Here is a 47,827-nt window from a genome sequence, read left to right as displayed (position 1 = left end):
AAATGGTTGCACACAACAGTAGTTAGTATGAGTAGCCAGACCATAAAATCAATAACTAGTAATCATCATTATAAAAACGCTTTCATAGAGACTTTTCAAAAGTAAATTGGTATAAGATATCTTTTAAATTTTTAATAACGGGAATCCTTTTTTAATCGAATACACGTAGGCATGTCAAATGTGAATAATTCTATCAAGGACAAGAAAGGTTTATAAAGATGCATCACTATCCATCTATCTACATGGTTTGTTATGCGGGAAGGTAGTTATTACTTTTCGATCCTGTGTTAATTGAGCATCCACCAGAGCTTATAGTTTTATATATAAAGTATTATTATAAAAAATGCCTTGAATATGAATTCAAGGCATTTTTTAATAAGGTAAAATGGTTTTATAAATCAAAACCGATCTCTACGCCTAGTTTAGTAGCAATAAGCTTAGTGATGCGAGATTTAATCTCTGGTATTTTAACAGATTCTAGTACGCTATTTGCAAATGCAAACATCAATAAGGCACGAGCTTCTTTTTTAGGAATTCCACGTGCTTGCATGTAGAACAGTGCTTCGTCATCTAGTTGACCTATAGTACAACCATGAGAACATCTTACATCGTCTGCAAAGATCTCTAATTGAGGTTTTGCATTAATAGTAGAAGTATCGCTTACTAATATGTTATTGTTTTGTTGATAAGCGTTGATTTTTTGAGCAATCTTATCTACAAGAACTTTACCATTAAAAACTCCTACAGCACGCTCGTCAAAGATTTGCTTGTATTCTTGGAAACTCTCGCAATTAGGCGCTGTGTGGTGTACTAGTGTAGAGTGATCTACATGTTGTTTACCTTTTATAATGGTGACACCATTAAGTACAGAGTTACAGTGCTCGCCACGCTGGTAAAAACTCAAGTTATTACGAGTTATTTTACCACCGAATGAGAACGTGTGAATACGTACCTCAGAGTTGTATTTTTGCTCTGCAAATGTGTGATCTATTAAAGAGGCACTCAATTTATCGTTCTGAATTTTATACCAGTCTACAAGAGCACGCTTTGCAGCATATATTTCTGTAACACAGTTAGTAAGAACAGCGTTATCACTTAGACTTTGATGTCTCTCGATAACTTGTACCTGAGAATTTTCTCCTACTACTACTAGATTACGAGGTTGCGTCATCATCTCTGCCTCATTACCAGTAGAGAAATAAACGATCTCGATAGGCTTTTCTACCGCTATGTTTTTTCCTATATGTATGTAAGCACCTTCTTTTGCAAACGCTGCATTTAAAGAGGTAAGTCCATCCTTAGTTGCTAGTTTGTTATAATAATTCTCAATTACAGATGCATATTTAGGATTATTTAATGCGCTAGACATTAAACAAACGTCAAATTTATCATGCGTAGTTTGAGAAAGATGCGAGCTATAAATACCGTCTATAAATATAATGCGATAAGCATCAATTTGATGGATAAGGTATTTTTTAATATCTCCATAATCGATAGATGTTTCCTTTTTAGGGAACAGGCTATAGTCCTTATTAAATAAGGATTTTAATGAAGTGTATTTGTATGCTTCTTCTTTACGCTGTGGAATCCCTAGATTTTCAAAATCTTTCAATGCCTCACCACGTAGTTTATGCACGTAGTTATTAGTTTCTACCTCATTTTCTAGGGCGATAAAAGAAGAAAGAATATGGTCTTTAAAACTCATAATTGTTGTTGTTTAAAGAGTTGGATGTTGTTTCCGCTTTCGCGAAAGCGAGATCATCACAATCCTATTAAATTTATGCTTCTACTTCTTCTTTGATCCAGTCATAACCACGTTTCTCTAATTCTAGAGCTAGTTCTTTACCACCAGATTTTACAATGCGTCCATTATAAAGAACGTGTACAAAATCAGGAACGATATAGTCTAGAAGTCTCTGGTAGTGTGTGATAACTATAGTTGCGTTATCCTTATTTTTTAACTTATTTACACCATTTGCCACGATGCGCAGTGCGTCTATGTCTAGTCCAGAGTCAGTCTCATCAAGAATGGCAAGTTTAGGCTCTAGCATGGCCATTTGAAAAATCTCGTTACGCTTTTTCTCTCCACCAGAAAATCCTTCATTTAAGGAACGAGAAAGGAATTTACGGTCTATTTCTAAAAGCTCTGACTTCTCACGTATCATCTTTAACATGTCCTTTGCGGTCATGTCATCTTTACCTTGAGCCTTGCGAGTCTCGTTGATAGCGGTTTTCATGAAGTTAGTTACAGAAACACCAGGAATCTCTACTGGATACTGAAATGAAAGAAAAACACCTCTGTGAGCTCTTTCTTCAGGATCTAACTCTGCAATGTCTTCACCTTCTAGAGATATTTCTCCACCAGTAACTTCGTATTCTTCACGACCAGCGATTATATTTGCTAGTGTAGATTTACCAGCACCATTAGGTCCCATTATTGCGTGAACTTCTCCTGGGTTTACCTCTAGATTGATTCCATTAAGGATTTCTTTTCCCTCTATAGTTGCTTTAAGGTCTTTAATCTTTAACATATCTGTTATTTAACTTCTTTAATATCTAACGTTTTTCCAGTCTTAATGACGTTTGCACTTGTAGCTGGAGTTACTTCTATAATTTTTGTAATGGACACCATTTGATCCCATCCTTCACCTAATTCTGATTTTAATGGGTTGGGCTGTATGGTTCCATGAATAACGACATTTACCATGTCAAATTCTGTTTTCTTCAATGCTGTTGCAACTTCATTAAGTTCGTGCATTTTATCATTGATCTCTACGGCATAGATCTCGTTTCTTGTAGTAAGAACAGCAGCGTCTGAGAGGTAAATAAATTCACCTTTATAAATCTGTTCTCCTTTGGGAAGTGCCTCTTCCTTGACCTCTTTAGTTACTAAAGTTTCTCGGTTAGACTGGCTCTCGTTTTTACATGAGGCAACACTTAATACTAAAAAACTAAAAACGATTAATCGTTTCATATCTGATAAATTAATTGGTTATCGGTTGTTGTTTTTATCCTACAGATCCTTCTAGACTTATTTCTAGTAGTTTTTGCGCTTCTACGGCAAATTCCATAGGTAATTTATTTAATACTTCTTTAGAAAAACCATTTACGATAAGTGCAATTGCTTTTTCAGTATCGATACCACGCTGGTTGCAATAGAAAATCTGGTCTTCACCTATTTTACTTGTTGTAGCCTCGTGTTCTATTTTAGAAGTACTGTTGCTATTTTCTATGTATGGAAATGTATGCGCACCGCACTCATTACCCATTAATAAGCTATCGCACTGTGAGAAGTTACGAGCATTAGTCGCACGAGGACCTATTTTAACAAGACCGCGATATGAGTTTTGAGATTTACCAGCACTAATACCTTTGGAGATAATGGTACTTTTTGTATTCTTACCTAGGTGAATCATCTTAGTACCGGTGTCTGCTTGCTGGTAATTATTAGTTACTGCAATTGAATAAAATTCTCCTACAGAGTTGTCACCTTTTAAAATACAACTTGGGTATTTCCAGGTTACAGCACTACCAGTTTCTACTTGTGTCCATGAGATTTTTGAATTTTTTTCACAAAGTCCACGTTTAGTAACAAAGTTAAAAACACCACCTTTACCTTCGGCATTACCAGGGTACCAGTTTTGCACGGTAGAATATTTTATTTCTGCATTATCCATAGCGATTAGTTCTACTACAGCAGCGTGCAGTTGATTTTCATCACGTGATGGTGCGGTACACCCTTCTAGGTAGGAGACAAAGCTGCCCTCGTCTGCAACAACTAGTGTTCTCTCGAATTGTCCTGTACCACCTTCATTAATACGGAAGTATGTAGAGAGTTCCATAGGACATTTTACACCTTTAGGAATGTAACAAAAAGAGCCGTCAGAAAATACCGCGCTGTTAAGTGCTGCATAATAGTTGTCTTTTTGAGGGACTACAGTACCTAGATATTTTTTTACTAACTCTGGGTGATCTTGTATAGCCTCAGAAATAGGGCAGAATATGATTCCTTTTTCGGCAAGGGTTTCTTTAAATGTAGTCGCTACAGAAACTGAATCGATCACAATATCCATGGCTACACCAGCAAGTTTCTTTTGCTCGTCAATAGATATTCCTAATTTTTTAAATGTCTCTAGTAATTCTGGATCTACTTCGTCTAGACTGTCGTACTTAGGTTTAGAATTAGGTGCAGAGTAGTAAGAGATGGCTTGCAAATCTGGTTTTTCATAAGTTACATTTGCCCACTCTGGTTCTTCCATCTCGATAAATACACGATAGGCTTGTAATCTCCAGTCTAACATCCATTGTGGTTCATTTTTCTTTGCAGAAATAATGCGTATCACATCTTCACTTAATCCTACAGGGATAGTATCTGATTCCATTTCTGTATAGAATCCGTACTCGTACTCCTTATTTTGAAGCTCTTTTTCTAATTGTTCTTCTGTATACTTTGACATATATTTTCTTTTAATTCCGCTTTCGCGAAAGCGTCATTACCTACTGTTTCTTATAGAGAAAACGATTCTCCACAACCACAAGTTCTTTGTGCATTTGGGTTATTAAACACAAAACCTTTACCATTGAGACCACCACTAAATTCTAGAGTAGTACCTACTAGATAGAGAAAACTCTTCTTATCTACGGCTATTTTTACATCGTTTGCTTCAAAAACCTTATCGGTTTCTGTAGTTACCTTATCAAAATTTAAATCATAAGAAAGTCCACTACAACCGCCGCTCTTCACGCCTACGCGCACAAAGTCCTGGCCTATTGTAAAACCTTCCTCACTCATTAATTGAGTAAGTTTAATCTTTGCAGTTTCAGATACACTTATCATATAAATTGCTTATTTAAAATGCATACAAATATACGACACTAAGAATGGTAAACATGAGACGGCCATGATATTCTCATATAGTGATATACAATCTGTTTATTGTAAGTGATATTTTAAAGATTAGGTTCTTTTTATGCTGTCATTGTGGGGTATATCGTAATTTTGCAACATGATAGAAGATAAAAATCCACAACGTACTCCTGTAGAGAGCCTAGGTGAGTTTGGCCTAATTGATTTTATGACTAAGAATTTTGAGATCTCTCATTCTTCTACGGTTACAGGTATAGGTGATGATGCCGCTGTATTAAATCATGTTAATTCTACTGTAGTTACTACAGATATGCTGGTAGAAGGTGTTCATTTTGATCTGAGTTATGTTCCTTTAAAGCATTTAGGGTATAAAGCGATTATGGTAAATCTATCTGATGTTTATGCCATGAATGCGGTAGCTACTCAGGTAACGGTTTCTATTGCGATTTCTAATAGATTTCCTGTAGAGGCTGTTAAAGAGTTGTATGATGGTATAGAAACGGCGTGTAAAACCTATAATGTAGATCTCATAGGTGGTGACACAACGGCTTCTAGAAGTGGTCTTGTTATATCTGTAACAGCTATAGGTGAGCAGGTTGCAGATAAGATTGTGCATAGAAAAGGTGCTAGTGATGGTGATTTACTAGTAGTGTCTGGTGATATAGGTGCTGCTTATATGGGACTTCAAATTCTAGAAAGAGAAAAAGCTGTTTTTAAAGCAAACCCACAAAGCCAGCCAGATATTGATGCGTATAGCTATTTATTAGAACGTCAGTTAAAACCAGAGGCAAGAAAGGATATTCTGAAACTGCTAGAAGACTTAGATGTGTTACCTACTAGTATGATAGATCTCTCTGATGGTTTAAGTTCTGAAATTATACATTTATGTAAACATAGTAAAGTAGGGATTACTGTTTATGAGGATAAAATACCTCTAGACCCTACGGTAATCACTGCTTGCGAGGAGTTTAATCTGGATAGTACCACTATTGCTTTGAGCGGTGGTGAAGATTATGAATTACTGTTTACTGTAAAGCAAGAAGATTTTCCTAAAATCAAAGCAAATCCAAGTTTATCAATTATAGGGCATGTGGTAGATGCCTCTCTAGGTACTAATCTAGTGACGCGTGGTGGTGAGCAAATCCCAATAAAAGCCATGGGGTGGAATAGTTTTCAAGAATAAGAAATGGGCAGTCCTGCTTTCTGTCTTTTGCGAGCCATGTCGTTTAATGCTTTGTTTATTTGTGAATGTAAGTCGTTAAGCGGCACGATTTTTCCATAAATAGTAGTGGTAATTTGTTTACCGCATTTTGAACAACACATTTCATGTACACGTTCATTAACTACATGGGAAACCTTATAGTTATGCTTTGTAATGGAGCATCTTGCGGCCTTAAAAAGGGAATATTTTTTACGCATAGATATGTAGTATTAATTTAAAAGTATTCTAAATAGAAGTACCCCAACTAATATATGTAAAATTGTTAATAAATTTTGTCTAAATGCGTAATTATTCGATGAAAAACATTTTTTTAAGGATATCATCATCGTTAGTTAACAGTGACATGTGTCCGCAATCTATTTTTGATATTTTAGCATTAAGATTTTTAGCTTCTTCTATTATACGATTTGTTACAATTATCTGATCTTTTGTACCGTAGATATAATGAACTATTATTTTAGAGTTTGCTAAATCTGTAATATGGTTTTTTCTATCTCGCATACATACTAGTGCTTGCACTATACTTTTAATGGTAATAGAGTGTGCCTGCTCTTTCATTAGTTTGATACGGTCATAGTGTAATTCCCTTTCTTTTGAAGAGAAAAGGTTGCCTATTGCCATGTTTATGTAGGCTTCTTGATGCTTTTGAATTAGATTTATGGATCGGTCCCGTAATATTTTTCTCTCTTTTAAATCTTCTCCGGCGATGCTATTTAATAAGGTAATGGAAGAAACTTTTTCAGGTCTCGCTTGCGCAAAAGCAGAAGCTAAATAACCGCCCATACTATGACCTACAATAGCTACTTTTTCAATGTGTTCTTTTATAAGTATGTGGTCTATTAATAAGGTAAGAGATTCTAGAGTGTACAAAGATGTAAATTCTGGACTGTTACCGTGACCTGGCAGATCGATTTTTAAAAGTGAATAATGATTAGATAGTTCATTTTCTAGATAAGCCCATTGTTGCATACTACCCAAAAAGCCATGTATTAAGATTAAAACAGGTCTCTGGCACTTTATATATTCATAGTGTAATCTATCCATGTAGCAAAGGTAGTCTCTAGAAGGAGCCTTAAGTATTACGACTTTGAAATTTTATTTAAATAAACTATCAAAATTAAACCATATAGAATGGGTTTCATACAGTAAATAATGCACCGATGGAATATGGGCAAAGATATTTCTGATTTATTGTTCTTTGTAGAGAACTGTTTTTATGATACAAAGTTGTTTATGTCCAGAAATTATCTCTCTATTGGTAGACCATTAAAGTAAAGTAGATTGAGTGTGTAATAAACTAACTTAAGAATGGCCAGTAGCATATCAAAATATCTATGTGTGTTATTATAACACGAGAAAACCATAGTATTTTATGAAAACGATTTTAAAAGAAATCATAATCCTGTTTGATATATAAGTTTACAAAGCCACATCTCTAAGAGATGTCAAGTTAGCTACTGGTCTAGCAAAGGTTCTGTTTATAAATACTTTGAGAATAAATAAGGCCTAGAACAGCAAGTATTAAGAAATCCAAGCCGTTAAGTGTTTTTTTACTATCAATAACAAAATTAATCAATCGACTAGTTATGAATCTAATATGGAAAGGCTGTTTATTTTATTTAAAAATCATTTCATGAATATGCCTTATGCTGGGATTTTACATGTACATAATAGCGCTGTATAAAATGACGATGTAGACCCAGTTTAAGATAGCAATCCCTTAGTATACTGGGTACTTTTCATTTACATAGCGCCTGATAATAGAAATTGTAAAAAAATATATTATTTCAATAAAACACTGATGTAGACCAAATGGAGCACGTTTATAATGCCGTGCTAGAGTGCTAGAAACCGTTATGATGATGAGTAAATTAGAACCTAATAAAATTGCGATGACTAGATGTTCAAAATTTTCAATAAATTTAAATCAAAGTTTTTTAAGTGTTGTAAAGCAGTAAGAGAATAGATTATATTCATTGATTTAATTATCTGTAAAAGTTATGCAATCACTTAGTAATCAATTATCTGATAGGGTATAACAGGTAGTTTTTATAGTGTTTTAAAACTCCGATTTACTAAAAGGAGTTATTTTCTAACAAAATAATATCGTTAAAATTACTATGTTAATCATTTTAAAAGCTTTTTAGATAGATTACATTTGAAAACTAAAATACCTTCAGTTGTCCATACCATCACAGTCATTTGAACAGTACACGATTGCTTTTTATAACGTAGAAAACCTATTTGATGTAGTTAACGATCCTTCTATTATGGATCAAGAATTTACAGAATTCGGTCGCAAACAATGGACAGAAAGCAGGTATAAGAAAAAACTAGTAAGGATAAGTGATGCTATAAGTAGAATAGGTCATGAGCAGACAGGTAAACTGCCAGCAATAATAGGACTTGCAGAGGTGGAGAACAAGAAGGTGCTTAACGACCTAGTCTCGCAGCCCAAACTCGCAAACCATAATTATGACTACATCCATTACAACAGTCCAGATGAGCGAGGTATCGATGTCGCTTTATTGTACGACACTACCGTTTTTGAGCCCACACACTCAGAGCCTGTAAATATTCACCTAGAAGATGAAAACGGTGTAGTAGACACTACTAGAGATATACTGTACATAGAAGGAGTTCTAGCCGGTACTCCTGTGCGTATTTATGTGAACCACTGGCCTTCCCGACGCGACGGTGCAGAAACTACTGATAATAAGAGAGTAGAAGTAGCAAGGCAATTAATCCATCACATAAATACTAAGGATATAGATTCTAAAAGGTTTAAAAATAATCTAGAAATAGAGACCTCTCATCACGTGATTATTATAGGAGATTTTAACGATGATCCAGAGAATAATAGTATCAGAGAAGGAATACTGCCTAACGGTTTTGACAACGTCACTGCGCCCTTAAAGAAATTCCATCGTGGTTCTTTGAATCATCGGTTTAAATGGAATCTTTTTGACCAGATTATGGTAAGTGATAGTTTACATAATGATGTACCAGATTCACTCTACTTTTATAAAGCAGATATTTTTGATGATATCATGTTAAGGCAGTGGAAAGGAAAATACCGTGGACAGCCTGCAAGAACATTTGTAGGACGCAATTATAAAGGTGGATATAGCGATCATTTTCCTGTTTTTGCTATATTCAGACGTAACTAAATGTTATTTAACCATAAAACAAAACGCTTAATCTATTATAAAATTGTTAAATAGAACTAGCCTTAGATTTTTTATATATTCACCATTCTAGATATATTACTGGTATTTTTATGTAAAAGGATTATTAAAGTTTCGCTTTCGCGAAAGCGAAAATAAGAACACTAGAACTCCTTGTAATTGGAATTATTCAGATTATATTTATCCATACAAAACTATAACACAACCTTAAAACTAACTTTGTGAGAATGAAAAAATTACTTGCAATGGGGCTCTTTTTCTCTATCGCTGCTACTAGCTTAGTGCAAGCACAACAAGATCCTCAGTACACGCAATACATGTACAATCAGAATGTTATCAATCCGGCCTATGCTGGTACACAAGATGGCTTAAACATAACCGCATTATACAGGCAACAGTGGTCTGGGGTTAATGGAGCGCCAGAGACTATTACTCTTTCTGGAAGTTCACCATTAGGGGAACGTTCAGGTGTGGGACTATCCCTAATTGCTGATAACTTGGGTCCAGTTCATGAAACTAATGTTTATGGAGATTATTCGTATCGATTACAAGTCGGAAAGAAAACTACTCTTGCCCTAGGTCTTAAGGCTGGTGTATCGTTTTTTGACGTAGGTTTTTCATCAGTGGATACAACGACTCCTGGAGATGACCTGTTTTCTCAAGACGTAAATGAGACTTTTCTCAATTTAGGTGCTGGAGCATTCTTATATGGAGATAACTGGTATGCTGGTTTTTCTGTGCCCAATATGTTAGAAAGTAAACATTTAGATGAAAACAGTTTAAAATTCGGAAATGAAACACAACATTACTTTGTAACAGGTGGATACGTATTTGATGTTGCAGATAACATTAAATTAAAGCCGCACGTATTAGTAAAAGGTGCATTTGACTCTCCAATTAGTTTTGATTTAAATACGAATGTATTATTCAATGAAAAATTTGAACTAGGTGTTTCTTATCGTCTAGAAGATTCATTCAGTGGTTTAATAGGCATGAATGTTACTGATAACATAAAAGTAGGATACGCCTATGACCGTGTAGTGTCAGATATCTCTGTGGTGTCTAACAGTTCTCACGAGGTTTTTATAACCTTCGGTCTAGCTTTTCCTCGTAAAGTGATGCAGTCACCACGTTTCTTCTAATTTAAACAGAAAAGAATACATCCATGAAAAAATTATATATATTCTTAATTGTATGCGCTGGTATTGCGATGAGCGCGCAAGCCCAAAGTGATAAAACTGCAAAAGCAGATAAATTATATGAGCAACTGCGCTATGTAGATGCTGCCAAAGCTTATGAAAAACTTATTAGCAATGGTCTAAGAACACAACATGTCTATACTAAACTGGCAGATTCTTACTATTTCAATAGTAATTTTAAAAAAGCAGAGAGAAATTATGCAAGAGCTATAAAGCGTGATCCTAAAGCAGAATCACTTTACAGATATGCACAGTCTTTAAAAGCATCTCAAAAATATGACCTTTCTAATACGATTATGAATCAGTTTGCAAGTCTTGCACCTAGTGATGATCGTGCTAAGGAATACAAGTCTAACCCTAATTATATCCAAGATATACAAGGAATGAAAGACGGATTTACTACCCAAGCTCAAAAATTTAATACTGAGGCAAGTGATTTCTCAGCACTTCAAGTAGGTGGTAAATTATATTTCTCTAGCGCTCGTAATGAGAATAGAGGTACATATGGATGGAATAAAGAACCTTATTTAGATATTTATGTAGCTACTATCGATGACGCTGGCATTGTTGGTAAACCAGCTCTTATAGAAGGTGAAGTAAACACAAAGTATCATGAAGGTACTATGGATATCACTCCAGATGGTAAATTCATGTTCTTTACTAGAGTAGATTATCTAAAAGGAGATTATGAAAAAGCTATAGATGGTGAGAGTAAATTAAATATTTACCGTGCTTTAAAAGCTGGTGGTGAGTGGAGAGATGTTTCAAGTACTTCTTTAGAATCACAAGAATACGGTGTAGGTCACCCTTCTATTACTAAAGATGGTTCAACTATTTACTTTGCTAGTGAAGCGCCAGGAGGATTAGGTGGAACTGATATTTATAAAGCACAGCTTAAAAATGGAAAAATATCCAACCCAGTAAATTTAGGTCCCACAGTTAATACATCTGGAGATGATTCTTTCCCACATGTTGCAGACGATGGTGCTCTTTACTTCTCAAGTAACGGTCACTTAGGTCTAGGCGGACTAGATGTATTTAAATTTATGGATGGTAAAGTAACTAACATGGGTGCTCCTATTAATAGTTCTTTGGATGATTTTGGATTTACTTATTCTCAAGAAACAGGTAAAGGTTATGTTTCTTCTAACCGAGTAGGTGGTAAAGGAGGTGATGATATATACAGTGTAGAAAAAATTGAAATTTGTGAAGTTGCTGTAAATGTTAAAGTAGTAGATAAAGAAACAGGAAAAGCTATACCTGGTGTTATAGTTTCTTTACAAGATGCTGCTGGAAATAGTATGCCTGGACAGACTACAAATACTGATGGTATCGCTGTATTTACTACAGATTGTAACCTAGAACTAACAGCACGTGGTGCAAAAGATAAATATGAAAGTGATGAGGCTACTCTAACAATTGCTCAAGAACAAACTGCTATGGTAGAACTAATAATGACTCCAGAACCAGAAATCGTTGAAGATAAAATTATCTTAAATAAAATATACTTTGACCTTTCAAAATCTGAGATACGTCCAGATGCTGCGCTGGAGTTAGATAGACTAGTTGGTCTTATGAAAAAATACCCTACGCTAGAAGTTCTTGCAGAAACCTATGCAGATATTAGAGGATCAGATTCTTATAACCTTGCTCTTACAGAAAGACGTTCAAATAGCATTATCAAATATGTAGAGTCTCAAGGAATTGACGGTTCTAGATTAACTGCTGCAGGTCGTGGAGAAGCTAATCCAGTTGTGGATTGTAAATCTAAAAAATGTACAGCAGACGAATATGAACTATCCCGTAGGTCCGAATTTATTATAATAAAAAGATAAAGGGTATTATTATACGACACAAGCTTTTAAAAAAGTCCATTTGTAATTGCAAATGGACTTTTTTTATTTCTAAAAGCTATGCAAATTTGTTCGCTAAAATGAGCATATTAATTATCTTAACCAGATGAATTCATTTTTAGAAAAAGTCCTTACAGACTTAGGAAATAAAAATATAGATGTCATGACAGCTACTTATGTCGTGCCATCTAGGCGTGTAGGTATTTTTTTAAGCAGGTATCTCGCACAACGTATAGAACAACCTGTTTTTTTACCTATTATTTATAGCGTTACTGAGTATATTGAAAAATTAAGTCAGGTAGAAATAGTTAATGATCTCGATTTATTGCCCCTTTTTTATAAGGCTTATAAAAGTGTAGAAACAGAAAATAATGTAGACAGTTTTGATGAATTCATGGGCTGGGCAACTACTATACTTAAAGATTTTAATGAAATGGATCGCTATCTAGTAGATCCAGAGCAGTTCTTCAATTATCTGGGCAGTGTGAAAGAGATGGATCACTGGGCATTAAATAAAAATCCAACTTTGATGGTGTCTAAGTATTTGAGGTTTTGGAAAAAACTCCATTTATATTATAATGCTTTCCAGCAATTATGCTTAGAAAATGAAACGGTATATCAGGGGATGGCTTATAGGTTAGCTTTCGCCAAAGCGGAACAATTATCTAACGACTCTACTGCTACTAACAAAACCATTTTCTTAGGGCTTAACGCACTCAATACCGCCGAATCTAATATTATCCAAAAACTGCTAGAGGAAAATCAGGCTTATATTTACTGGGATATAGATCAATACCTTATGGAATTGCCTTATCATGAATCTGGTAAATTTATACGCAAGTTTAAAAAAGACTGGAAGTATTATGATAAGAACGAGCTTAACATATATGGTAATGAATACCAGTCTAATAAGAAAATAGATATTCATGGTGCAGCTGGTAATTTAAGTATGATCCAGGTTGCTGTGAAATTAATGAAGCAAATACCTCAAGAAGAGCTAGAAAATACTGCTATTATCCTCGCAGACGAGAGATTGCTTTTACCATTACTAGACGCTATACCAGATAATATTGAGCACTTTAATGTAACGATGGGTTTATCTCTAGACCAGTTACCGCTATCTGCATTTGTGTATGATATTATTAAAATGCATAATGAGGCCTCTGATGATGGTTATTATTACAAAGGAGTAGTAAATATTCTAGAGTCTTCATTTGCCTTTGTTTTAATAGACAGTGACTCTCGTAAATTAGTAAAATTTATTAAAGACAATAATTTAATCTACGTGACTCCATCTAGTTTTAATGAGGTGGTAGAAGGTACTATTATGAATTTAATCATGACACCTATTCAAAATGTAGGTGAGCTTATTAAGTTAATAGAAAGAGTTCTGTTAGAGCTAAAGGCCAGGTTATTGCAAGTGGAGAATAGAAGGCTAGAAATAGAGCAATTACTAGGTATTACAGAGGTAGTACAGAATTTATCTACCATAGTAGATAATAATGAAGAGATAAAGGATCTTAAAACGGTGGCCTATTTATACAAGCAACTGGTTCCTTTAAAAAATCTAGATTTTATAGGAGAACCTGTACGCGGTTTGCAAATAATGGGACTTTTAGAGACCAGAGCATTAGATTATAAAAACACCATTATGTTATCGGTAAATGAGGGGATTTTACCTGCAGGAAAATCTACAGCTTCTTATATCTCTAATGATATGAAATACCAGTTTGCACTGCCTACTTATTCAGAGAAGGATAGTGTCTATGCATATCACTTTTATAGATTACTACACAGAGTAAATCATGCAGCATTTATTTACAATACAGAAGGTGATACTCTAGTTGGTGGCGAGAAAAGTAGGTTTTTAACACAACTAGAAACAGATCCTAATTCTAAGCATATAGTATCTCACCAGCATTATATCTTTAAAAATAGCGCTGTAAAAGAAGAATTAATGGTGATAGAAAAAGAACCATCTTATTTTAAAAGATTACAACAAATAGCGAGTAGTGGTTTCAGCCCGTCTGCCTTAACGAGTTATGTGCGCAATCCTATAGATTTTTATGCTAGTAAGATTTTACGTATTTCTCAAATGGAAGATGTAGAAGAAAATATAGCAGCAAATACCATGGGTTCTATCATACATGAGGCGCTGGATAAACTGTATCAGCCCTATGTGAATAAGATTTTAATCAAAGAAGATTTTGATAAAATTAAAAAACAGATAAAGCCAGAATTAGATGTGGCTTATCAAGAATGTTACAAGTCAGATTCTAGTCCTCTAGGTAAGAATAAAATCATTTATGAAGTATCACTGCATTATATAAAAATGATGGTGCAAAGCGATCTAGATCTAGTTGCCAGCGGTAGTGAACTAATTATTAAAAGTGTAGAGCGCAAACTAGAGGCTGTAATTGATGTGCCCGAAATAGGTAAGGTAAAAATACATGGTATGGTAGACCGTATCGACCAGTTAGATGGTAAGTTGCGTATTATAGACTATAAATCTGGTGCAACGGCTAAAGGTAACGTAGGTATAGATCCAGAAAACTTTGATATCATAATCGATGATTATGGAAAAGCTAAGGCATTTCAAGTACTCATGTACACATACTTATACAGCCATAATGAGCCTTTTACAGAAGCAAGTGCTGGTATAATAAGTTTTAAGAATTTTGATCAAGGCTACATACCTTTTGGTTTTAAAGCCGGAAGATCTTATAAAGAAAAAATGATCGATGTTGTAGTGCTTAAAGATTTTGAAGCGGTACTTTTTGTGTTGATTAAAGAACTATTTCATAAAGATATCCCTCTAACAGAAAAGCCCGTATGATAACCAGTAATAACAACATAATAAAAGGAGAGAACAACCGTGATATACTGTTAGACTTTGAATATTTAGAATCTAGTACGCCTTTACCTGTCGTAGTTTTTTGTCATGGATATAAAGGTTATAAAGATTGGGGTGCATGGAGTTTGATGGGTTCGGCTTTTGCCAAAGCGGGATTTCTATTCATAAAATTCAACTATTCACACAATGGGGGCACGGTAGAGCAACCCATAGATTTTCCAGATCTAGATGCCTTCGGAAATAATAATTATAGTAAAGAAGTACGTGATACGGTTACAGTACTGGACTGGATAGAGAACTCTGAGTTGCCTATAAATAGCACTCAAATCAATCTAATTGGACACTCCAGAGCTGGTGGGATTACCACTATTGTTACCGCAAAAGACAGTAGAATTTCAAAACTGATTACCCTAGCTGCAGTAGCTAATTATGCAGAGCGTTTTCCTAACGGTAAAGCATTAGAAAACTGGAAAGAAAATGGTGTCATGTACGTTAAAAATGGACGTACCAAACAAGAAATGCCACTTTTTTATCAGTTTTATGAAGATTTTGTTCAAAATGAAGAAGCATTAACAATTCTCAAACAAGCTGAAAAAATAAAGCAGCCACACCTTATTTTACATGGTGAGAATGATACAACCGTTCTAGTATACGATGCTCTAGCCATTCATAAAGCCAGTCCTAACTCTCAATTAAAGTTGATAAGAGAGGCTAACCATACACTAGGCGCTTCACATCCTTGGGAATCTAGTTTATTGCCTGCTCATTTAAGAGAGGCAATTCAGTGTATGATAAACTTTTTAAGATGATTTTCTAAATTTTATAAAACAAAAAAGCCAAGGATGGAGCTCCTCAGCTTTTTCTAGAAGTCCAACATAACAATATAAAGGACTCTTTTCTATAAACATCTTTTCTATCTATTTATCGTTAGATAAATACAGCAAGTAAAAGTTAATTCAACTAGTTTAATATTGCTGGGGCGCAAATATAGTTCTTAAAGTTACTATTTAAAGCTATTTTATAAAGATATTTAATTTTAAAACAACGTGTAATCTATATTGATACCACCTCTTACTCTTATAATTATTAGGCCATTGGTGTATAGGATCACATTTCATTTATATATGAAAGATCTTCCCATACAGTCTTTATCTTTGCACTCTCGATGGCTGTTCAAATCAATACTTCGCAAATACTTAAACTAGCAATACCAGCTATAATTGCAGGTATAGCAGAGCCTCTTATAAGCATCACTGATCTTGCAATTATCGGTAAGATGGATGGCGATACAACAAATGCACTTGCTGCTATAGGTCTAGTAGGGACATTTTTGAGTGCTATAATCTGGACACTCGCACAGACTAAAACCTCTATTTCTTCTATTGTATCTAATACGTTAGGAGCAAACCAGCTAGAAAAAATTAATGATCTCATACCACAAGTGGTGTGGTTAAATATTATTTTAGGTACTCTTATTTATTTAGTTACTGCTCCTATAGCTAGTTTTATATTTACACTTTATAATGCGCACGGCGAGGTACTTTCTATAGCAGCTAGTTATTACCAAATAAGAGCTATAGGTTACCCTATGACGTTGTGTGCATTTGCAATTTTTGGAATATTTAGAGGGCTTCAAAACACCTCTTGGGCCATGATAGCAAGCCTGTCAGGTGCAGCAGTAAACATAGGTCTAAATGTAATACTGGTTTATGGTATTAAAGGTTTTGTACCTGCTTATGGTATTATGGGGGCCGCATATGCTAGTCTTGCAGCACAGTTAGTCATGGTGTTAATAGCTACCTTCTTTCTGTATAAAAACACCGTTTTCAACATGAAACTGACGCTATGGAAACCTCATGAAAAACTTAAGAAACATATAAGTCTTACTGCAAATTTCTTTTTGCGCACCGTAGCCATAAATGCAGCGATCTACCTTTCTTATCGATTTGCAAATAGTTATGGAGTAGAAGAGGCAGCAGCACACGCTGTTCTTATGAATGTATGGTTGTTTTTCTCATTTCTAGTAGATGGTTTTGCAAATGCTGGTAATGCGATAGGAGGTAAGTTATTTGGATCTAAAGATGTAGCTTCTCTCAAATATCTAGCAAATAAAACCACTCTTTACGGTGTCGTTATGGCGGTAATTCTAGCTGTTATTTGTACTCTGTTGTATCCTTATTTAGGAACACGTTTTACAGACGACGCTGAGGTGCTAGAGAATATAGAAAACTACTTCTGGGTCGTGCTACTCATGCAACCTATAAATGCGGTTGCTTTTGTTTACGACGGTATATTTAAAGGTTGGGGACAGGCTTCCTACCTACGTAATTTATTATGGATTCTTACGGTATTGGTATTTTTACCGGTTCTATTTGTTCTTGACTATTTTAATGATAACCTTTATGCCGTCTGGTTAGCCTTCTTTGCATGGATGGTAGGGCGCGCCTCTGTTTTGTATTTTAAATTTAGATATAAACTGGCTGCTATGGTACTAGAATAGTTTTTAATGAAAGAAAGATGGTGTTAATTCCGCTTTAGCGAAAGCGGATACCACACTATCCTCAAATAAACTTATTATCTTTGTACCTTAATAATAGCATATGCAAGCGTTACGTATAGAGAACAACACGTTCTTAGATATCATAGGATTTTTAGGCGGCTCAGGACTTTTTTTAATATTAGGTTTACTTCTCATTATTGTAGTAATTTATAATAAATACAAGCGTAAAGGATGAGAAAAGTACGTATTACAAAAGAATTTACATTTGAAACTGGTCATGCACTTTATGGGTATGATGGTAAGTGTCGCAATGTACACGGACACAGTTATAAACTAGCCGTTACGGTAATAGGAACACCTATAAATGAGTTAGGGCATGTAAAGCATGGAATGGTGATCGATTTTGGTGATTTGAAAAAAATTATCAAAGAAGAGATCGTAGATCCATTTGATCATGCAACGGTCTTTAATAAAAACACACCGCATGTAGAACTGGCCAAAGAACTCTCTGACCGCGGTCACGATGTAATTCTAGTAGATTATCAACCTACTAGCGAGATGATGATTATAGACTTTGCAGATAAAATTAAAGGACGTTTACCTAGTAATATAACCTTGCATACATTAAGATTAAGAGAAACAGAAACTAGTTATGCAGAGTGGCATGCTGCAGACCAGGTTTAATTATTCAGTGAATAAAGTTTAGAAAGAAAAGAAAGTCCTGGTAACTAATTTTATTAAGCCAGTGATTAATCTATATATTGCAGCGATAGTATTAGGCTTTTTTTCTTCTATATAATTTGCTTCCATAATTCTATTTTTTAAGGTTATGCTAATATGTAATTTTTTCTCCTATTACACTTAAAAAAGTAATAATTATTCGATAAAATACACACTTGATATGTATTGACCACATAGAACCTAAAATAGTTACATTTATAAAATAGGGCTTATCTATATGTTCGCCTTTACGATGTATAGTACTAGTTTAACTTTCTTTTTTTTATAATGAGTCTTCTGTAATCTTTATTTATTCTAGAAAACACTGCTCACTCTCATAAACAGTAACGTCCACTTTTACCAGATCAGGGCTATCAGTAAAATCGCTACATTGATCATAGCATCTCTTTTTTAAAGCATGGATATCTAGAAATTATGTAAATTCACAACCTATCTGGCTGTTGATTTTAAAATTAGTCCTACGTTTCAAATCTGTAGTATATACCACAAAAGAACAGAAAATAAAGATTGCTGTTGCGTTGTTCTACTAGTTTTCTATGAGAGTGGTAACTGTAACACTTTATAAAAAAAAACGAGAATAAAATAAGTCATCATCTTCATTGAAAAGAAAAAAGAGAACTACTATCCACTAAGTCAGAAATTCTTTGTAGTGCCATGGTACATTTATAATTAAAGCTCCGTTTTTAAGATCTTTATCTTTATAAACGTATTTTAAAACAACTGTCTGTCAGGCGATTATGTATTGTATGAACGTGCCCAATTAGGCATCATATTCCTGCTCAAATATTATATAATGCGAGATTTCATCATCTCCATTATAAATAGGAAAGGCATGTTTCACAGACATATAAGGAGTATTATCTTTTCTATAATTGATAACTCTAACCTCGTAGGGAATACCTTCGGCAATGGCGACATCCATTAAAAATATCACGTCTTCACTAGTCTCTTTACCACTGAGAGATCTACACGACACATTAATTAATTCTTCAGAATGATATCCTGTTAGATCAAAAATGTTATTAGAAGCTACTTTTATAATAGATTGGGTATCCATTAATACGATAGCATAACCTTTAAAATGAGTAAATCTATCGATGAAATATTTAAAATGCCAGTTGTGCTTAATAGCTATAGCGTCTAGGCTATCTAGAAGGTCACTATCCATATCCCATAACAAGCGTTTCATAATACTCCATGATAATAATGGAGTACTTTTTAACTCGTTATGTAAAACAGTAAATTGAGAACTTTGTAAATTCATGAAGCGACAAAGCTATAAATTAAGATGCTAAATATCTTAAATAAAAACAATTATATTTTAAAAACCAAAGCCTAATTGTACCTCTACCACATTATCCTCTTCTTGCTCTTCTATTTTTGAGGTATTGAGATTACTCAATGTAATACCTAATAATCGCACACTTTCTCTAAAATTTTCTTGTTCTAATAGATCAACTGCGGTATTTAAAATAGTCTCCTTATCTCTTATGTAATAAGGCAGGGTCTTACTACGTGTTTGAGTTTTAAAATCACGGTATTTGATTTTAAGTGTAATTGTCTTTCCAGCCACATCAGACTTTGCAATACGCTTTTCTATTTCCTCTGCTATTTGAATGAGACGTTCTTTCATAAAAACTTCGCTAGATATGTTTTCAGAAAAAGTACGCTCTGCACCTAGAGATTTTCTTATCCTATCTGCTTTTACAGGGCTTTTATGTATACCGCGTACAATTTTATAATAATGGCCACCACTTTTACCAAAATGTTCTAAAAGAAACTCTAAGGACTTTCTTTTAAGGTCCTTACCGGTAAAAATTCCATGCTGGTACATTTTCTCTGCGGTTACTTTTCCTATTCCGTAAAATTTACGAATGTCTAGCTCTTCTAAAAAGGGAATGATCTCTTCTGGAACAATTGTTTTTTGCCCATTAGGCTTATTATAATCGCTCGCTATTTTTGCAATGAATTTGTTTACCGATATACCTGCACTGGCAGTAATACCAGTAACTTCATAAATGCGTCTTCTTATCTCATAAGCTATAATTGTGGCGCTGGGAAAATTGTATTTATTCTCTGTCACATCTAGATAAGCCTCGTCGAGTGATAGAGGTTCTACTAGGTCTGTATAATCATGAAAAATCTCTCTTATTTGACCGGAGACCTCACGGTACCTATCAAATCTATGCTTTACAAAAATAAGATCTGGGCATAATCTCTTTGCCGTGACACTAGGCATAGCACTGCGCACACCGTATTTACGCGCTTCATAACTAGCTGCAGCCACAACACCGCGATCACTACCACCACCCACAGCAATAGGTTTGCCTCGCAATTCTGGATTATCATGTTGCTCTACAGATGCATAAAACGCATCCATATCTACATGAATAATTTTTCTATCTGCCAGTTCGTGCATGCATCAAAATTACTACCTTTAAAATACATAACCTTAAACATTAACATACTTCACCATGGGATACACAGGCCTCATTATAGGAGCAACAGGATTAACAGGAACCGCGCTAGTATCTCAGCTTTTAGAAAATGAGAACTATGATAGAATAATTACGCTTTCGCGAAAGCGAATTGACAATAACCATCCAAAACATGAAAACCACATCGCACATTTATTTGATCCCCTAACTTATCAAGAGCAATTAAAAGGAGATCATCTCTTTATATGCACAGGCACCACGCAATCGCAAACACCAGATAGAGAAGAATACTACCGTATAGAACACGATTTACCACTACAAGTAGCAAAAGTGGCTTTAAAAAATGGTGTTTCTAAAGTCGTTGCAATATCTGCGCTGGGTGCAAATCCAGATAGCAAGTTGAGGTACAACCGTGGTAAAGGTGAGATGGAGCGAGATCTAGAAGCCCTGGGTTTTAAAGAATCTTATTTTGTACAACCTGCATTAATAGGCGGTAAACGAGATGAAAAAAGACCATTAGAAAGTACTATGAAAAAAATTCAAAAAATCATCGATCCATTACTAGTCGGTTTTCTTAAAAAATACCGCACCATAGAACCAGAAATAATAGCGAGCTCCATGATTTATATGGCTGTAAATGGCTATAATAAAGTAAGAATAGAGAGTGATGAACTTAAAACAGTAGTCAGTCGCAGTGAACAAGTACAATGATTTTTTACACTTATATTTAAAAAAAAATAATTCAGAAATTGTACAAGTAAAAAGGCGTTGGAAAGTCTGTCGTAAAAAATAAAAAGAAAATAGCGTTAAAAATAAAATTTGTTGATCATATGAAAGGTTGAAGTATTTTACTGAGCTTTTTATGTGCACCTCGTGGATGATTAAAAAAATGTTTTAATTTTATTAAGCGCAATGAATGAAATTTTTAGACAGGTGTTCCATAGCCTAGATCTTTTTGGTTACTTTTTGGAGCAATGCAAAAAAGTAACAAATGCTAGTAATCTTTTAAAGAGTTAGATTTTTTGAAAAAACATATATTACAATAACAAAGAGACTATGACCGAAATAGAACGCAAATTTTTACTTAAAAACACCGACTTCTTAAAGGACTTAAAAGGGACTCGCATTACTCAAGGTTATCTTACTACAGATAAAGAACGTACCGTGCGCGTAAGAATAAAAGGAGAAAAAGCCTTTCTAACTATAAAAGGAAAATCTAACGATAGTGGTATGTCTCGTTATGAATGGGAAAAAGAAATTACTCATCAAGAAGCTGAGCAACTTCTGCAGCTATGTTTACCAGGCGCGATTGATAAAACTAGATATGAAATCCCTATAGAAATGCATACTTGGGAAATAGATATCTTTCACGGAGAAAATAACGGACTCTCTCTAGCCGAAATCGAACTGCAATCAGAAAAAGAATCCTTCTCAAAACCAGAATGGATCGATAAAGAAGTGACTGGAGATAAACGTTATTATAATTCTTATATAAGTGAAATGCCTTTTTGTGAGTGGTAGATTTAAGTAGAATAGTGACTATTCAAATACCACATAAATCTTAGTATCATTACCATTTTCATCTACTGCGGTAATTAATCGTTTGCCTTTTTTTCCTTCTATAGCTATTTCATGAAAGTTTTTAGTAGCTCCTAAAAACTCATTATCCATGTACCAGAATACCTCAACATCATTCTTTTTATGAGCAATCTCAAAAATGGCACTATTCACCTGGCCATCTACATTTTTAGTTAGTGTAATGGTAGTATTGTGTTTAGGTTTTATGAAACGCATGACATCTTCACTAGCAGGAATACAGTCCTCGCGGTAATCTGGTAATGTTCTATAACTAGGGTTAGACCTAGCATAATAATAAGACATAACCGGCGGCAGTGAGAACCACGGTTGCGTTACGATTTGTGAAGCAGGTTCACAATCTGCATTTACTTGATAGGTTCTCGTAGCGTCTAGATGTATAGATTTATGGTATGGACATGATTCAAACTTCTCGCCTACAGCCGGAATGTACTGATTGATCGACTCACATAACGGCGTTGCTAGATAACCAGATTGCTCACAAGTTTGCACCTCTATCATGTCATCATAAGGCGGTGCAAACCATTGCTGTGTGGGTAGTCTGTTAAACAGATCAAACAGCACCGGTGCAGCGCTGTCTATTCCAGTCATTTGGGCACGTCCTTCTCCGTCGGCATTACCTGTCCAGACACCTATCACATATTTGGGCGTTACACCTATAGCCCAGGCATCGCGATTACCAAAACTCGTTCCTGTTTTCCATGCAATTTCTCGATCTGGATTAAAAAAGTGCCAGATCTCCTCGCTTTGCGGTCTATTTACCTTTTTCATGGCTTCAAATGTGTGGTAAATGCTTCCTGCACCATAAATAGATGGTTCTAGAGACCAGTTTATTTGCTCTGATATTGATTTTTGTTCCGCTTTCGCGAAAGCGGAATCATGATCTAAATAACTCAATCGATTCATAATCTCAGGATCGTACTGACTGCTGTTTTCTGTGTAGAGTTCTAGAGTTTTGGCCATACTTAAATAAGCACGACTCATGTCCCAAAGACTGCTCTCGCCACCGCCTATAATAAGACTTAATCCATAGGTGCCGGCGCCGCGATTTATGTGGGATAATTTTAATTGCCGCAGTTTATTATAAAATCTGGGCACCGTATGTTCTCGCAGCATAAGTACAGCAGGTACATTTAAAGAACGTGATAATGCTTGTGAGGCTGGTATTGCACCGGTATATCTCTTATCATAATTCTCTGTAGAAAACCCATCGATAATGGTAGGTGTATCTTTTACTAGACTGTGTGGCAACAACTCGCCGTTATCGAGCATGACAGCATATAAAAAAGGTTTTAATACACTACCAGTAGATCGCGGCGCGGTTATAATATCTACGTCTTTACTGTGTTCTCGAGTGGTAGGCGCATTACCTACATAGGCCGCTACGGTTTGTGTTTCTACATCTAGAACCAGCATAGCGAGGTTATTCACGCCATTTTGTTTTAAAATATGATGGTGATTTGTTACAATACGATTTACCGTTTCTTGCATTTCATAATCTATGCTGGTACGCAATTTTTGAGTTCCATATTCTTTATTTGCTCTTTGTAATAAATGTGGTGCAAGTTGTGGTACTCTAAAATCATGAACAGGCACGTTTTCTGAAATAGCGAGTTCATAATCTGTTTCAGAAATGATGTGTTCCTCTTTTAATTTGAGCAATAGGAGATCACGTTTTTTTTTGAGCAGGCTCTCTCTTTTACCAGGATAGACTAATCCTGGCGCATTGGGTAAAACGGCCAGTGTTGCACTCTCTGCCCAACTGAGTTCGTGTGGTTTTCTTCCAAAATAACGCCACGCCGCCATGTCTAGACCGATTACATTACCACCATAAGGTGCATGAGATGCGTAGAGTTCTATAATCTCTTCTTTAGAATGGCGCAATTCTAATCGCGTTGCCCAGATAAGCTCTATAAATTTCTCGTAATATTTGCGTTCTTGTTTACGCGATAATCGTATCACTTGTTGGGTAATCGTACTACCACCTCGGACTACTCTACCTGCCGATATGTTATCGGCCATCGCTTTTGCTATAGAAACTGGATTAAATCCTGGATGGTCATAAAAGTGCGCATCTTCATATTGTAAAAGACTTTGTTTATACCGATAAGGAACGCTATCTACCGCAGGAAATCGCCACTGCTCATCTCTAGCGATGTGTGCGTCTAGCAACCTGCCGTCTTTACTTTCTATTACCGTAGAATAAGGAACATCAAATAATTTATCTGGTAAACACAATGCATACCAAAACAGTAATACCGTCAGTATACTGAGTTTGATTTTATGTTTATAAAGGTATTTTTTCAATGTGGTTTCTAAGGATGCTTTGTTTGTTTAAAACAACTGATTGCAATAATAATTGTCTTTATTGACAACTTCTAGTTTCTGTTACTTTTTTGCATTGCTCCAAAAAGTAACCAAAAAGATCTAGGCTGTGGAACACCTGTCTAAAAATTTCATTCATTGCGCTAAAGAAAAATAAAACTCCTTTGAAATTATAAATTCTTGTGAAATTTAAAAGAATATTTAAAAAGTGTCAACCTCATATAGACATCAACAATTTTTCTTTTTAACGCTACATTCTTTTCATTTTTTACGACAGACTTTCCAATGCCGTTCACATAACAGCAGTGTTTTTTAAGATTAAAGAACGTGAAAATATTTGCTTGGTGTACTTATAAGGGTGGAATTAATTCTACTCTTATGAAAGAGTAGGGTGAATACAAACGTAGAGAGCACATTTAAACAATGCCAACACAAATAGTTGGCATGTCAAATCTTTTAAAATACACACAACTAAAACTTCTTTCCTTAATTTCAAGGAAAGGTTGAGCGGTGCTGGTGTTTTCTGTAAAATATGATTTATAGAAAATTTTCCATATCGCAAACACCCTTTGTCCTGTGTACATTTCCCTCAAGTGAAAATTATAAACCAGAGACAATCTTCTTACCTAAATTCCTACTATTCAATTCAAAAACAGGACTTTCTAACCCAAAACCCTTAGCTGCTTTTTGATAATATTCTTCACGACTTTCATGTGGTTCACTAACCGCATGAATTACAGAAACATTGAGTTCTCCTGTAATCACTTTAAAAATTAAAGAATTGACATGATCTCTAGTTACTAGATTTACTGGCGCCTCAGGATTTTTCACCTCTTTTCTACCTGCGAGATACTTGATAGGATGACGATCTTCTCCTATTAAACCGCATGGTCTTATAATGACAGATTTATCTATCATTTCTTGGACGACCTTCTCTGCAGCGGTAATTTTTATACCATTGTTATCGGTTGCATTAGGTAGAGAATTCTCATCATAAGTAGGTATATTCTCCCGATCTTCAAAGACTGATGTGGACGATATAAAAATGACTTTACCTATTTCATACACTTGTACAAATCTTAAAAACATCTTGATTCTGTAAGCAAAATCACTTTCTGGATTCTTGCGCAATCCTGGTGGTATATCAATTACTAGAATATCTAAATCTTCTAAGAATCCTTGAATATCTCCATAAATTTTATCTTCTTGTAGGTCTACATGAAATGATTCAATTCCTTTTTCTGTAAGTTTTTTAAGCTTTTCAGAGTTTCTGGAAGTTCCGCTTACATTATACTTTTGGCTTTTTAGTTTTAAAGCAAGGTCATAACCTAACCAGCCACAGCCTAGAATTCCTATTGTTTTACCCTGCATTTTCTGACGGTATAGGTATTACTGTAGATTTAGGTACTGTTAATGTGATGGTTCTTTTTCTAAGAACAGCATCGTTAAGAACAAATGGCATAGACATATGATCTAGTGGTCGCTGGCTTACATTAAATTGTTCTTGTTCTAATAAATCAAAAGACGCAGCATAAACAATAATTTCTGGCTCAGTACTAGCATCAAAAGTGAGCTCCATTTCTAACGCAGCATTATCGGTTACATAATAACTTAAGAATCTATTTCCCCATCGATCGCTGAATGGTCGACGGTCATCACCACTTTTTTCAATCTCTAAACCATTCACGGTGGCTTTTTCAAAAGAATATTTAGCCTCTGCAAAGGCCTCATATCTGTGTACAACGCTTTCACTCGTTACTTTAAACTTAACCGTACGCAAATTATTTACGGTAGAGTCTGCCGTGATTTCTAGTTGTATTTCTGGCAAGTTTCTATAATCTGTTTTTGCAGCATAGGAGAATCCTGTTCCATATTTAGAATCGATGGAATTTGCATTTAATTCTTTTGCGCGTTGCGGTTCTGTACCCAGTTTTTCTTTGGTCCAGTCAGAAAGTACCTTATCGTATGTTGCCCATTGCGCCGTATTATCATCTTGATTGTGAACATAGACTAAGCTGGTAGGTTTGGGCTGTGTTTGTGAGAATTCCGCTTTCGCGAAAGCGAAACATAAACAAACAACGGTAGCTATTAATGAGCCAAAAGCAAGCACTCCTTTCTTGCGATAATGTCCTAAAATAGGAATTAATAAACCAAATAAAAGTGCACTTAGAACAGCTGCAACAAATAGAATCCCCATACCCAACGCGACTGGAAATGCTTTAATAAATGGCGTGAAGACAAATATCGCTGGAACTGCTAAGATTAATAACAGTATATAACTAGGTCTTTTTTGGTAAATATTGAGCCATAACATGACTAGTCCTGCGAGTAATGGTACTAGAAAGAAACCTGCACCGCCTAAATACACATTAGGGATAAGACCGCCATCGCCTACAGGAAATGCAATTGCTAGCGAGATAATCCATAGTAATACCAGTGGCGCGACACTTAAACTAGCGATGCGATCGCGATGGTAAAATTTATGATACAAGAAAAATGAAACAGTAGTCGCTGCAAATGCGGCTGTAGCAATCATCCAGTAACCGTTATAGGGGAAAACGGTATTCATGTCTACATAAAACTCATTTGTTTTAACTGCAGCCCAGCCGTAATTACTTAGTAAATAACCGATGATTAAACTACCCAGAAATGGCACAAAACCACCGAAAAGATGTTTTAAAGTAATGCGTCTTTTACGTATTCCATGTACTATTAAAAGTAATAATAGAATACCACTACCTATTATTAAACCAGCTAGCCAGCTGAATGGAAACGTGACCATTTTAATTAATGGTAATGGAAAGTAAACGAGATCTTCTCCTTTATCTACCATAACACGATCTGTCATATCTAGATTACTGAAATGAGATAGTAAAGGCATTACATAAGAACCTTGATGTGCTAGTGTATTGCGGTCTAGCCTTTCATAAGTGTCTAGCTCTGTATGGTAATCAAAATGATCTCCTATAAAAGCAAAATTTAAACCATTAATATCTCTGTCTTCTCTAAAAATGGTAAGATCTGTATCGTTAGGTATCATTTGATAGATGCTGTATGCGAGCGAGTTAGCTACTGGGTAATCGGTGCCTGCAGCCATGAATTCTTCTATAATCTTGCGGTTACCACCATTAGTTTCTACCAGCATATAACTAGGTCCACCACTACCACGCGCTTCAAAGTTGAGTACAAAACCTATATCTTTTGCCCATGGATGTTGATTTACAAAAAGACTTGCTCCATTAAGTCCTAGTTCTTCGCCATCTGTGATACAGATGATAATATCATTTTTAGGTTGCTTATTTTGTGCCAGAAAAGCTCGTACACCTTCTAGAATAGTGGCTACTCCACTACCGGCATCACTCGCACCTTTACTAGAATGTGGATCACTATCATAATGAGTTAGTAAAACCAGTGCTTTGTTATCTGGTTGAGAGCCTTTTAAACGCGCAATGATATTTTCTGGTTGCGACATGTTACCGTTCCAGCTGATATCGTATCCTTTTTGTGTAGTAACCTTAAGGCCTAGTTTTGTAAACTGGTCTTTTATATAATCTCTTACTTCATGATGTGCATTGCTCCCTATATAATGAGGTTTTAAAGAAATCGCTTTTACATGTTCTAGAGCTCTAGCCGTAGACCATTCGGTAGTAGGTAAATTTTCTTCTACCTGTGCAGATGGTGTCTGACTGTGAAAAGCGTACCAAATCATTAGAATAAGAACTAGGAATGATGCGGCAGAGGTGATGTGAGATTTAGGTCTCATGTTTTTAGAGGTTTTTGGGAATGGGAAAGTTAAGAAAAATTAAGAAACCTTTTTCTGATTTTAAAATGATAGGTTTTTGTTTTGATCTTGAAATCGAGATAGGAATACTTATGGACGTACGATTTATTCAAATATTTATTTCAGTATGTTTTGTGGCAGTACCATTCTTAAAATCTCATTAAAAATCATACCTTTGTATCTTATCAAAATCACGACTTGAAACTTAACCCTAAAGATATAGAAACGGCTCAACTTCACGGCATTATGCTAGGAGCTGTACAACCGCGACCTATTGCTTTTGCAAGTACGGTAGATGAAAATGGAAAGGTAAATTTGTCACCGTATTCCTTTTTTAATGTGTTCAGTGCAAATCCACCTGTAATGATATTTTCTCCTGCGAGACGTGTGAGAAACAATACGGTAAAACATACGTTGCTTAATGCAAGAGTTACTGGTGAGGTGGTGATTAACATTGTAAATTATGACATCGTACAGCAAATGTCTTTATCGAGTACCGAGTATGCTGAAGGTGTAAATGAATTTAAAAAGTCGGGACTTACTGAGTTAAAAAGTGACCTAGTTGCACCACCACGTGTAGCAGAAAGTCCGGTACAATTTGAGTGTAAAGTAAAAGAAATCGTAGAGCTGGGGCAGGAAGGAGGCGCTGGTAACCTGATCATATGTGAGGTGGTTATGGTGCACGTAAATGACAAGGTTCTAGATGGAGATAATAAAATAGACCCATTTAAAATAGATACAGTGGCAAGAATGGGTGGTAACTGGTACTGCCGTTCTAAGGACGCAATGTTTGAGGTGGCAAAACCGTTATCTAAATTAGGTGTAGGTGTTGACGCATTACCTGATCATGCTAGGAACAGTGATATTCTAACAGGAAACGATCTAGGTAAACTAGGAAATATTGAAATCGTACCAGAGCAGGAAGAAGTGGTAGCTTTTGCAAAAGCAGAACAACTATTCAACCTTTCTACAACAGAAAAACATAAAAAAGCAAAAGAGCTTATCGCTAAAGGAGAAATTCTAACAGCGTGGAAATATTTATTACAATAGAGAGAATATGGAAGTACAAGGAAAAATTAAAATAATAGGAGAGACTAAAACATTCGGTGCAAATGGTTTCCAGAAACGTGAATTAGTAGTAACTACTGAAGAGCAATACCCACAGCACTTAATGATCGAGTTTGTACAGGATAAAACAAACTTATTAGACACTTTTAATGTAGGTGAGCCGGTAAAAGTGGGTATCAACTTAAGAGGTCGTGAGTGGCAGTCCCCACAAGGTGAGACTAAATACTTTAACTCTATCGCAGGATGGAGAATTGAAAAAGTAGGAGCGCAAGCACCAGCTGGAGCACCAGAGGTACCACCATTTGATGAGTATGAGCCAGTCTCTAACTCAAAGAATGAAGATCATGATGATTTACCTTTCTAGGTAATCACCATATTAAAATACTTAAAAAAGCAGCAGGTTTACTTGCTGCTTTTTTTGTTTTTATAAATTTTACCCTATGCTCCACCTCAAACGCACCACTTCAGAAAATAAAGATTTCCAGTCCTTAGTAAAACTACTCGATTCTTTTCTTGCTATAACTGATGGTGATGAGCATGATTTCTACAACCAATTCAATAAAATTGAAGGTTTACAACATGTGCTAGTCGCTTACCTAGATGATACAGCGGTAGGTTGTGGTGCCATTAGAAAATACGACGAGCAAACTATGGAAGTAAAAAGAATGTTTACCACGGCACAAAGTCGCAGTAATGGCGTCGCTTCTCAAGTTCTAAAAGAGCTGGAAAAATGGTCCCTAGAACTAGGGTATGAGAAATGTGTTCTAGAGACAGGAACAAGGCAACAGGAAGCAATTGCTCTTTATAAGAAAAATGACTATCAACTTATTCCTTGTTATGGACAGTATTTGAAGGTTGAGAATAGTTTGTGTTTTGAGAAAATACTATAACCTGCTAGGCTATAAAGCAATAAAAATACATATTATCTCAAAATCGGGATCTATTAATTTAGAAGGTCAGTCTTCAAAAAGCCTCAAAAAAACAATGATGAAAGTAAATTTAATTTGAAGACCATTCAAATAGTGTTAATTTTGAAGTCTGTCCCTAACTTAAACCGTTATCTATCTTGTATTTACTTGATCATTCTTTAATATTCCCTAATCCTAGTGATGCTCCAGATCATGGACTTGCTGCTATAGGTGGTGATTTAAGTTTAGAACGATTGTTACTTGCTTACCGTTCTGGATTTTTTCCTTGGTATAATGATGGAGAACCTATTTGCTGGTGGAGTCCTGATCCTAGAATGGTTTTTGATTTGACTTCTTATACTCCTATGCGTATTACTAAATCTATGCGCCAGAGCAAGCGCAACCGAGGCTATGAGATAAGAGAAAACACTTGTTTTAAAGAAGTCATGCAGCATTGTGGTAAAATAAAACGCAATGGTCAAGATGGCACGTGGATTAATGAAAATATGTTACAGGCTTATCAAAATCTTCATGAGCTAGGACACGCAAAAAGCATAGAAGTTTTTAAAGACAACCAGCTCGTAGGTGGACTTTATGGCATGGACCTACCAGATAGGGGCGTTTTTTGTGGAGAAAGCATGTTTACACTTGCTACTGACGCTAGTAAAATTGCATTTATGTATCTAGTAGAAAAGCTACAAACTCTTAATTACAAGCTTATCGATGCTCAGGTTTATAACGATCATTTAGATAGTCTAGGTGGTATAGAGATGGATCGAGAAGTCTTTTTGAGTTATTTGAGGTAATAAAACTATTTAATTAATTGCTGGATAATCGTTATTTTAAAACGGTTACCAACTGAAAAACATACTATAATATAGGTAGGTAAAATTAACATGAGCCTAATTAATTTGCTTATGCTAGGTTTTATTTTGTATATAATATTTATTAACTAAATAGGAATAGGATTAAAAGCTCTTCATTAGAAATAGAATTTTGAAAAGGGCTCATTAAATGCTAAAGAACAACGTTAACCGCTATAAACGTTGCTGTATTCTTTACCTTATTTTATACTTTATCTATTCTTGAAAGCAACTCAAAGATCAAAAAAAAGATATTTGATCCTATTTTTATTTAAATTTGGTAATAAATTCCAAGATTTAAAAATGCCAATCGTTGTGTGTCGGCGGTAAAGTCTTCAAACCTATATTGTGCTATTAACTGCAGTTTTAATTTTTCATTCAGTTTTCTACCTAGTCCTAAGGAAAATCGCTGGTCATAGGCAGGGCGATAGTGATTTTTTGCAATGAAAACCGTTTCTAGGCTTGCTGTTATATAAAACTCTGATGAATTAGTCGCAAAACCATTTAACGGTATCGAGCCAGAAAGTCGGTAACGCCAGCGATGTGTTACTTGATCATCTCGCAACCTTTGATCCCATCGCAGACGTTGTGCTACTTTTAAAGCGTTGTATTTTCTCGCGTAAACAAATTGCTCTGTAAAACGTACCTCTTCTGGTCGGTCTTTATCAAAAAGCTCTCGGTACATAATTCCCACACCTATTTGAGAATAAAAACCTATATCATAACTAGCATACTGTGTTGCCTGAATATGTAAGGCCTCAAAACCATCTTGTGTACCACTGCGTTGTGCCACAGCTGTATTAAAACTCCATCTAGTCTTAGCATTCCAGGATACGTTTATGCTAGGCTGGAATATCACATCATCTACCGTTTGCGAGATAGCAGTAGCTGGTAACAGCAGAATTATAAGGATTCTAAAACAATAAGAAATCATATTCTAGCCTTTTTACATCTCGCAAACTTATCAAATTACCTTTTTTATCAAAGAGCATTTCTTTGCGGTAAATCGTGCGCTTATCCTTAAATGCCACGATCAACTCATAGTTATCAATCTTGTTATTTGATATGTTCTCTTTAATTTGAGTGGTGGTTTTATGCTTTGCTAAATACTGTTCTTGAATCTTTTCAATAAGGTATTTACGCGCCATAGTATCTAGAACAGATTCTATGTTTAAAAGAGCTTCTTTAGATATTTTTCTTTTGTGAGTGTCTATTTCTACATCTTCTAGTATTCCATTTTCATTAAATTCAATACTATATTTTTTACCACGGTATCTCAGCTTTGCTTCATAGCTTACCTTCTCACCATCTGTCTCCCGATAGTATCTTACTTTTTTACGAGCATAACCTATTTCTACGACCGCTTTTTCCATACTTTTTGGAATAAGGTCTAGAGTTATTTTCTCCTCTTTTTCTATTTTTTCTGTGGATTGAGCTTTTGTAAATTCAGCTTTCGCGAAAGCGAGAACCATAAAAATCAACATGTGTTTATACCTCATCATACCTAAAACAATTTACCTCATGATCGTTTACCATGCCAGTCGCCTGCATGAATGCGTACATTATGGTAGAACCGACAAATTTGAATCCGCGTTTTTTGAGATCTTTAGAAATCTGGTCTGACAGCGATGTGTTTGCTGGTGCTTTTTTATAATTTTGTACTGCGTTTTTAATAGGTTTACCGTCCACGTAGGCCCAAATGTATTTAGAAAAACTACCGTACTCTTTTTGGATCTCCATAAACAGCTGTGCGTTATTAATAATGGATTTTACCTTTAATTTATTGCGTATAATTCCAGGGTTTTGAAGCAGCTCATCCTGTTTTGCCTGGTCATAAGTAGCTATTTTTTCTATATCAAATTGATCTAGGGCATCAAAATAATTATCTCGTTTTTTAAGAATTGTTATCCAGCTTAAACCTGCCTGCATGGTTTCTAAAATTAAGAATTCAAATAGCGTCTGGTCGTCATAAACTGGAGTACCCCATTCCTTATCATGATAAGATTCATAAATATCATCGCCCAGGCACCAGCCACATTTATGTTTTTCCATTTTAATGAAGTTGAGATAATTGAAAAAATAATTGATAAGCAAAATACCATAACGGCCCGACAATTAGTGTGAACAGTAGTGATTTTGCATTATTCATTTTGAGCAAGAATTTAAATACTAAAAAGCAAATGCCGAGTAAAAAATAAAACGACAGTATACTGATTAATGAGCCTAATATGAACGTTTTTTGAAGATCCATCATAATTATTTATTCAAATTTAGGGATTCTAGACAGTTCCCATTAAGAATAACGATTCTATCTTTATCTTTACTACCTATGAAACAGGTTTTATTACTTCTATCTTTTATTTTATTCTCTAGTTGTGCGACTCAAAAAGCCATTAATCCTATTGATGTAGAACGATCTCTAGATGCCTGGCATGAGGCCGCAGCACAAGCAGATTATAAAAAATATTTTAACCTCATGACAACAGATGCTGTTTTCATAGGAACCGATGCTACAGAAAACTGGCAGTTTGAAGATTTTAAAGCGTTTTCAAAACCTTATTTTGATAGAGGAAAAGCCTGGTCTTTTGTTCCATTAGAGCGTCATGTATACTCACAGAATGGTATCGTTTACTTTGATGAATTATTAGATACTCAAATGGGAATATGTCGTGGTAGCGGTGTTATGAAAATGGACGGTGGTAAGTGGAAAATCGCTCACTATGTACTTTCCATCGCTGTGCCTAATAAACATGTATCTTCTCTTACAGCAATGAAAAAACAATGGGATACAGGGTATATTAATAAACTGCGCGCTCAATAAAACACTTACTCTTCTTTACTATTACAAGTCTCTTATTATGAAAAAACTACTCCTACTACTAACCTTTATTTTATCAATTACAGCAATAGCTCAAAAAAAGGCCATTACTCATGCCGATTATGACCTCTGGAAGCGTATTTCTAAAACTGAAATCTCGCCCGACGGTAATCTAGTTGCTATAAGTGTTGTTACTACAACTGGTGCTGGTGATGGTTATATAGAAATACACAATCTTGAAAAAAATACGAAGCATGTTTTTTTTAATGGTATAAGACCGCAAATAAGTGCCGATCAAAAATTTATTTATTTTCTTCAAAAACCAGCATACCAAAAACTGAGAAAACAAAAGAAAAAGGAGATTGATAAAAATAAGCAATCAAAAAATACCTTTATGGTTTATGAGGTGGCGTCTGGAACTATAGTAGACTCTATACAAAGAGTAAAAAGCTACAGCGCAAGTGATAAACGTAATGACTTTTTAATATTAGAGAAATTTAAAGACCTCAAACCAGAAAAGAAAAAAGATACAGCTGCTGTAAAAGAAGAAAAAGCACCTTTAAACGAAACTAAAAGAGAGAGAAAACGCCGCTTAAAAAAAGAACAAGAAGAGCTTTCAAAAAAGCTTAAAGAGCTCAAGAAAGAAGAGCCTGAAGAGAAAAAGGCAGACTTTACTAAGGAAGATTATCTTATCGTCTACCAGCCATTTTCTAAAGCAAAAGATAGTATCGATAGTTTTAAAGAATATGAAATGCCAGAGGAAGGAACTGGTTTTATCTATTCTAGAGAACAAGGCAAAAAGAAAAAAGATTATGGAGTTTACTATTATGATCTCTCTACTAGAACATCTACACCACTTATAGAAAATGCATGGAGATATAAAGATCTCGCTATAGATAAATATGGGAGACAACTGGCTTATAAGGTTGCACTAGATAGCGCCGCTACAGACTCGCTAAAGTTCGAATTATACTATCAAAAAGACTTTAAATCTTATACCAGACAGTTAGGGTATGGTGACGGTAATATTAAAAAAGGCTGGAAATTAACTGAAAAGAGAAAAGCAGTATTCTCAGAAAGTGGAAAACGCCTTCTATTTTATATTCAACCTAAAATAGAATACACCATAGACACCACTCTTATGGAGGACGAGATAGCACAAGTAGATGTATGGAACTATAAAGACCGCATGACACAACCAGAGCAAAAAACACGTCTGTCTAGTATAGAAAATAAATCTGCAACCGTAGTATGGAATACAGAAAATGGCACCGCGCAATTTCTTAATGATTATGAAATGGGTAATACAGACTGGGATAATGATCTAGATGGCACTTATGTTATTTATGCAAATAATGATAAATATGATATAGCTAGATCATGGGAATATCCATGGAGATCTGACTATCTAGTAGAAAATTTAAAAACACGTAGTAAAAAATTCATTATTAATAGTTCTGGTAGTTACCCTATTAGAAATCCAGAAAATACGCACGTGATTTATTTTAATTTTGACACGCAAGACTGGCATATGATGAATTTAGAAACCCAAATAGGTAAAAACCTAACTAAGTTTCTAAAAGTAAGCTTTGCAAATGAAGATGACGACCATCCTGCACTAGCAAATGCCCATGGCTTTGGAGGTTTTGATAAAGACGGTTTTGCGCTGGTATATGATAAGTACGACGTCTGGAGACTCGATGTAAATGGTGTTTTACCACCAGTAAACCTTACTAAAACAGGTCGTCAAAACAAAATTACTTACCGAACAGAAAACCTGGATCGAGAACATCGCAATCTAGTGAGCTATTTTAATAACAAATTATTGCTCGCATCATTTGACCATCGCACAAAGGCAAATTCTATAATGACGCTAGGTGCAAATGGTATCGAGCCTCTTTACGAGGTAAGTGATCGTAATGTTACCGCTTTCGCGAAAGCGGAAAACTCAAACACTTTATTAGTAGTATCTCGTAATTTTACAGATTATCCAGATGTGGAATACGTTAACACTCAGGTTAAAAAAACACTCACAGATATAAATCCGCAACAGGAGGATTTTAAATGGGGAACTGCAGAATTATTTAAGTGGAATGCATATGATGGCGTGCCGTTAGAAGGGTTGATCTATAAGCCAGAAGATTTTGATCCAAAGAAGAAGTATCCTATGATCGTTTATTTCTATGAGAAATATTCTGATAGATTACACGATTATAAATCTCCATTACCTAGTGCAAGTATTGTTAATTTTCCTTATCTAACTAGTAATGATTATATCGTTTTTGTGCCAGATATAGTTTATAAAGATGGACACCCAGGACAAAGTGCTTATAACTGTATAGTTTCTGGAACTGAAGCTGTAGAGAGATTAGGCTATGTAGATTCTAACAAAATGGCGCTACAAGGACAAAGTTGGGGCGGTTATCAAACCGCATATCTAGTTACTAGAACTAATAAATATGCTGCAGCTATGGCTGGAGCGCCAGTTTCAAATATGACTAGTGCTTATGGAGGTATACGCTGGGGAAGCGGTTTAAGTAGAGCATTTCAATATGAAAAGACGCAAACCAGAATAGGTAAAAATCTATGGGACGGACTAGATCTATATATAGAAAACTCTCCATTATTTCATATCCCTAAAATAGAAACACCTTTATTAATGATGCATAATGATGCAGACGGTGCGGTGCCATACTATCAAGGTATAGAGATGTTTATGGGTATGCGCAGGTTAGGAAAACCATCATGGCTACTAGTTTATAATAACGAGGCACACAACCTACGTAAGATGAAAAACAAAAGAGACCTATCGGTAAGAATGATGCAATTCTTTGATCATTATCTCAAAGATGCAGAAGAGCCTGTATGGATGCAAAAAGGCTTATCTAGAGATAAAAAAGGTAAGCAAAATGGGTATTAATAAATTGAGGTAGATAAATATTGCGCTGGAGTAATTAGGGTACGTGATACTTATGTCATGTGTTTTGATTGTTTGGTTATGAAATCGTGATACATGGTAATTACATTGCGCTAACAGCAATTTGAATTGCCATGATTAAGAAGGTTTATATTAAAAACCTACTTGTCATGAATAAAAGTATGATCATATCATGGAAATGAATCTAAAATATAACTTTATGCAGCGCATACATTCTTTACTGGTTTTGTTACTATCATGTGCTTTTATCTCTGTGCTTCATGCTCAAGTAGGTATTAACACAAATACGCCTGACCAAAGTTCTATACTAGATGTTACTTCTTTAAATAAAGGAGTCCTTATCCCCAGGATATCTCTCACTGGCTCTCAAGACCTTACTACCATTACTCTCAAAGTAGGTGAAACTAAACCTGCAACTGGTTTATTAATTTATAATACAGCTACTACCGTTAATGGTGTAGATAGAGTGTCCCCAGGTTTCTATTATTATGAAGGTACAAAATGGGCTAGATTACACGACGAAGGCTACCGTCTAGAGTTTATACAAACTGCAGAAATGTTAACTGCCAATAATCCGAATACTTTCATTGCTTTACCTGGTCTGGACACAGGAATTATTAGATTTCCTTATGCAGGTATTTATAAGATTTCAGGTAATGGGTATTATTCTGCAGGTCCACAAACTGGTAATGGAGATGGAGTTTCTATAGGCTCACTTGCATTAGAAATGGAGGTAAATGGAACGCCTACAATAGTTAAGGAACGTTTTGTATCTGCCGTATCACTTGATTTAGGAAGCAATACTCGTTTTGACACTTTAGGACAGCAAGTTTCGTACACTTTTAACTTTGAAGCAAATAGTACGGACAGTTATCGATTCACTGCAAAAGGTAGAGAATGGAATGCTTACAATACATCTACAACAGGTTATTTTGGCAGAGATTCTGATGGGTTTACAAGGTCCAATCAACAGAATAACGCATTTAGAGGCTCTCTAATTATCACCTTAATAGAACAATTTTAAAGTTATGAATAAATTACTACTTATCACCTTCAGTCTTATCACTATTCTTATAAATAGTTCTTACTTAAATGCTCAAGTAGGAGTAAATACTAATAGTGTAGATCCTAGTGCAGTGCTAGAAGTTAGCTCTACAGACAAAGGTATTCTTATACCTCGAGTAGCATTAGTCGCCTCAGATAATATAGTCACTCCTATAACTAATCCTGCGGCAGGACTTTTTGTTTTTAACACTTCTAGATCTAACGCTTCTATTTTAAACAGTGTCTCTCCTGGATATTATTATTTTAATGGTATGAGATGGAAACGTATTTTTAATAATGGATTTACTCTAGAATTTAAACAAACTGCAGAGCTTATGGGCGTAGTAAGTTCACAAGCATTACCTGTTCCTGGTCTCGATACTGGAAGATTTACAGTACCATTTAAGGGTACTTATCAAATTAGTGTTACTTGTTATTATACAGCAGGTGATCCTATAAACGATTCTGACGCAGCGTGTCAGGGAGATTTTAGACTCTACCAGGTAGAAGATGATAATAGCCGTACTTTCTTAGAAATGGCATATACTATGTCAGAATCTAAATTTATTCCAGATGCACCTAGTGAATTCAATAATCTAGGGAATCAATTTACATTAATTCGTAATATTGACCTAGAAGCAAACACTAGTTATCAATTCTTAGTAGCCGGAAGTCAGTGGCTATGTCACAATACAAATGTGAGTTATTTTGGAAAAGACACAAGCAATTATGAAGGTTCTAATGGGGTAAGTGAAGGTCAGTATGGCGAATTAACTATATCTCTAGTAGAGCAAAAGTAATCACATCAACAAACTTAAATTATGAAATCAAATTATATATACTTTTGTGTTTTTATCATTTTATTCTCATTTATATCTAATGGGCAAGTGGGTATAGCTACTTCTACGTTAGATGCAGGAGCTATTTTTCAAGTTGATAGCAGTGACAAAGGGGTTTTAATTCCTCGTATTAATTTAACATCTACCCTAGACCAAGAAACCATAGTAGCTCCTGCTACAGGGCTCATGATATATAATACCAGTACTGTTACCGTAAACGGTAATGATACGTCAGTAACTCCAGGGCTTTATTATTGGGATGGCAATAAATGGACTCGTATATTTACTCAAGGCTGGAGCAGGCAGTTTACTCAAACATCCCAAAATGAAGTAAATACATTAGGAGATATACCTATTAATGGGTTGGATCAGAATATAACAGTACCATCTTCAGGTATTTATAGAGTTTCTGTGACTTCTTATTTTGGTGCTGCCCAAGTGCGAGATACCGATCAATTTGATGAAAATGTAGCAACTGCTTCTATACGTCTAGAAATAGACGGTGTCACTATTGCTGAAAAGCTTATTCCTACGTTTTCAAAATTTGTAGACGATACGGCTACTGGAGGCGATGGGTCCATCAATTTCTTTGCTTTATCTAGGCAGGCTGTATTTCATAAAGATGTAGAGCTTATTGCTGGGCAGAATTATAACTTTAATGTAATCGGTAGGTTATGGGACTGGTCTAACGTAAATCCAGCAGTAGGTGGTTTTACTTATTTTGGGTTAGACACCTCGCTATATGCTCGTAATCCTGGACTGACCGACGATGCTTCTCGTACTAAGCTTACAATCAACCTTGTGCGACAGTACTAAGATGGTTAACAATAATTATTAATAAAATAGATTCAAACGCCTCATTAAATATAACTACCATTAAAGTTTTGAAGATTAATAATTCAAAGGTTTTATATCAAAACGTTATGGATTTGTGGTATTCGAGCGTTATATTGCATTTTTGAAATTTTCTCCATATGAAACACTTTATTGTCTTATTAGCATTTGCTATCGGCTCATTTACTACTGCTCAATTAGGAACCGATGCTCCGTGGATGCAAGATTTAATGTTGCGTAAAACTGCGTCACAACCTACCTATCAAGAAATAAAAGAAGCAGGAAACGCTTACTGGTCAATACATGACAAAGATGCAAAAGGTAGTGGTTACAAACCCTTCATGCGTTGGGTAGATAAATCTATAGCGTTTGTAAAGGCAGATGGTACTCTTCAAACACCTCAAGACTTACAAAACGAGATAAATAAAAATGTATTTAAAAACAGTCAGGTAGATAATTCAAATTGGGTTCCTGCTGGTCCATTTACTTATACAGAAGCTGGCTCGTGGTCACCTGGTCAGGGTCGTGTAAATACCGTTGTTGTAGACCCTAATAATCCAGATATTTATTATTTAGGCTCACCTGGTGGTGGTGCCTGGAAATCTATGGATGCTGGAGCAACCTGGAGTCCCATCACAGACTTTTTAACTGAAATAGGCGCTAGCGCAATTGCCGTAGATCCGAATAATTCTAATATAGTTTACGTAGGAACCGGAGATGACGATGGTGGCGATACAGAAAGTATCGGACTTTTAAAATCTACAGATGCAGGTGCTACTTTTAACCCAACAGGACTGGTATTTAGAAGAGGTGGAGATATAAGCGAGGTTTATATAGACCCTACTAATAGCAACACTATTTACGTCTCTTCCAGTAATGGTTTTTTTAAATCTAACGATGGTGGAGCAAATTTTACTAGAACCTTAAATGAAAATGTTAAGGATATTAAACTAAAACCTGGTAGTCCCAATACCATTTACCTTTCTACAATAAGTTCATTTCATATATCTAGCAATGGTGGTGATACCTGGACACAAATAACTTCTGGACTTCCTTTTAATCAAGGTAGATCGGTAATAGGTGTTACACCAGCAAATCCTGATTATGTGTATCTACTCATTATAGATACTAATGCTGACCTAGTAGGCGTCTATAGATCTGGAAATAGTGGTAGTACGTTTACAAGAAGAGACACAGGCAACATAGATATTTTAGAAAGTAATCAAGGATGGTTTGATCTAGCGTTAGAAGTGTCACCTACTAATGCAGAAACTATTTATACCGGATGTCTTAATATATGGAAATCTACCTCTGGAGGCTCTTTATTTTCTAAAATAAATAGCTGGAATAATAGCGGGCAAGCTAGTTATACTCATGCAGACATACATCAGATAAGACAATTTAACGATGAGTTATTTGTACTCTCTGATGGAGGTATCTATAGAAGTAGAAATGACGGTGGTAGCTTTAGTGATTTAACGTCTGGTGCTCAAATAGGACAGTTTTACAGAGTTGCAGTAAGCAAACAGTCTAGTGCAGACATTGCTGGAGGATTACAAGATAATGGTGGTTTTACTAGAAGTGCAAATGCCTGGACTAATTACTATGGGGCAGATGGTATGGAGGCAGGTATAGATCCTAATAACCCTCAAATACGATATGGTTTTACACAACGTGGCGGTGGTTTATACATATCTACTAACGGTGGAGCTAGCTTAACAACCAGTGTAAATGGCCCAGAACAAGGCAACTGGATTACCCCTCTAAAAACAGATAGTAGAGGAACTATTTATGCTGGGTATTCTAGTTTATATAAAATATCAGGTGGAGCTTTTACAGCAGTTTCTCCATCATTCGGCAACAATATTGATGTGTTAGAGATAGATCCTAATAATGATAATAACATCTTAGTAGGTATAGATCAAAACTTGTATTTGAGTACTAATGCTGGTTCTACTTTTTCTTTGGTATCAAATTTTATTAATGACATTACTGCTATTGAGGTAAATTTAAATGACAGTTCTATAATTTATGTAGCTACTAGTTTTTCTAACGGTCGTGTATTTAAAAGTAATAATCAAGGTCGTACCTTTATAGATATTACAAGCAACCTTCCTAACCTGGGTAAAAATACTCTTGCACACCAAGGTTCTAGTATAGACCAGCCTTTATATGTAGGTACTACAGTAGGTGTTTATAAATATGATGAGTCCTTAGACTCTTGGGAACCCTATTCAAATAACTTACCTAATGTAAATATAAGAGATCTAGAGATCAACATAAATGATAATACTCTTACCGCAGCAACATACGGTAGAGGCGTATGGCAATCTTCTATACAACAAGCGGCACCTAATTCTGACATCCAGTTAGTAGAAATACAAAATAATGGAGGTGACATTTCTTGCGGTGTAGATGACCTTATGGTAGTTGTAAAAAACAGAGGCCTTAATGACATTAATTCAATAGACATAAATTATACCATTGATCGTGGAGCTACTATAACACAACAAATACAGCTTTCTATTGCTTCTCAAGAACAGGCCTCTATAGCCTTATCAGGTATTAACTTAAATCCGGGCATGCATGCTATTAATATAACTGTAAATACACCTAACGATTTTTTTATCAATAACAATAATCAATCTATTGAGATATTAAGTAATTCTACTGGAGCAATAAACGACCTACATCAATTTGAAAATAGAGAGTTTCTAGTTTCTAATTCTGGTAGCGCTTCTTCCTTATGGGAACGAGGTACTGCAACAGGAGCTGTTCTAAATACCATAACAGCAGGGTCTTCTAATGTTTATGGGACTAATCTTTCTGGACAATACGGTAATGAGTCCACGAGCTATTTATATTCAGGATGCTATGATTTAACTGGTATTCAAAATCCTGTGCTTTCTTTTGATCTAGCATATGATCTAGAAAACAACTGGGATTTACTTTATATGGAATACTCAACAGATGGCGGTAACAACTGGAATATCTTAGGAAGTGCAAACAGCCCTAACTGGTATAACTCTAGTAGATTTCCAGATTCTAGCAACTGTTTTAATTGTGTTGGATCGCAATGGACCGGCACCTCAGTAACCTTAAATAATTATGATATATCATTGAATTTTCTAATAAATTCTCCTCAAGTAGTATTTAGATATGTCCTTAGAACAGACCAGTCAGTAACTGGTGAAGGTGCTGTAATTGATAATTTTGTAATCAATGGAATTTTGAGTAACGATGCTACATCTATAGAAGACATGTTCTCTATATATCCTAATCCATCGTCAGGTATTTTTAACATTAGCTGGAATAACGCACAAGAATTTGATTACGATGTTTACGATGTAAGTGGTAAAAAAATTACCTCGCATAAAAACAATAGTGGCACATCTCATAATATAGACTTATCAGGTGTGGCGTTAGGTATGTACTTTATTAAAATTACTACCACATCTGGCGCAGTAACTAAAAAACTCATGGTAAAATAAATAACATCATCTGTATCTTTTAAAAAGGCTTTTCTATTTAAGAAGAGTCTTTTTTGTTTCCGCTTTCGCGAAAGCGAGAACAACAACCATCTTGATTCATTACCAAATACTTAACAATTAGAAGATATAATTTTGATATTTTACTTTACTAATTTCATTCAAAGGAATTAAAACAACTAAACTTAAAAAAATGAAAATTAAATCCTCTTTACTAATAGCTGCAACAGCTATGGTAACCATGGTGTCGTGTAAAGATGCACCTACAGCTACCGATGTTGAAACAAAATATCAACCTGGCCTAGAGTTAGGGTACATGGATAAAAACGTATCTCCCAAAGACGATTTTTATCGTTTTGTAAATGGAGTGTGGATAGATTCTACAGAAATCCCTGCAGATCAGACCGTATGGGGTGGTTTTAATAAATTAAGAAAAGATACAGATGCAGACGTGCTTGCTATACTAGATAGAGCAATGAACGATAAGGATTTAGATCCTACATCTGACCAGGCAAAGGCGGTTTATGTTTTTCAGAGCATTATGGATAATGACTCTCGTAATAAGGCAGGTTACCAGCCTATAGTACCTTATTTAGAAAAAATAGATGGTATCAATTCATTAGAAGAATTACTTACCGTAAAAGCAGAACTAGGTAAAAAAGGACTGAATGCATTTTTCTCCGTAGGTGTAGGAGCAGATGCTATGGATACTGATATAAATGTAGCACAACTAGGTAATGGTTCTCTAGGTATGGCTCGTGAATATTATGTAGGAGAAGATGCTGACAGTAAAGAGAAACTTGTAAAATACGAAATGCACATCGCTAGAATGCTTGCCATCACTGGTATGGTGCAAGAAGAAGCTACTGCTACTGCAAGTGAAATCGTTGCTTTTGAAAAATCAATGGCTGTGCCTAGATTAGACAAGGTAACTAGAAGAGACCCTAAAAAAACTTATAATCCTATGGCAGTAAGTGGTCTTCAAAAAATTGCTCCTGCTGTAAACTGGAAAACTTATTTCAAAGATGCTGGAATGAAGGAATTTGATAACCTTATTGTAAGTCAGCCAGATTATATTAAGGCATTGAACTCTATGTGGAAAACATCTAACCTAGAGACCATGAAAAAGTACATGAAATGGAGCATGATTAACCATGCTTCTAACATGCTTTCTACAGAATTAGAAGATGCTAACTTTGACTTCTATAGCAAAACAATGCGTGGTGCAAAAGAACAAAAACCTCAGAATGAACGTGCTCTAGCCACTGTAAACGGTACGTTAGGAGAAGCGCTAGGCCAACTATATGTTGATGAAAAATTCCCGCCTGCTGCAAAAACTAAGGCAAAAGAAATGATTGAGTATGTAAAGAAAGCATATGAAGTACGTATCAATGGACTAGAATGGATGAGCCCAGAAACCAAGGCCAAAGCTATCGAGAAGTTAAACGGTATGACCATTAAAATAGGTTATCCTGATACATGGAAAGATTATTCTAAAATGCAAATCAAGAGCCCTAAAGATGGTGGTACTTTATTTGACAACATGCTAGCTGTACAAGAATACAACTACATGGATAACATGAGTAAACTAGGTGAAAAGGTAGATAAATCAGAATGGTTCATGTCTCCACAAACTGTAAATGCTTATTACAATCCTTATTACAACGAGATTGTTTTCCCTGCAGCTATTTTACAACCTCCATTCTATAATTATGAGGCAGACGCTGCTGTAAACTTCGGTGGTATGGGAGCTGTTATAGGTCATGAAATCTCTCATGGTTTTGATGATAGTGGTGCAAAATTTGCAGCAAACGGCAATATGGTTAACTGGTGGACAGAAGGTGACATTAAGCAATTTGAAGAATTGGGTGGTGACCTTGCTGCACAATATAGTGCTATAGAGGTTCTTCCTGGAGTGAACATAAACGGTGCTTATACACTAGGAGAAAACATAGGTGATTTAGGTGGTGTAAATGCTGCTTATGACGGTCTTAATATGTGGTTAGAAGATAAAGGACAAGTTGCAAACATAGATGGTTACACACAACAACAACGTTTCTTTTTAAGCTGGGCAACGGTATGGCGCACAAAGATGAGAGACGAGGCTTTAAAACAACGTATCAAAGGTGACACGCACTCACCTGGTATGTACCGTGGTTATGTACCACTTCAAAATATTCAAGCTTTTTATGACGCTTTTGATATCAAAGAAGAAGATGGAATGTACATCGCACCAGAAGATCGTGTATTGATCTGGTAAGATAAACGTAAAAATTATATTAAGGCTTTCTTAACAGAAAGCCTTTTTTTATACCTAACAGCTATATTTAGCATCTCTTAAATATAAAACATGAAAAATTACATTTTTATTTTAGTGGCAGTTTTTAGTTTCGCTTTCGCCAAAGCGCAATCTAAATCCAACTACGTAAAAGAAAATTACACAAAAACGGTAGAACATATCTCGATGAGAGATGGTGTTAAATTATATACCGTTATCTATGCACCTAAGGATACCTCAAAGCAATATCCTATCATGATGCAACGTACGCCATATAGTGTAAGACCTTATGGAGAAGGTGAGTACAAAACATCTCTAGGACCTAACAAATTCATGATGGAAGAAGGTTACATCTTTGTATATCAAGATGTGCGTGGTAGATGGATGAGTGAAGGAGATTATGACAACATGAGACCACACATACCAGGCAATGATGTAAATAATAAAAAAGACATAGACGAGAGTAGCGATACTTATGACACTATAGACTGGCTGGTAAATAACCTGCCTAACAATAATAAAAAAGTAGGTCAGTGGGGTATTTCTTATCCAGGACACTACACAGCAGCTGCCTTACCAGAAGCTCACCCATCACTAGTAGCATCTTCACCACAAGCACCCATTGCAGACTTTTTCTTTGACGACTTTCATCATATGGGAGCGACATTACAAAGTTATTTAATGGCTTACCCATTATTCGGTTATCAGTCAGAGCCTACCTCAGAGAGCTGGTATAATGATAAATGGGACAAATTACGTGCAGCAGGAAATATGAAAGATAGTTATGATTTTAACATGAAAATAGGACCACTTAAAAATGTTACGGAGAACATATTCCCAGATAACTTCTTCTGGAAGCAAGTCGCAGAGCATCCTAATTATGATAAATTCTGGCAAAAACGTGCTATAATCAATCATTTTGATGACGTTAATCATGCCGTAATGACCGTAGGAGGCTGGTTTGATGCAGAGGATCTTTATGGACCACTCAACATTTATAAAACTATAGAAAGTAAGAACCCTAGTAATAAAAACAACACTATAGTTATGGGGCCATGGAGCCATGGTAACTGGGCAAGAGAACGTGGTAAGCAAATGGTGAATCACATACACTTCGGTGATAGTATTTCTACTTTTTACCAGAAAAATATTGAAACTCCTTTCTTTGAACATCATTTAAAAGGAAAGAAAAACCCACAATTACCAGAAGCATACATGTTTGATACTGGTGCAAAAAAGTGGGATCTATTTACACACTGGCCACCACAACAAGAACAAATTTCTTTTGGATTAGGAAAAAATGGTGAGTTATTGATCAATAAGGCTGGAGATAAAAAACAGGAATTCACTTACACTAGTGACCCTATGAAACCTGTGCCTTTTAGAAGCGAGATTACACCAGTTACATTTACACCTAGAGCATACATGACAGATGACCAGCGTCATGTAGCTAGAAGACCAGATGTGCTTACCTTTCAGACACAGATTTTAGATAACGACATGCGTCTTGCTGGCGAGATAGAAGCAAACCTAGAAGTCATCTTAAATAACATTACAGACGCAGATTTTATAGTAAAAATAATAGATGTTTATCCTGATGACCATGCTGATGAGCCTTATACTCCTAAAAATATCTCTCTAGCAGGTTACCAGCAACTCGTACGTGCAGAAACCTTCAGGGGTAGATTTAGAAACGATTTTTCTAAACCAAAACCTTTTAAAGAAGGAAAGAAAACCAACGTGAACTTTCCTTTACAAGATATCTTACATACCTTTAAAAAAGGACATAGAGTCATGATACAAATTCACAGCACGTGGTTTCCTTACATAGATCGCAACCCTCAGAAATATGTAGATAACATTTTTGAAGCAACAGAAAGTGACTTTACAGTAGGTCAAGTAACTATTCTAGGAAGCAGTAAAGTAACCGTAGGAGAAAATGACGGCATTGAAAAAATGTTACCTAAAATGAAATAGTAAAATGTGATAAAACATCAATAAAAAGCTCCTTAAATCAATCGGATTTAAGGAGCTTTTTTTAGACACATTCATAGAATACATAGTTCTTTGATAAACATTTATTGTGTAGTATCTTTTTAAGAGGTATAATACCATTTTTATTTTGAAAAGTCGTTATTTATAGTTATATTTATGGATGGCAAAACCGAAAGAATTTTTGATAACT

At 35.4% G+C, this 47,827-nt stretch carries 39 protein-coding genes; 24 read left to right on the top strand and 15 right to left on the bottom strand.

Annotated elements, in window-relative coordinates; translation table 11 throughout:
- Nucleotides 1-391: 391 nt before the first annotated feature.
- The 5 genes from sufD to Q0838_RS10835 form a co-directional block, all read right to left on the bottom strand.
- Nucleotides 392-1,705, bottom strand: a complete 1,314-nt coding sequence (sufD, locus tag Q0838_RS10855) for a Fe-S cluster assembly protein SufD (protein WP_298954758.1) — start codon at nucleotides 1,703-1,705, stop codon at nucleotides 392-394.
- A 73-nt stretch (nucleotides 1,706-1,778) separates the two neighbouring features.
- Entirely contained in the window at nucleotides 1,779-2,531 is a 753-nt protein-coding gene (gene sufC, locus Q0838_RS10850; RefSeq protein ID WP_298954755.1) for a Fe-S cluster assembly ATPase SufC, read from the bottom strand.
- Between the two features lie 5 nt (nucleotides 2,532-2,536).
- Nucleotides 2,537-2,974: a component of SufBCD complex gene (locus tag Q0838_RS10845; RefSeq protein ID WP_298954752.1), complete on the bottom strand. Its 438-nt coding sequence runs from the start codon at nucleotides 2,972-2,974 to the stop codon at nucleotides 2,537-2,539.
- A gap of 34 nt (nucleotides 2,975-3,008) precedes the next feature.
- Complete coding sequence (gene sufB / locus Q0838_RS10840; protein ID WP_298954748.1) at nucleotides 3,009-4,457, bottom strand: Fe-S cluster assembly protein SufB; 1,449 nt, start codon at nucleotides 4,455-4,457, stop codon at nucleotides 3,009-3,011.
- A 50-nt stretch (nucleotides 4,458-4,507) separates the two neighbouring features.
- A complete protein-coding gene (locus tag Q0838_RS10835; RefSeq protein WP_298954745.1) occupies nucleotides 4,508-4,837 on the bottom strand; it encodes an iron-sulfur cluster assembly accessory protein in 330 nt (109 codons plus the stop codon).
- A gap of 169 nt (nucleotides 4,838-5,006) precedes the next feature.
- On the opposite strand from Q0838_RS10835, the gene thiL reads away from it, so the two are divergent.
- Complete coding sequence (gene thiL / locus Q0838_RS10830; protein WP_298954743.1) at nucleotides 5,007-6,050, top strand: thiamine-phosphate kinase; 1,044 nt, start codon at nucleotides 5,007-5,009, stop codon at nucleotides 6,048-6,050.
- On the opposite strand, the gene Q0838_RS10825 is transcribed toward thiL, so the two are convergent.
- Together Q0838_RS10825 and Q0838_RS10820 are read right to left on the bottom strand one after the other, a co-directional pair.
- Nucleotides 6,041-6,286, bottom strand: coding sequence for a hypothetical protein (locus Q0838_RS10825; RefSeq protein ID WP_298954741.1), 246 nt, complete (start codon nucleotides 6,284-6,286; stop codon nucleotides 6,041-6,043). The genes thiL and Q0838_RS10825 overlap by 10 nt on opposite strands.
- A gap of 91 nt (nucleotides 6,287-6,377) precedes the next feature.
- Nucleotides 6,378-7,133 (bottom strand): alpha/beta hydrolase, encoded by a 756-nt coding sequence (locus Q0838_RS10820; RefSeq protein WP_298954739.1) that lies wholly within the window; start codon nucleotides 7,131-7,133, stop codon nucleotides 6,378-6,380.
- A 1,136-nt stretch (nucleotides 7,134-8,269) separates the two neighbouring features.
- Between Q0838_RS10820 and Q0838_RS10815 the strand changes: the two genes are divergently transcribed.
- From Q0838_RS10815 to Q0838_RS10780, 8 genes are all read left to right on the top strand, one after another.
- Nucleotides 8,270-9,259 carry an endonuclease/exonuclease/phosphatase gene (locus Q0838_RS10815; RefSeq protein WP_298954737.1) on the top strand — a complete coding sequence of 330 codons (990 nt, stop codon included), beginning with the start codon at nucleotides 8,270-8,272 and terminating at the stop codon, nucleotides 9,257-9,259.
- Between the two features lie 245 nt (nucleotides 9,260-9,504).
- Entirely contained in the window at nucleotides 9,505-10,419 is a 915-nt protein-coding gene (locus tag Q0838_RS10810; protein WP_298954735.1) for a type IX secretion system membrane protein PorP/SprF, read from the top strand.
- A gap of 23 nt (nucleotides 10,420-10,442) precedes the next feature.
- Nucleotides 10,443-12,311, top strand: a complete 1,869-nt coding sequence (locus Q0838_RS10805) for an OmpA family protein (RefSeq protein WP_298954733.1) — start codon at nucleotides 10,443-10,445, stop codon at nucleotides 12,309-12,311.
- Nucleotides 12,312-12,435: 124 nt separating this feature from the next.
- Nucleotides 12,436-15,165, top strand: a complete 2,730-nt coding sequence (locus tag Q0838_RS10800) for a PD-(D/E)XK nuclease family protein (RefSeq protein WP_298954731.1) — start codon at nucleotides 12,436-12,438, stop codon at nucleotides 15,163-15,165.
- Nucleotides 15,162-15,992, top strand: a complete 831-nt coding sequence (locus Q0838_RS10795) for an alpha/beta fold hydrolase (protein WP_298954728.1) — start codon at nucleotides 15,162-15,164, stop codon at nucleotides 15,990-15,992. The genes Q0838_RS10800 and Q0838_RS10795 overlap by 4 nt, the downstream gene beginning before the upstream one ends.
- A gap of 356 nt (nucleotides 15,993-16,348) precedes the next feature.
- Nucleotides 16,349-17,683: an MATE family efflux transporter gene (locus Q0838_RS10790; RefSeq protein WP_298954725.1), complete on the top strand. Its 1,335-nt coding sequence runs from the start codon at nucleotides 16,349-16,351 to the stop codon at nucleotides 17,681-17,683.
- 100 nt (nucleotides 17,684-17,783) lie between these two features.
- On the top strand, nucleotides 17,784-17,918 hold the full coding sequence (locus tag Q0838_RS10785) for a hypothetical protein (protein WP_298954722.1): 135 nt from the start codon (nucleotides 17,784-17,786) through the stop codon (nucleotides 17,916-17,918).
- A complete protein-coding gene (locus tag Q0838_RS10780) occupies nucleotides 17,915-18,367 on the top strand; it encodes a 6-carboxytetrahydropterin synthase (RefSeq protein WP_298954719.1) in 453 nt (150 codons plus the stop codon). The genes Q0838_RS10785 and Q0838_RS10780 overlap by 4 nt, the downstream gene beginning before the upstream one ends.
- A gap of 817 nt (nucleotides 18,368-19,184) precedes the next feature.
- Here Q0838_RS10780 and Q0838_RS10775 read toward each other — a convergent pair.
- Together Q0838_RS10775 and dinB are read right to left on the bottom strand one after the other, a co-directional pair.
- Nucleotides 19,185-19,688: a PAS domain-containing protein gene (locus Q0838_RS10775; RefSeq protein ID WP_298954717.1), complete on the bottom strand. Its 504-nt coding sequence runs from the start codon at nucleotides 19,686-19,688 to the stop codon at nucleotides 19,185-19,187.
- A gap of 57 nt (nucleotides 19,689-19,745) precedes the next feature.
- Nucleotides 19,746-20,843 carry a DNA polymerase IV gene (dinB, locus tag Q0838_RS10770; protein ID WP_298954714.1) on the bottom strand — a complete coding sequence of 366 codons (1,098 nt, stop codon included), beginning with the start codon at nucleotides 20,841-20,843 and terminating at the stop codon, nucleotides 19,746-19,748.
- 55 nt (nucleotides 20,844-20,898) lie between these two features.
- On the opposite strand from dinB, the gene Q0838_RS10765 reads away from it, so the two are divergent.
- A complete protein-coding gene (locus Q0838_RS10765) occupies nucleotides 20,899-21,573 on the top strand; it encodes an NAD-dependent epimerase/dehydratase family protein (protein ID WP_298954711.1) in 675 nt (224 codons plus the stop codon).
- A 345-nt stretch (nucleotides 21,574-21,918) separates the two neighbouring features.
- Nucleotides 21,919-22,383, top strand: coding sequence for a CYTH domain-containing protein (locus Q0838_RS10760; protein ID WP_298954708.1), 465 nt, complete (start codon nucleotides 21,919-21,921; stop codon nucleotides 22,381-22,383).
- An 18-nt stretch (nucleotides 22,384-22,401) separates the two neighbouring features.
- Here the strand turns inward: Q0838_RS10760 and pbpC are convergent, their stop codons facing one another.
- From pbpC to Q0838_RS10745, 3 genes are all read right to left on the bottom strand, one after another.
- The gene (pbpC, locus tag Q0838_RS10755) at nucleotides 22,402-24,765 is read right to left on the bottom strand and encodes a penicillin-binding protein 1C (RefSeq protein WP_298954705.1); all 2,364 of its coding nucleotides are present in this window, start codon (nucleotides 24,763-24,765) and stop codon (nucleotides 22,402-22,404) included.
- 618 nt (nucleotides 24,766-25,383) lie between these two features.
- Complete coding sequence (locus Q0838_RS10750; RefSeq protein ID WP_298954702.1) at nucleotides 25,384-26,154, bottom strand: NAD(P)H-binding protein; 771 nt, start codon at nucleotides 26,152-26,154, stop codon at nucleotides 25,384-25,386.
- Entirely contained in the window at nucleotides 26,144-28,546 is a 2,403-nt protein-coding gene (locus tag Q0838_RS10745; protein ID WP_298954700.1) for a M28 family peptidase, read from the bottom strand. Before Q0838_RS10745 ends, Q0838_RS10750 begins: the two co-directional genes overlap by 11 nt.
- A gap of 20 nt (nucleotides 28,547-28,566) precedes the next feature.
- Between Q0838_RS10745 and Q0838_RS10740 the strand changes: the two genes are divergently transcribed.
- The 5 genes from Q0838_RS10740 to aat all read left to right on the top strand — a co-directional run bounded on the left by Q0838_RS10740 (nucleotide 28,567) and on the right by aat (nucleotide 31,346).
- Entirely contained in the window at nucleotides 28,567-28,728 is a 162-nt protein-coding gene (locus Q0838_RS10740) for a hypothetical protein (RefSeq protein ID WP_298954697.1), read from the top strand.
- A gap of 34 nt (nucleotides 28,729-28,762) precedes the next feature.
- Nucleotides 28,763-29,614 carry a flavin reductase family protein gene (locus tag Q0838_RS10735; protein ID WP_298954694.1) on the top strand — a complete coding sequence of 284 codons (852 nt, stop codon included), beginning with the start codon at nucleotides 28,763-28,765 and terminating at the stop codon, nucleotides 29,612-29,614.
- Between the two features lie 7 nt (nucleotides 29,615-29,621).
- On the top strand, nucleotides 29,622-29,996 hold the full coding sequence (locus tag Q0838_RS10730) for a DUF3127 domain-containing protein (protein WP_298954692.1): 375 nt from the start codon (nucleotides 29,622-29,624) through the stop codon (nucleotides 29,994-29,996).
- 76 nt (nucleotides 29,997-30,072) lie between these two features.
- On the top strand, nucleotides 30,073-30,522 hold the full coding sequence (locus Q0838_RS10725; RefSeq protein ID WP_298954690.1) for a GNAT family N-acetyltransferase: 450 nt from the start codon (nucleotides 30,073-30,075) through the stop codon (nucleotides 30,520-30,522).
- A 176-nt stretch (nucleotides 30,523-30,698) separates the two neighbouring features.
- The gene (gene aat / locus Q0838_RS10720; protein WP_298954688.1) at nucleotides 30,699-31,346 is read left to right on the top strand and encodes a leucyl/phenylalanyl-tRNA--protein transferase; all 648 of its coding nucleotides are present in this window, start codon (nucleotides 30,699-30,701) and stop codon (nucleotides 31,344-31,346) included.
- Between the two features lie 328 nt (nucleotides 31,347-31,674).
- Here the strand turns inward: aat and Q0838_RS10715 are convergent, their stop codons facing one another.
- From Q0838_RS10715 to Q0838_RS10705, 3 genes are read right to left on the bottom strand one after another with little or no spacing between them, the layout of a single operon-like run.
- Nucleotides 31,675-32,337 carry a DUF2490 domain-containing protein gene (locus tag Q0838_RS10715; RefSeq protein WP_298954685.1) on the bottom strand — a complete coding sequence of 221 codons (663 nt, stop codon included), beginning with the start codon at nucleotides 32,335-32,337 and terminating at the stop codon, nucleotides 31,675-31,677.
- Entirely contained in the window at nucleotides 32,318-32,905 is a 588-nt protein-coding gene (locus tag Q0838_RS10710; RefSeq protein ID WP_298954683.1) for a hypothetical protein, read from the bottom strand. Before Q0838_RS10710 ends, Q0838_RS10715 begins: the two co-directional genes overlap by 20 nt.
- Nucleotides 32,892-33,455, bottom strand: coding sequence for a DNA-3-methyladenine glycosylase I (locus Q0838_RS10705; protein WP_298954680.1), 564 nt, complete (start codon nucleotides 33,453-33,455; stop codon nucleotides 32,892-32,894). The genes Q0838_RS10710 and Q0838_RS10705 overlap by 14 nt, the downstream gene beginning before the upstream one ends.
- A gap of 277 nt (nucleotides 33,456-33,732) precedes the next feature.
- Between Q0838_RS10705 and Q0838_RS10700 the strand changes: the two genes are divergently transcribed.
- The 8 genes from Q0838_RS10700 (at nucleotide 33,733) to Q0838_RS10665 (ending at nucleotide 47,619) form a co-directional block, all read left to right on the top strand.
- Nucleotides 33,733-34,224, top strand: coding sequence for a nuclear transport factor 2 family protein (locus Q0838_RS10700; protein WP_298954677.1), 492 nt, complete (start codon nucleotides 33,733-33,735; stop codon nucleotides 34,222-34,224).
- Between the two features lie 37 nt (nucleotides 34,225-34,261).
- Complete coding sequence (locus tag Q0838_RS10695; protein WP_298954674.1) at nucleotides 34,262-37,141, top strand: prolyl oligopeptidase family serine peptidase; 2,880 nt, start codon at nucleotides 34,262-34,264, stop codon at nucleotides 37,139-37,141.
- 190 nt (nucleotides 37,142-37,331) lie between these two features.
- A complete protein-coding gene (locus Q0838_RS10690) occupies nucleotides 37,332-38,183 on the top strand; it encodes a hypothetical protein (protein ID WP_298954671.1) in 852 nt (283 codons plus the stop codon).
- A 4-nt stretch (nucleotides 38,184-38,187) separates the two neighbouring features.
- Complete coding sequence (locus tag Q0838_RS10685) at nucleotides 38,188-39,003, top strand: hypothetical protein (RefSeq protein WP_298954668.1); 816 nt, start codon at nucleotides 38,188-38,190, stop codon at nucleotides 39,001-39,003.
- A 21-nt stretch (nucleotides 39,004-39,024) separates the two neighbouring features.
- Nucleotides 39,025-39,858, top strand: a complete 834-nt coding sequence (locus tag Q0838_RS10680; RefSeq protein WP_298954665.1) for a hypothetical protein — start codon at nucleotides 39,025-39,027, stop codon at nucleotides 39,856-39,858.
- 158 nt (nucleotides 39,859-40,016) lie between these two features.
- Nucleotides 40,017-43,367, top strand: a complete 3,351-nt coding sequence (locus tag Q0838_RS10675) for a T9SS type A sorting domain-containing protein (protein WP_298954662.1) — start codon at nucleotides 40,017-40,019, stop codon at nucleotides 43,365-43,367.
- A gap of 190 nt (nucleotides 43,368-43,557) precedes the next feature.
- Nucleotides 43,558-45,624, top strand: coding sequence for a M13 family metallopeptidase (locus Q0838_RS10670; RefSeq protein ID WP_298954659.1), 2,067 nt, complete (start codon nucleotides 43,558-43,560; stop codon nucleotides 45,622-45,624).
- 90 nt (nucleotides 45,625-45,714) lie between these two features.
- Entirely contained in the window at nucleotides 45,715-47,619 is a 1,905-nt protein-coding gene (locus Q0838_RS10665) for a CocE/NonD family hydrolase (protein WP_298954656.1), read from the top strand.
- Nucleotides 47,620-47,827: the final 208 nt, after the last annotated feature.

Source organism: uncultured Nonlabens sp., assembly GCF_947495285.1.
Lineage (GTDB): Bacteria > Bacteroidota > Bacteroidia > Flavobacteriales > Flavobacteriaceae > Nonlabens.
Note: the sequence above shows the minus strand (reverse complement) of the source record. Positions and strands in the feature narration are given on the sequence as shown.

Bases quoted from the DNA above. Each gene is read 5' to 3' on its own strand.
- sufD (WP_298954758.1), bottom strand. From the start codon at position 1,705: ATGAGTTTTAAAGACCATATTCTTTCTTCTTTTATCGCCCTAGAAAAT.
- sufC (WP_298954755.1), bottom strand. From the start codon at position 2,531: ATGTTAAAGATTAAAGACCTTAAAGCAACTATAGAGGGAAAAGAAATC.
- Q0838_RS10845 (WP_298954752.1), bottom strand. From the start codon at position 2,974: ATGAAACGATTAATCGTTTTTAGTTTTTTAGTATTAAGTGTTGCCTCA.
- sufB (WP_298954748.1), bottom strand. From the start codon at position 4,457: ATGTCAAAGTATACAGAAGAACAATTAGAAAAAGAGCTTCAAAATAAG.
- Q0838_RS10835 (WP_298954745.1), bottom strand. From the start codon at position 4,837: ATGATAAGTGTATCTGAAACTGCAAAGATTAAACTTACTCAATTAATG.
- thiL (WP_298954743.1), top strand. From the start codon at position 5,007: ATGATAGAAGATAAAAATCCACAACGTACTCCTGTAGAGAGCCTAGGT.
- Q0838_RS10825 (WP_298954741.1), bottom strand. From the start codon at position 6,286: ATGCGTAAAAAATATTCCCTTTTTAAGGCCGCAAGATGCTCCATTACA.
- Q0838_RS10820 (WP_298954739.1), bottom strand. From the start codon at position 7,133: ATGGATAGATTACACTATGAATATATAAAGTGCCAGAGACCTGTTTTA.
- Q0838_RS10810 (WP_298954735.1), top strand. From the start codon at position 9,505: ATGAAAAAATTACTTGCAATGGGGCTCTTTTTCTCTATCGCTGCTACT.
- Q0838_RS10805 (WP_298954733.1), top strand. From the start codon at position 10,443: ATGAAAAAATTATATATATTCTTAATTGTATGCGCTGGTATTGCGATG.
- Q0838_RS10800 (WP_298954731.1), top strand. From the start codon at position 12,436: ATGAATTCATTTTTAGAAAAAGTCCTTACAGACTTAGGAAATAAAAAT.
- Q0838_RS10795 (WP_298954728.1), top strand. From the start codon at position 15,162: ATGATAACCAGTAATAACAACATAATAAAAGGAGAGAACAACCGTGAT.
- Q0838_RS10790 (WP_298954725.1), top strand. From the start codon at position 16,349: ATGGCTGTTCAAATCAATACTTCGCAAATACTTAAACTAGCAATACCA.
- Q0838_RS10785 (WP_298954722.1), top strand. From the start codon at position 17,784: ATGCAAGCGTTACGTATAGAGAACAACACGTTCTTAGATATCATAGGA.
- Q0838_RS10780 (WP_298954719.1), top strand. From the start codon at position 17,915: ATGAGAAAAGTACGTATTACAAAAGAATTTACATTTGAAACTGGTCAT.
- Q0838_RS10775 (WP_298954717.1), bottom strand. From the start codon at position 19,688: ATGAATTTACAAAGTTCTCAATTTACTGTTTTACATAACGAGTTAAAA.
- dinB (WP_298954714.1), bottom strand. From the start codon at position 20,843: ATGCACGAACTGGCAGATAGAAAAATTATTCATGTAGATATGGATGCG.
- Q0838_RS10765 (WP_298954711.1), top strand. From the start codon at position 20,899: ATGGGATACACAGGCCTCATTATAGGAGCAACAGGATTAACAGGAACC.
- Q0838_RS10760 (WP_298954708.1), top strand. From the start codon at position 21,919: ATGACCGAAATAGAACGCAAATTTTTACTTAAAAACACCGACTTCTTA.
- Q0838_RS10750 (WP_298954702.1), bottom strand. From the start codon at position 26,154: ATGCAGGGTAAAACAATAGGAATTCTAGGCTGTGGCTGGTTAGGTTAT.
- Q0838_RS10745 (WP_298954700.1), bottom strand. From the start codon at position 28,546: ATGAGACCTAAATCTCACATCACCTCTGCCGCATCATTCCTAGTTCTT.
- Q0838_RS10740 (WP_298954697.1), top strand. From the start codon at position 28,567: ATGGGAAAGTTAAGAAAAATTAAGAAACCTTTTTCTGATTTTAAAATG.
- Q0838_RS10730 (WP_298954692.1), top strand. From the start codon at position 29,622: ATGGAAGTACAAGGAAAAATTAAAATAATAGGAGAGACTAAAACATTC.
- Q0838_RS10725 (WP_298954690.1), top strand. From the start codon at position 30,073: ATGCTCCACCTCAAACGCACCACTTCAGAAAATAAAGATTTCCAGTCC.
- Q0838_RS10715 (WP_298954685.1), bottom strand. From the start codon at position 32,337: ATGATTTCTTATTGTTTTAGAATCCTTATAATTCTGCTGTTACCAGCT.
- Q0838_RS10710 (WP_298954683.1), bottom strand. From the start codon at position 32,905: ATGATGAGGTATAAACACATGTTGATTTTTATGGTTCTCGCTTTCGCG.
- Q0838_RS10705 (WP_298954680.1), bottom strand. From the start codon at position 33,455: ATGGAAAAACATAAATGTGGCTGGTGCCTGGGCGATGATATTTATGAA.
- Q0838_RS10700 (WP_298954677.1), top strand. From the start codon at position 33,733: ATGAAACAGGTTTTATTACTTCTATCTTTTATTTTATTCTCTAGTTGT.
- Q0838_RS10695 (WP_298954674.1), top strand. From the start codon at position 34,262: ATGAAAAAACTACTCCTACTACTAACCTTTATTTTATCAATTACAGCA.
- Q0838_RS10690 (WP_298954671.1), top strand. From the start codon at position 37,332: ATGGAAATGAATCTAAAATATAACTTTATGCAGCGCATACATTCTTTA.
- Q0838_RS10685 (WP_298954668.1), top strand. From the start codon at position 38,188: ATGAATAAATTACTACTTATCACCTTCAGTCTTATCACTATTCTTATA.
- Q0838_RS10680 (WP_298954665.1), top strand. From the start codon at position 39,025: ATGAAATCAAATTATATATACTTTTGTGTTTTTATCATTTTATTCTCA.
- Q0838_RS10675 (WP_298954662.1), top strand. From the start codon at position 40,017: ATGAAACACTTTATTGTCTTATTAGCATTTGCTATCGGCTCATTTACT.
- Q0838_RS10670 (WP_298954659.1), top strand. From the start codon at position 43,558: ATGAAAATTAAATCCTCTTTACTAATAGCTGCAACAGCTATGGTAACC.
- Q0838_RS10665 (WP_298954656.1), top strand. From the start codon at position 45,715: ATGAAAAATTACATTTTTATTTTAGTGGCAGTTTTTAGTTTCGCTTTC.